Source organism: Oceanimonas smirnovii ATCC BAA-899 (assembly GCF_000381965.1).
Lineage (GTDB): Bacteria > Pseudomonadota > Gammaproteobacteria > Enterobacterales > Aeromonadaceae > Oceanimonas > Oceanimonas smirnovii.
Window position 1 is genome coordinate 1 of sequence record NZ_KB908471.1, and the last position, 56,581, is coordinate 56,581.

Consider the following 56,581-nt stretch of genomic DNA (forward strand, 5'->3'; position numbering starts at 1 on the left):
TGAGGCGTGTAGCTAACCTGTACTAATGACCCGTGCGGCTTAACCATACAACACCCAAGAAGTGTGAGACCTTGCAGGCTCAAGAGCACAAAGAAATTCATCACCAAGCTTTTTTCGAATTCAAGTTTAATGCCTGGCGGCCATAGCGTTGTGGAACCACCTGACTCCATGCCGAACTCAGCAGTGAAACGCAACCGCGCCGATGATAGTGTGGCAGCTGCCATGTGAAAGTAGGTCACTGCCAGGCACCCAATAAGAAAAAGCCCTTCACTGATGTGAAGGGCTTTTTTCGTTTCTGAAAAATACGTTTCACCTCACATTGTTACCAAAAGCTGCACTCAAAACGTTGTATTTATCGCCAGTCAAGCTATCCGCGCATTTTATGAGCTTGATGAACTGATAAAAAAGGCATAGCGTTAAATCGTAATAAAGCTGTCATGACTCGGTGCTTTAACTGGGTTATGACCATGACAAGGGCTTAGCCCGGGGAGCACGCCTATGGACGGCTACGACCGCAAACGCTTTATTCTCGACACCAATGTGCTGCTGCACGAGCCTCTCTCTATTTACTCTTTCAAAGAGCACGATGTTGTCATTCCCATGACGGTGCTGGAAGAGCTGGATCGCATCAAAGACAGACAAAAGGACGTCAGCCGGGACGCCAGAGTAGCCATTCGTACTCTGGAAGATATCTTTCGTGATGCCACGCCGGAAGAAATTGTTGCCGGTGTATCACTGGGCCTGAAAGACGATGATGCTTCGGGACGCATCGCCATTATCTCTGATCGTCATCTGCCGGAAGGCTATTCGGTATTTACTGATGATGAAGCCGACAATCGCATCATCAATACCGCGCTTTATCTGCAGAAACATGATGCCACCAGCAAAGCAGTGCTGGTCACCAAGGATATTAATATGCGTCTCAAGGCCAAGGGTGCCGGTCTTGAACGGGTTGAAGATTATCGTTCCGATCAGCTGGTGGACGACATACGCCTGCTGTCCAAAGGTTTTTTCCAGATGGAAAACAGCTTCTGGGACAGGGTAGGAGAGTGCCAGAGTGAAACCCATGGGCGCGAAGTGATCCATACTGTTTCGGAAGAGTTGCTGCCCGGCGCTCATGTTAATCAGTATTTGATTGATGATACCGATGACTTTGCGGGCAGAGTGCTGAGCAAGGCTGACGGTCAGCTGCGTTTTGTGGATCTGGGCCGGGAACGCATGATGGGACGTAAGGCCTGGGGTATTCAGCCCAAGAATATTTATCAGGCCATGGCATTGGATGCGTTGCTGGATCCCCATATCGACATGGTGATCCTGACCGGCCCGGCGGGCTGTGGTAAAACCCTGCTTGCCATGGCATCGGCACTGGAAATGACCATCGAAAAAGGCATCTATGACAGAGTTATCGTGACGCGCAATACGCCGGAAATCGCCGAGAGCATCGGTTTTCTGCCCGGCTCGGAAGAGGAAAAAATGGCCCCCTGGCTGGCAGCCATTACCGATACCCTGGAAGTGCTGCACAAGCAGGACGAATGCATGGACGGCTCACTCAGTTACATCATGGGCAAGGCCAATATTCAGTTCAAATCGGTCAACTTCATGCGCGGACGCAGTATCCAGAATACCTTTGTGCTGCTGGATGAATGCCAGAACCTGACCGCTTCTCAGCTCAAGACCATCATTACCCGCTGTGGTGAAGGAACCAAGCTGGTGTGCTCGGGCAACCTGGCACAGATTGACTCCAACTATCTGACCCCGGTGACCTCCGGGCTGACTTACATAGTCGAGCGTTTTAAGGACTTTGAAGGCAGCGCCAATATTTACCTGAATGGCGTGATGCGCAGCCGGCTGGCGTCCTTTGCTGAAGAGAATTTGTAAAAAGTGAGGGGTGGAATGTGATAAGGGAGGGTTACTCCTCCCTTATCACCGCCGTTGTTCCCAGATAGGCCCTTAATTCTGTTGTGCGGGGGGCTGACAGCAGCTCGCCGTCACCCAGCTCCAGAATACGGCCATTATGAATAAAGGCCATCTGATTAGCCACGCCGGCCGCTTCGGATGGGTGGTGGGTTACCATCAATACCGTCAGTTGCAGGCGGTCGGTTTGCTCTCGCAACAGTTGCAACAGCTCATAGCGCAATGCCGGATCCAGCGCCGAAAATGGCTCATCCAGCAGTAAGACGGGGCGGTTGCGTACCAGGCAGCGTGCCAGTCCTACCCGCTGTTGCTGGCCACCGGACAACTGTGCCGGCTTGCGGCTCAGCAGTCCGTCTATGCCAAGGCGTAAGGCTACATCTTGCACCTGTTGTTGCTGCTGCTCGTTCAGACGCAGCCCTGCATTCAGGCCAATGGCAATATTTTGCTGCACACTCATGTGCCAGAACAAATTGTTATCCTGAAACAGGGTGGTTATGGGCCGTTCGGCAGGGGTAAGGGGCAGCAGGCTGTTACCATTAAAACTCAGTGTGCCGGAGTCGACCCTGGCAAAGCCGCCAATCATTGCCAGCAGGGTGGACTTACCGGCACCACTGGGGCCAATCAGTGCAGTGATGGTGCCCGGGGCAGCAGTCAATGAAAAGCACTGGGTTTGCTCCGGATAGCTGGCGGCCAGATCAGTCAGTGTCAGCATGCTTTCCTCCCAATACGTGCTCAATCAACAGAAACAGCGCCAGGTTCAGTATCAGCAGCACCAGGGCGGTGGCGGCGGCATCGGTCATCTGGTAACTGCCAAGTTGCTGATAGAGCAACCAGGGCAGTGTCTGCAGCTGCTGACTGCCAAACAGGGCTATGGCACTCAGATCTCCCAGTGACAGCATCATGGCCAGTGCCAGTGCCAAAGCCAGGGGTTGGCGCAGCAGCGGCCACTCCACCCGCCGCAGACGATCCATACCGCTTATATTCAGGCTGGTACATAGCCGGTCGTAGCGATGAGCCACCCGCGCCATGGGCTGTTGCAGAGCGCGCAGACCATAGGGCATGGCCATCAGCGCATTCACCAGTACCACCAGCAGCGGGCCCAGCGCAAACACATCGGCCACACTGCGCAGCATAATAAACAGGCCGGTAGAAAGCACCACTGCAGGTAACACCAGAATGGCAGACCCGGTGGCTTCCATCAGCCCGGCGGCTATTCGTTGCTTACGGCGTATTCTGAGATGGCGGCTGGTCAGCAGCAGGGACGTGGTCAGCAGTACTGACAGCACGCCCGCTCCTAACGCTATGGTGACGGACTGACCCAGCGCCGACCAGAGCCGGGCAGAGGCCAGCGCGGGCAACAGACGAGGATTCAGGCCGGCGGTGATGATGGCCAGCAGAGGCGGCAGAAAAATACTCAAGGCTACCGTCAGTACTACCCCGTCGGTCAGCCGGGCATGCCACCAGCGCGTATCGTGGCGCAGACAGGTGGTGACGCTGTCGCCTCTGTATTCCGGCGGTTTGCTGAGGGCATATTGCAGTAACAGAAAGGCACCGCAAAACGTCAGTTGCAGCAATGCCAGGCTGCCAGCCAGCGGCAGATCAAAGTCGAAACGCAATGCCTGATAGATGGCCACTTCCAGCGTGGTGGATTTAGGCCCGCCGCCCAGTGCCATGACGGTGGCAAAACTGGTAAAACAGAGCATAAATATCAGGCTGGCCAGCCCCGGCAGGGCTCCGCGAATGGCCGGCCAGATCAGCCAGCGAAACAGTTGCCGGCTGTTAAAGCCAAACTGGCTGGCCAGCCGCCAGTGGCTGGCAGGAATAGCTTCAATATTTTGCAGCAGAATACGTGCCGCCAGCGGCATATTAAAGAACACATGAGCCAGCAGAATACCGGTCAGGCCATAGAGGTAGCTGACCGGCTCAAAACCCAGCCATTCCAGCACAGTGTTACTCCAGCCCTGACGGCCATGCACCGCTACCATGCCAAAGACCACCAGAATGACCGGCAGCACCAAAGACAGCCCGAACAGCCGCAGCAGCAGGCTTCTGCCGGGAAAACGCCGGCGCGACAGGGCCTGGGCCAGCGGCACAGCCAGCCCCAGGCTGAGCAGGGCAGACAGCCCGGCCTGATAAAAGCTGAACCAGATCACATGGCGCAGGTAAGGATCGGCAAACACCTGAGTGGTATTGTTGTCACCTTGCGTCATCAGCGCGGCAATGGGGGCGGCGGTAAGCAACAGAATAGCACTTACCGCCAGTATGCCCGGCAGCCACCAGTAACGCTGCAGCATCAGCGGGTGGTAGCGTGCAGCCACTGACGTAACCATTGCTTACGTTGTATGGCGATTTCTTCGGGAGTAAAGCTCAGCGCCCGCTCCGGCACAACCAGCTCATTAAAGCCGGCGGGCAGTTCAGTGTCGATCACCGGATACATCCAGTTGCCGGCAGCAATATGCTGCTGAAAGCCGGGAGTGGTCATAAATTGCAGAAAACGGTCCGCCAGCTCGGGCTGGCTGGCACTTTTTACCTTGCCGGCGACTTCTACCTGCAGGTAGTGGCCTTCTTCAAAGGCGGCGGCCTGATACTGGTGCTTCTGCTCGGCTTCAATATGGTAAGCGGGAGAAGTGGTGTAAGACAGTACCATGTCTGCTTCTCCTTCCAGGAACATGCCATAGGACTCGCTCCAGCCTTTGGTGACCGAGATGGTCCGTTGTGCCAGGTTTTGCCATACCTCCGGCGCCTTATCGCCATAGAGTTTCTGCACCCACAGCAGCAGGCCCTGACCCGGCGTGCTGGTACGGGGATCCTGATATAGCAAAGTCAGCTCTGGGCGCTCCAGCAATTCGGCAAAGCTGGCCGGTGGCTGGCTCAGCTTGTCGGCATTATAGATAAAGGCGAAATAACCATAATCAAAGGGCAGAAAATAAGGGTTGTTCCAGCCACCGGGCAGGGTCAGCCCCTCGGGCGTAAGGCCATGTTTCTCAATCAGGCCGGTTTCTGTTGCTGCCTGCAGCAGGTTATTGTCCAGCCCCAGCACCACATCAGCCTTGGTATTGCTGCCTTCCAGCCGCAGCCGGTTAAGAATGGATACGCCATCATCCAGCGCGACCCACTGCAAATCACAGTCGCATTCAGATTCAAAGCTTTTTTCAATGGCCGGCCCCGGCCCCCAGTCTGATGCAAATGAGCTATAGGTATAGATGGTTAATGTCGGCGTTTGTGCCGCCAGCGATGTGCTGGCCGCCAGCAGCAAGGCAAACAGCGTCTTTTTCACTGGGCCACTCCCTGGTTATATAGTGTCAGTATCGGGGCGAAATGGCTGCCTGAGCCGGCGAGCCCGATAGCAAAGGGTAAGAGCGCTATTGTAGGAAGATTTATCTGATGAAACCAGCCATGAAAGGATAAGCCCATGTTATCAGCCAACAAGGAGCAACGGTTATTCAGCCGAATGCAATTGAATACGATCGTGATCCTGGCCACTACCAGCGAACGTATTCAGGGAACCTGCATTAATCTCAGTTCGGAAGGCGTATTGATGCGGGTAGAAAGCGGCCGCTGTGAGCCGGGACAGGAATGGCAGCTGGTCTTGCCCTCGGCCAGCGATCAGGTACCGCCATTAATGGCCATGGCCAGAGTGTTGCGGGTAGAGCAGAGCGAAGAAGGGGATTTGGTGGCGTTATACCTTGATGATGTGCATTAAGGCCAGCTAATAAAAACGCCGGCGTGTGCCGGCGTTTTGCATCAGGCTTACAGCCAGGCCGGCTGCTTGGCCTCATAGGCGTCAATCTGATCCGCATGTTGCAGGGTCAGGCCGATGTTGTCGAGGCCGTTCAGCAGGCAGTAGCGGCGGAACTCGTCAATCTCGAACGGAAAGGCGTGCTCGCCGGCGCGCACTTCACAGGCTTCCAGATCCACGGTGATCTCGGCACCCTTGCTGGCCGCCACATGCTGGAACAGGCTCTCGACCTGCTCGTCGGTCAGGCGTACCGGCACCATGCCGTTGTTAATGGCGTTGCCGTAGAAGATATCGGCAAAGCTAGGGGCGATGACGGCCTTCAAACCGAAATCGGCCAGCGCCCAGGGCGCATGTTCGCGGCTGGAACCACAGCCGAAGTTTTCCCGGGCCAGCAGGATCACGGCTTTGTCGTAAGGCGCCTGGTTAAGTACAAACTCCGGGTTCGGCTGCTCACCGGCGTCATCAAGAAAGCGCCAGTCGTGGAACAGGTGTCTGCCAAAGCCGGACCGGGTCACCTTTTGCAGAAACTGCTTGGGAATGATCTGATCGGTGTCTACGTTGGCCGCATCCAGGGGGGCGGCGATACCGGTTAATTGCTTGAATCCGCTCATGTTATTCCCCTTATAAATCCCGAATGTCGACAAAATGACCGAACACGGCGGCGGCGGCGGCCATGGCCGGGCTCACCAGATGGGTGCGGCCACCCCTGCCCTGACGGCCTTCAAAGTTGCGGTTGCTGGTGGCGGCACAACGCTCGCCCGGCTGCAGCCGGTCGTTGTTCATGGCCAGACACATGGAGCAACCGGGCAGACGCCATTCGAAACCGGCTTCGATAAAGACTTTATCCAGTCCTTCGGCTTCGGCCTGCGCCTTCACCTGCTGTGAACCAGGCACCACCAGCGCCTGAACCCCGGCGGCCACCTTGCGCCCCTGAGCGATGGCGGCGGCGGCGCGCAAGTCTTCAATGCGGCTGTTGGTACAGGAGCCGATGAACACCTTGTCGATGTTCACGTCGGTGAGCTTGCCACCGGCAGGAATGTCCATGTACTGCAGCGCCTTGACGGCAGACTGACGCTCAACGGCGTCGTCAAAGTCTTCCGGTGCCGGAATGGTGCCGTTCACCGGCATCACCTGGCCCGGGTTGGTGCCCCAGGTCACCTGCGGGGCAATGTCGGCACCGTTGAGCTCGACCACGGCGTCAAACTCGGCACCCTGGTCGGACTTGAGGGTCTGCCAGTAGGCCACGGCCTGCTCCCACTGCTCGCCTTCGGGAGCGAACGGCTTGTTCTTGAGGTAGTCAAAGGTGGTCTGATCGGGCGCGACCAGGCCGGCCTTGGCACCCAGCTCGATGGCCATGTTACAGATGGTCATGCGCGCTTCCATCGACAGCGACTCAATGGCGCTGCCGCAGAACTCCACTACATAACCGGTGCCGCCGGCATGACCGACCTTACCGATAATGGCCAGCACCACGTCCTTGGCGCTGATGCCCGGGTTGAGCTCGCCGTTAACCTGAATTTTCATGGTTTTGGCCCGTCCCTGCTTCAGGGTCTGGGTGGCCATAACGTGCTCTACTTCCGAAGTGCCGATACCAAACGCTAGGGCACCAAAGGCGCCGTGGGTGGCGGTATGGGAGTCGCCGCAGACGATGGTGGTGCCCGGCAGGGTCAGGCCCAGCTCGGGGCCGATCACGTGCACTATGCCCTGGTACTTGTGGTGCAGGTCATACAGGGGCACGCCGAATTCTTCACAGTTCTTGGCCAGGGTTTCCATCTGAATGCGGGCCATTTCACCGGAAGCGGCAATGTCATTGGTCTCGGTGGAGACGTTGTGATCCATGGTCGCCCAGGTGCGGTCGGGGCGGCGCAGCTTGCGGCCCTTTTCACGCAGGCCGTCAAAGGCCTGGGGCGAGGTCACTTCGTGTACCAGATGGCGATCAATGTAGAGCAGCGGGGTTTCGCCGGCTTCATTGCGCACCAGATGGGCATCAAATACTTTCTGATAGAGGGTTTTGGCCATTAGTTTGCTCTCCGAATGCGGGATACGATTTGCTCGCCCATTTGACTGGTGGACTGCTCCGGATGTTCGGCCTTGTCGCTGTACAGGTCGCCGGTAAAGTAACCGGCGGCCAGGGTTTCGGCCACGGCACGCTCAATGGCCTGGGCGGCTTCTTCCTGCTTGAAGCTGTAACGCAGCATCAGCGCGGCGGACAAAATCTGGGCGATGGGGTTGGCAATGCCCTGACCGGCGATGTCCGGAGCGGAGCCGCCGGCCGGCTCGTACAGGCCAAAGCCCTGATCGTTCAGGCTGACGGAGGGCAGCAGGCCCATGGAGCCGGTGATCATCGCCATTTCGTCGGAGATGATGTCGCCGAACAGGTTGGAGCACAGCAGCACGTCGAACTGGGACGGATCCTTAATGAGCTGCATGGTGGCGTTGTCGATGTAGATGTGGTTCAGGGTCACATCCGGGTAATCCTTGGCGATTTCGGTGACCACTTCCCGCCACAGGATGGAGGCCTGCAGGACGTTGGCCTTGTCGACGGACGTCACCACACCACGACGGCCCTGGGCCGCCTCAAATGCCAGCCGGGCGATACGCTCAATTTCATAGCGGTGATACACCTCGGTATCGAACGCCTTTTCTTCGGGGCCTGAACCTTCCCGACCCTTGGGCTGACCGAAGTAGATGCCGCCGGTCAGCTCGCGCATGCACACTATGTCAAAGCCGCGGGCACTGATGTCGGCGCGCAGCGGCGAGAAGCCTTCCAGGCCCTGGTAGATCTTGGCCGGGCGCATGTTGCAGAACAGCTTGAAGTGACCGCGCAGGGGCAGCAGGGCACCGCGCTCGGGCTGCTCATTGGGCGGCAGGTTTTCCCACTTGGGGCCGCCCACAGAGCCGAACAGTACGGCATCGGCGGCTTCACAGCCGGCCAGGGTGGCGGCGGGCAGGGGACTGCCGTGGTTATCGATGGCGATGCCGCCCACATCATAATGGCTGTAGTCCAGCTGCAGGCCGAACTCGGCCTGCACTTTATCCAGCACCCGAATGGCTTCAGCCATCACTTCCGGGCCAATGCCGTCACCCGGCAATACCGCGACCTTGTAGCTTGCGCTCATGTTCACACTGTCTCCATACGAATTTTTTTCTGAATTTCTTCTTTCTTTTCCGCGACCTGCTCGGCCCGGTAAATGCAGTTAATCACGTGAATCAATGCCTGGGCAGAGGACTCGACGATATCGGTGGCCAGGCCCATGCCGTGGAACTTGCGGCCCTTGTACTCGGCGACGATGTCCACCTGACCCAGTGCATCTTTGCCTTCACCCTTGCTTTGCAGTTCGTATTTGTCGATGCGAATGTCATAGCCGGTGACCCGGTTGATGCACTGGTACACGGCATCTACCGGGCCATTACCCACGGCGGCTTCATTAACGATCTCGCCGCCCACTTCCATGCGTACACTGGCGGTGGACATGACATTGCTGCCGGACTGCACGCTCAGGTACTTGAGCTTGAACTGCTCGGGCTCTTCGTGGATCTGGCTGAAGAACACCAGGGCTTCCAGATCGTAATCGAATACCTGGCCCTTGCGGTCTGCCAGCGCGAGGAAGCTGGTGTAAAGGGTGTCGAGATCATAGTCCTGCTCGGAGTAGCCCATCTCAGCCATGCGGTGCTTGATCACGTGGCGGCCGGAGCGTGAAGTCAGGTTAAGCTGGTTCTTGGGTAAACCAATGCTTTCGGGGGTGATGATCTCGTAAGTGTTCTTGTTTTTCAGTACGCCGTCCTGGTGAATACCGGAAGAGTGTGAGAAGGCATTGGCTCCGACGATGGCCTTGTTGGGCTGTACCGGCATATTGCACAGGTTACGCACCAGCTGGCTGGTCCGGTAGATTTCCTGGTGCTTGATATTGGTATGTACCCCGAGCAATTCGCCCCGGGTTTTCATGATCATGGCCACTTCTTCCAGCGAGCAGTTGCCGGCCCGCTCACCGATGCCGTTGATGGTACATTCAATCTGGCGCGCACCTGCCTGTACGGCGGCAATAGAGTTGGCTACCGACATGCCGAGGTCGTCGTGGCAGTGCACGGAAATAACGGCTTCGTGAATATTGGGTACCCGCTCAAACAGGGTCTGAATAATGCCGCCAAACTCGCTGGGCACTGTGTAGCCCACGGTGTCGGGAATGTTTACGGTGCGGGCACCGGCCTTGATCACGGCCTCGACCATGCGGCACAGATTGTCGATGGGGGTGCGGCCGGCATCCTCGCAAGAGAACTCCACGTCGTCGGTGTAGCCCCGGGCGTGCTTGACCGCCGCCACGCTCATTTCCACGACAGAGTCGAAGTCTTTGCGCAGCTTGCTCTGCACATGTATGTCGGAGGTAGAGATAAAGGTGTGAATACGGAACTGATCCGCCACCCGCAGCGCCTCGCCGGCGGCGTCGATGTCGGCCTTGAGGGCTCGGGACAGGGCGCAGACCCGGCTGTTTTTGATATGACGGGCAATGGTCTGCACCGATTCAAAATCGCCGGGAGAGGAAATGGGAAAGCCCACTTCCATCACGTCAACACCGAGGCGCTCCAGAGCCTGGGCGATCTGCAGTTTTTCCTTGACTGACAGGCTGGCGGAAAGCGCCTGTTCACCGTCCCGCAAGGTGGTATCGAATAAAATGACCTGGTTCGACATGTCGCTTTCCTCTGTGTGTCCGTGCCGCCCGAAGCAGAATAAAAAAACCCGTGCGGACGGCACGGGTTTTTAAGTGTGAAACTGTGTGAATGATAAATTCCAGCTACGCCTAACCCCGTGCGCTAAAGCACCTTGTTGGTTAGTAGTAGTAGCTGAATTTGTTTTTGCATGGTCACTCACATCAGAAAGAATCCGTTAACAACGCTATACAGATAACGATTAACAGCGGTGCTGTCAACTTTGGCTGTGCCGGGAAAGTATGGTTTCACTCTTTTTATAAACGGCATATTGGCATTTAAGTAGTGTTTTATACTGCGTTTATAGTTTTATTCTTGTTTATAGTTTCGCTTTTTATCTTGAATGTTGGGCTGTTGTTTTGTTGTTGTCTTAAGTGACCTTTCAGGTCTTTTCGGTCAGGCTTTAAACACTGGCACCAGCATGCACCCGGGGCTGGTGCTGGTACCGGCAAAGCAGCATGGGCAGGCTGTTTCAGGCGGAGCAGGCAGAATTGCAAAGCCCCCGTGGACAACGGATTTAAAGCAGGTTAAGGTGATTTTTCATCCTTTTTCTGCTTATCTTCAGCCTGGCTGTTGTAAGTTGTTGTTTTATAAATATAAGAACCTTCATTTAGCAGTGCGCACAGCGTGCCCGCCTGCGGCTGCCTAAAGGAAGGCAAAGTGAACGGAGCAGAGCCTGGAGGGCTTTACCATGGAGATGTTATCAGGCGCAGAAATGGTCGTACGAGCGCTGGAGGACCAGGGGATAGATTACCTGTTTGGTTATCCCGGTGGCTCGGTACTGGACATCTATGATGCCTTGTTTGAAAACAGCAAAATAGAGCATGTGCTGGTGCGCCACGAGCAGGCGGCCGTGCACATGGCTGATGGCTATTCACGGGCAACCGGCAAGGTGGGTACCGTGCTGGTCACGTCCGGCCCGGGTGCGACCAACTGTATTACCGGTATTGCTACTGCCTATATGGATTCTATTCCTTTGGTAGTCTTGTCCGGCCAGGTGCCAACCCACTATATTGGTGACGATGCCTTCCAGGAAACCGACATGATCGGTATTTCCCGCCCTATCGTGAAACACAGTTTTTTGTGCAAGAAGGCGTCCGATATTCCTCTGGCCATTAAAAAGGCCTATTACATTGCCGCATCCGGTCGCCCCGGCCCGGTGGTAGTCGATCTGCCTAAAGATATTCAGAACCCCAAGGAAAAGCATCCTTACGTTTACCCTGACAGCGTGGATATGCGTTCCTACAATCCCACAGGAACAGGCCATAAGGGGCAGATCAAAAAAGCGATGAAGGCCCTGGCCGCGGCCAAGCGCCCGGTGATGTATGTGGGGGGCGGTGCTATTACTGCCGATGCCAGCAATCTGGTGGTGCAGCTGGCCGAGCAGTTTAATCTGCCGGTCACCAACACCCTGATGGGCCTGGGTGTCATGCCCGGCACGCACAAGCAGTTTGTGGGTATGCTGGGCATGCATGGCACCTATGAAGCCAACAAAACCATGCATAACTCGGATCTTATCCTGGCCATTGGTGCCCGCTTTGACGACAGGGTAACCAATAACGTGGCCAAGTTCTGCCCGCATGCCACCATAGTGCATGTGGATGTGGATCCGACCTCTATTTCCAAAACCATTCCTGCGCACATTCCCATCGTGGGCTCAGCCGACGCTGTGCTGGCGCAGATGCTCGACGCCATTCGTGAGCTCGGACTTAAGCCCGATACTCAGGCCTTGAGTGACTGGTGGGCGCAGATCGAGCAGTGGCGTGACCGCAAGTGCCTGAGTTATGAAAAAAGTGATAAATACATCAAGCCTCAGGAAGTGATGGAGGCGGTGTACCGCATTACTGAAGGTAAGGCCATCATCAGCTCCGATGTGGGTCAGCACCAGATGTTTGCCGCCCTGTACTATCCCTACGACAAGCCGCGCCAGTGGATCAACTCCGGTGGCCTGGGCACCATGGGCTTTGGCCTGCCTGCCGCCATGGGCGCCAAGCTGGGCTGCCCCGATGCCGTATCTGTGTGTGTGACCGGTGACGGCTCCATTCAGATGAACATTCAGGAACTGTCCACCTGTATGCAATACAACATACCGGTGAAAATTATTTCCATGAACAACAGCGCCCTGGGCATGGTGAAGCAGTGGCAGAAGATGTTCTATGAAGGCCGTCAGAGTCATTCCTACATGGACTCGCTGCCCGACTTCGTCAAGCTGGCCGAGTCCTATGGCCATGTGGGCATGAAGGTCACGGATCCGGCCGAGCTGGACGCGGCCCTGGAGAAATGCTTCTCCCTGACCGACAAGCTGGTATTCATGGATATTCAGATCGATCCGGAAGAGCATGTGTATCCCATGCAAATCAAGACCGGAGCCATGGATGAAATGTGGTTAAGCAAAACGGAGCGAACCTGATGCGGCGTATTATTTCCCTGTTGCTGGAAAACGAGTCCGGTGCCCTGAGCCGGGTAGTGGGGCTGTTTTCCCAGCGGGCCTATAACATTGAAACCCTGACAGTGGCACCCACAGAGGATCCCACCCTGTCACGCATGACCATCGTCACCAGCGGTGACGAGCGGGTGATCGAGCAGATCACCAAGCAGCTCAACAAGCTGGTGGATGTGCTTAAGGTCAGCGACCTGACCGACGGGGATCATATCGAGCGTGAAATTGTGCTGGTCAAGGTGCGCGCCGACGGGTCCAACCGGGATGAAGTCAAGCGTACCGCCGACATCTTCCGGGGCCAGATTGTGGACGTCACTCCGCATCTGTATACGGTGCAGCTGGTGGGCACCAGTGACAAGCTTGACGCTTTTATACGCAATATGAGCGAAACTACCGAAGTGGTGGAAGTAGTACGCAGCGGTGTGTGCGGTGTGTCCCGGGGTGAAAAATCCCTGCGCGCCTGATCCGTCAGTTGCCTTAGAAGAAAAAACCGCCCGCAGGCGGTTTTTTTATTCCTGGAGTTCAGTTCTCATGTCTGGTTTCAAAAAAAGTTGACATTCACCATCAGCGATTGAAAATCAGAGCCAGAGAACAGGGTGGAAGCAGGGGATGGCTCAAGCATTGAATACAACAGTTACCAAGGCACTGACAACGCCATCACAAGGAGTGTCCGAGAGTTATGCCCAGCTGGCCGAAGGGTTAGCAACACTCTATGGTCGTCACTGCGAAGTCGTCGTGTACAGCCTGCATCAGCCGGAGGGTGTTGCCGTCTATCTGGCCGGCAGCAGCCGCCAGCCTGGTGCCGCCATGAGCGAGACCGAGCAACGGCTGCTGAGTCAGCTGTATCATACCCGGAATGAGCGTCTGTGCCTGACCCATCAGCGCCTTGGTGCGCCAGTGCGCAGCTTGCTGCAACTGGTGCGCGATGGTGAGGTTTTAATGTTGTTGTGTGTGCACCTGGATCTGAGTGCCCCCTTGCATGAGCTGATGAGCGACTTGTTACCGCCAGAAAATGAGCGGCCGCAAACCTCGGCAGAAAACTTCAGCAATAATGTGGAAGAGCTGGTCACCCTGACGGTGGAACGCACCATAGATGCGATTAATGCCGATCCTCATGTGGCCAATAATGCCAAGAACAAGCAAATTGTGACTACCCTGTTTGAAAAGGGCATTTTCGATATCAAGGACGCCATTGCCATGGTGTCGGACAAGCTCAACATTTCCAAACACACTGTCTATCTCTATATCAGACAGAAAAAACGCGATGATGAAGAGTTATCGCCTAATAACCAGGAGAACCCATGACTAAAACCGTAATTGCCACCGATCAGGCTCCCGCTGCCATTGGCCCATACATTCAGGCTGCCCGCGTGGGTAACATGGTCTATACCTCAGGTCAGATCCCGCTGGATCCGGCCACCATGGATGTGGTGGAAGGCGGCATTGAGGCTCAGACCAAGCAGGTAATGGACAATCTGATGGCCGTGCTGGCGGAAGCCGGTGCCGACGCCACCAGCGTGGTCAAAACCACCTGCTTCCTGTCCGACATGAACAACTTCCTGGCCTTTAACGAAGTGTATGCCAGTTATTTTGCCGCTGGTGCGCCTGCTCGTTCCTGTGTCGAAGTAGCTCGTCTGCCCAAAGACGTGCTGGTGGAAGTGGAAGCCATCGCTCTGGTTGAGTAACCTTTCAAGAGCGGCCCGAGCCGCTCTTTTTTCAGCAACGGATACCCGTTATGACTCCAGCTTCTCTGCGCTTTGCCCTCTTGATCACCGGGCCCTGCTACGGCAGCCAGGCTGCCGCTGATGCCCTGCGCTTTGCCAGTGCCGTGCTGGAACAGGGTCATGTGCTCGACAGTGTGTTTTTTTATCAGGAAGGGGTACACAACGGGAGTCGTCTGGTGCAGCCCGCCAGTGACGAGTTTGATGTGCACCGGGCCTGGGTCACGCTTGCCGAGCGTCATCAGCTCACCCTTGACCTGTGTGTGGCAGCAGCCCTGCGCCGGGGCCTGTGTGACGATAGTTGTGCCGCAGAGGCCGGCCTGGGCACCGGCAATGTTGCTGCCCCTTTCCGACTGAGTGGTCTGGGCGCGCTGGCGCAGGCGGCTCTGACGGCAGACAGGGTGGTGCAATTCTGATGAACAAGGTCGCTTTTATCTTCCATACACCACCTCATGGCAGTGCTGCAGGCCGGGAAGGACTGGATGCGGTGCTGGCCACGTCGGCCCTGAGTGAAGAGCTGGCGGTGTTCTTTATCGGTGATGGCGTTTATCAGCTGAAATCGGCTCAGGCACCGGCGGCTATTCATGGCAGGGACTATGCGCCCACTTTTGGCCTGCTGGAGCTGTATGATATTGAGCATATCTATGTCTGTGCCAATGCATTGATGAAGCGCAATCTTGCGCTGGCTGATTTGTGCATTGAGGCGCAAGCCTGCACGCAAGAAGAATTAACCCGCCTGCTGGGCGAGTATGATGTCCGGCTGATTTTCTGAGGACGTATGCTGCATACCGTTAAACACTCTCCTTTCAGTCATCAGAGCCTTGAGCTGGCGCTGCAGTTGCTGCAGCCCGGTGATCAGTTATTACTGTGGCAGGATGGCGTGATTGCCGCCACTGTACCGGTCTGGCAGGAGCGGTTGCAGCCTCTTGCCGATGCCGGCTGTCTGCATGTAATGAGTGAAGACCTGGCCGCCCGCGGCCTTGAGCCTTTGCTGGGCCAGCCGCTTACCATGAATGGCTTCGTTGAGCTGGTCGCCAGCCAGGGCAGCCCAACAGCCTGGTAGAAAACCATCATTTATTCACAGGCCACGTTACATTTAAAGCCTGTTGCACAGGCTCTGCCAGCTGAAACGGCAGCTACAACCGAGTGCCAGTGACTGGGCAGTGGCGGGGATTGCCGAGCTTCCCATGGATGGGCCTGAAGTGTGTCGACGCAGGTAACCCTGCCTCTGCCCGTACGAGCAACTGTATAAATCTTGACTTGCCCGGCGGGCAGGAATAGAATTTTGCGTCCCCGCATTTGGGGATGGATTTTTTCAACTGTAGAACGACATTATCAGGAGCTGTTAATGGCAACTATTAACCAGCTGGTTCGCAAGCCGCGTAAAGCAATCGTTGCTAAAAGCAACGTGCCTGCGCTGGAAGCCTGCCCGCAAAAGCGTGGTGTTTGCACCCGCGTATACACCACCACTCCGAAGAAGCCGAACTCCGCACTGCGTAAAGTATGCCGTGTTCGTCTGACCAACGGCTTCGAAGTGAACTCCTACATCGGTGGTGAAGGTCACAACCTTCAGGAACACTCTGTGGTTCTGATCCGTGGCGGTCGTGTTAAAGACCTTCCCGGTGTGCGTTATCACACCGTTCGCGGCGCGCTCGACACTTCAGGTGTTGCTGCCCGTCGTCAGGCCCGTTCCAAGTACGGTGCCAAGAAGCCCAAGGCTTAATGGTTCTCCGTTAAGTAAGGCCAAACATTTATTTTTTTAACCTGTTTTGTTTTGGGTTAATCCTGAAGCTACGGAGAGTTAGCAATGCCAAGACGTCGCGTTATCGGCCAGCGTAAAATTCTGCCGGATCCCAAGTTCGGATCTGAGCTGCTGGCAAAATTCGTAAACGTAGTAATGGTAGACGGCAAGAAGTCTACTTCTGAAAAGATTGTTTACGGTGCCCTGGATATCGTTGCTGCCAAAACCAGCAAAGATCACCTGGCTCTGTTTGAAGAAGCCCTGGACAACGTTCGTCCTACTGTTGAAGTTAAATCCCGCCGGGTAGGTGGCTCCACCTATCAGGTGCCAGTTGAAGTGCGTCCCGTACGTCGTAACGCCCTGGCCATGCGCTGGCTGGTAGAAGCTGCGCGTAAGCGTGGCGAAAAATCCATGGCCCAGCGTCTGGCTGGTGAGCTGATGGATGCCTCTGAAAACAAAGGCTCTGCCGTGAAGAAGCGTGAAGACGTTCACCGCATGGCCGAAGCCAACAAGGCCTTCGCTCACTACCGCTGGTAATGAGAGCGGGCGCGGCGCAAGCCGCGCCCTCTGTGGCTCACGAAGGACATTCGACCTTGGCAAGAGGATCTTATTGTGGCTCGTACAACCCCGATTGAGCGTTACCGTAATATCGGTATCAGCGCGCACATAGACGCCGGTAAAACCACCACTACCGAGCGCATTCTGTTCTATACCGGTGTTAACCATAAGCTCGGCGAAACCCACGAGGGTGCGGCGACCATGGACTGGATGGAGCAGGAGCAGGAGCGTGGTATTACCATTACGTCCGCAGCAACAACCTGTTTCTGGGACGGCATGGAACATCAGTTCCCTCAGCATCGTATCAACATCATCGACACGCCCGGACACGTTGACTTCACCATTGAAGTAGAACGTTCCATGCGGGTGCTCGACGGTGCCGTTATGGTGTATTGCGCCGTGGGTGGTGTTCAGCCGCAGTCCGAGACGGTATGGCGTCAGGCCAATAAATACCACGTTCCGCGCATTGCCTTCGTCAATAAAATGGACCGTACCGGTGCCAACTTTCTGCGGGTGGTCGAACAGATCAAAACCCGCCTGAAAGGGGTGGCGGTACCGGTGCAGCTGCCCATTGGTGCCGAAGAAGGCTTCAAGGGTGTGGTTGATCTGGTCAAGCTGAAAGGCATTGACTGGAATGAGGCGGACAACGGTACCACCTTTGAATACCACGATGTGCCTGAAGACATGCAGGAACTGGCTGAAGAGTGGCACCAGAATCTGGTTGAAGCCGCTGCCGAAGCCAGCGAAGAGCTGATGGAGAAATACCTGGAAGACGGTGAGCTGACCGAGGCGGAAATCAAGGCTGGTTTGCGTCAACGTGTGCTTAACAACGAAATCATCCTGGTTACCTGTGGATCCGCGTTTAAAAACAAGGGTGTGCAGGCCATGCTTGACGTAGTGGTGGAATATCTGCCGTCTCCGGTGGAAGTACCTGCCATTGCCGGCGTGAAGGAAGACGGCGAAACGCCTGACACCCGAGCCGCCGACGATGCGGCGCCCTTTGCGGCGCTGGCTTTCAAAATTGCTACGGATCCCTTTGTGGGCAACCTGACCTTCTTCCGCGCTTATTCCGGCGTGGTCAACACCGGTGATACGGTGCTGAACCCGGTGAAGAACAAGCGCGAGCGGGTTGGTCGTATCGTACAGATGCATGCGAACAAACGGGAAGAAATTAAATCCGTTTGTGCCGGCGACATTGCCGCCGCCATCGGCCTGAAAGATGTAACCACCGGTGACACCCTGTGTGCACCTGCGGCTCCCATCATTCTGGAGCGGATGGAATTCCCCGAGCCGGTTATTTCCGTTGCCGTTGAGCCGAGAACCAAGGCCGACCAGGAAAAAATGGGCCTGGCCCTGGGTCGTCTGGCTCAGGAAGATCCTTCGTTCCGTGTGTGGACGGATGAAGAATCTGGTCAGACCATTATTGCCGGTATGGGTGAGCTGCACCTGGACATCATCGTGGACCGCATGAAACGCGAATTCAAGGTAGAGGCCAACGTGGGCAAGCCCCAGGTTTCCTACCGTGAAACCATTCGTGGATCTGTGGAGCAGGAAGGCAAGTTTGTGCGCCAGTCTGGTGGTCGTGGTCAGTTTGGCCATGTCTGGATTAAAATCCAGCCCCAGGAAGAAGGTGCCGGCTATACCTTTGAAAATGCCGTTGTGGGCGGCGTGATTCCCAAGGAATTCATTCCGGCTGTAGACAAGGGCATTCAGGAGCAGATGAAGCAGGGTGTACTCGCTGGTTATCCCATCGAGGACCTCAAGGTTACTCTGTATGACGGCTCCTTCCACGATGTTGACTCTTCCGAAATGGCCTTTAAAATCGCCGGCTCAATGGCGTTTAAAGAGGGTTTCATGAAATGTAACCCCGTTCTGCTTGAGCCGCTGATGAAGGTGGAAGTGGAAACGCCGGAAGAGTACATGGGTGATGTTATCGGTGATGTGAACCGTCGCCGTGGCATCATTGAAGGCATGGAAGACGGTGTCACCGGCAAGATTATCAATGCCCTGGTTCCGCTGTCCGAAATGTTCGGTTACGCTACCGACCTGCGTTCTCAGTCTCAGGGCCGTGCTTCCTACTCCATGGAGTTTGCCAAGTACGCCGAAGTGCCTGCGAACATGGCCGAGGCAGTGATTGCTGTCCGCCGAGGTTAATTAATCTTTGTTAAATCTTCCCGCCCTGCCGGGCGGGAGCAAATCAGGAAGGACTAGTCCGTGTCTAAAGAAAAATTTGAACGTACGAAACCGCACGTAAACGTTGGCACCATCGGCCACGTTGACCACGGTAAAACCACTCTGACCGCCGCCATCACCACCGTTCTGGCCAAGAAAATGGGTGGCTCTGCCCGCGGTTACGATCAGATCGATAACGCGCCGGAAGAAAAGGCCCGTGGTATCACCATCGCCGCTTCTCACGTTGAGTACGACACCGAAGCCCGTCACTACGCTCACGTTGACTGCCCCGGTCACGCTGACTACGTGAAAAACATGATCACCGGTGCTGCTCAGATGGACGGCGCTATCCTGGTAGTAGCTGCTACCGACGGCCCCATGCCGCAAACCCGTGAGCACATCCTGCTGGCCCGCCAGGTAGGTGTACCTTACATCGTTGTATTCATGAACAAGTGTGACATGGTTGACGATGAAGAGCTGCTCGAGCTGGTAGAAATGGAAGTGCGTGAGCTGCTGTCCGAGTATGAATTCCCGGGCGACGACACGCCGGTTATTCAGGGCTCCGCTCTGAAAGGCCTGGAAGGTGATCCTCAGTGGGAAGAGAAAATCCTGGAACTGGCTGACGCCCTGGATTCTTACATTCCGGATCCTGAGCGTGCCGTTGACGGTGCTTTCCTGCTGCCGATCGAAGACGTATTCTCCATCCAGGGTCGTGGTACCGTTGTTACCGGCCGTGTAGAGCGCGGTATCGTTAAGGTTGGTGAAGAAATCGAAATCGTTGGTATCAAAGACACCACCAAGACCACCTGTACCGGTGTTGAAATGTTCCGCAAACTGCTGGACGAAGGCCGTGCCGGTGAGAACGTAGGTGTTCTGCTGCGTGGTACCAAGCGTGAAGACGTTGAGCGTGGTCAGGTTCTGGCCAAGCCGGGCTCCATCACTCCGCACACCGACTTCGAATCCGAAGTATACGTACTGTCCAAAGACGAAGGCGGCCGTCACACTCCGTTCTTCAAAGGCTACCGTCCTCAGTTCTACTTCCGTACTACTGACGTGACCGGTACCATCGAACTGCCGGAAGGCGTTGAAATGGTAATGCCTGGCGACAACATCAAGATGGTTGTAAGCCTGATCGCTCCCATCGCGATGGAAGACGGTCTGCGCTTCGCTATCCGTGAAGGTGGCCGCACCGTGGGCGCCGGCGTTGTAGCCAAGATCATCAAGTAATTGATGACTTGCGCAACCCGCGCTGCAAAAAAGGAGGCTTCGGCCTCCTTTTTTCGTTTCTGAGCTTGCCTGCACACCTTTATGTTAGTAACTTCTAATCTAAAGGTGTGAGGGGAATGCTATCATTCGTCACCGATAACCCAATTAAGGAACCCAGTATGAATATCAAACAGGTAACCTCCGGCTTTGCGGTGGCGGATCAGGTCACCGCCGGTGATCTGGCGACACTTAAACAGCTGGGATATAAAGCGCTGATTTGTAACCGCCCCGATGGTGAAACAGACGGCCAGCCTGCCGCCGAGGCGCTGGCAGCCGAGGCGCGCAGTCAGGGCTTTGCCTGGGAGTGGATTCCTATCAGCTCAGGCAACTTTACCGATGAGGCCATTACCGACTTTGACACGGCCCTGAAGCGCCACCCGGGCCCCGTACTGGCCTTTTGTCGCACCGGTACCCGCTCTATTACGCTGTGGGCCTTGTCTCAGGCAGCCCGGCAGCCGGCAGAAGTATTGCTGCAGCAGGCTGCTGCAGCCGGTTATGATCTCTCTGTCCATGCCGGCCGGATGGCGGAACGCCTGTCATCATGAGTCTGTTGCCCGAGTGGGCGAAAGATTATAGCCGCAGCATACTGGCTCAGGATGGAGCCGCAGCACTGATTGTTACCCTGATGCTGATCCCTCAGTCGCTGGCTTATGCCATGCTGGCGGGGCTGCCGCCTCAGGCTGGCCTTTATGCCAGCATATTGCCATTAATTATCTATGCACTGTCCGGCTCAAGCCGAACCCTGTCGGTTGGGCCGGTGGCGGTGTTGTCTCTGATGACGGCGGCTACCCTGGGCCAGCTCTCACTGCAGGGAGTGCATTACACTGACGGGGCCCTGGCGCTGGCGTTGCTGAGCGGTGGCTGGTTGCTGCTGTTTGGCCTGTTCCGGCTGGGGTTTGTGGCGCATTTTATCAGTCATTCAGTGATGTCGGGCTTTATCAGTGCGTCTGCGGTGCTGATTACGCTAAGCCAGTTGCGTCACCTGCTGGGGATTCAGCTTGAAGGGGCGCTCTGGCAGCTTCCTGTGGTGCTGGTGGCCCAGTCTGAAGCCATACCGCCGGCGACCCTGGGGGTGTCGGTTATCAGCCTGATCGCCCTGTTATGGGCCCGGGCCGGCCTTAAAGGCCTGTTGTTGCGGATAATGAGCCCGGCCTCGGCCACCGCAGTGGTGCGGCTGATGCCGGCCCTGGTGGTGATGTCGGCGATTGTACTGTCGGTGCAGCTGGATCTGGAGAGCGCCGGCGTGGCGGTGGTGCAATCCGTTCCGGCTGGCTTGCCGGTGCTGAGCTGGCCCGAGTGGCACAATTTGCCATGGCGGGAGCTGGTACTGCCTTCATTACTGCTGGGCCTGGTGGGATTCGTCGAGTCGGTATCCATCGGTCAGACTCTGGCAGCGCGCCGCCGGCAACGCATTCGGCCCAACAGGGAGCTGATTGGCCTGGGGCTGGCTAACTTGTCTGCAGGCGTCTCCGGTGGCATGCCGGTAACCGGGGGCTTTGCCCGCTCCGTGGTGAACTTTGACGCCGGCGCACAAACGCCGGCAGCCGGTATTTATGCTGCTTTCGGCATTACCCTGGCCGGGCTCTGGTTTGCGCCCTGGCTGAGTAACCTGCCCCAGGCAGTGCTGGCCGCCACCATAGTTGTATCGGTACTGGGGTTGTTTGACTGGCGGCATTTCGGCCACACCTGGCGTTATTCCCGGGCTGACTTCAGTGCCTTGTGCGTTACCTTTATCGTGACGCTGACGGCAGGCGTTGAGATCGGCCTGGTGAGTGGCATTCTGGTGTCACTGTTGCTGCATTTGTATCACAGCCACAAGCCACACTGGGCTGAGGTGGGCCGCATTGCCGGCACGGAGCATTTTCGTAACCGGCTCCGTCATCGTGTAGAGCTGAACGAGAGGCTGCTGTGTCTGCGAATTGACGAAAGCCTGTATTTTGCCAATGCGGGTGAGCTGGAAGAGGTAATCGCGACGCTGGTCAGTCAGCGCCCCGGGCTGCGCCACCTGGTGCTGCAATGCACGGCAGTCAACCGCATTGACGCTTCAGCCCTCGACAGCCTGCTGATGATTAATGAACGCCTCAGGCTTGCCGGTATTTGTTTTCATCTGGCCGAGGTAAAAGGCCCTGTGATGGATCGGCTGGAGCGCAGCGAGCTGTTGCGGCAACTCAGTGGCAAGGTCTATCTGACGCTGTTTCAGGCCTGGCAAGAGCTGGGCGGGTCGTGAGTGTTAAAAAGGATCCCGGACATAAATCGACGTGTTTTTAGTCAAAATTAACTTGCACTGATAACTGATATCATTTAGATTTGCTCTATAGCGGAGGGCATCATTTATGTATGTTTGTTTGTGCAAAGGTATTACCGAACGCCAGTTAAAAGCAGCCATTGCCGAAGGCAATGCCGATTTTATGGATCTCAAGCGCGAGCTGGGAGCTGGCTCCCAGTGTGGTAAATGTATTCCGGTTGCACTGGCCATTCTGGCTGAAGAAACCGCTAAAAACGCCGTCTTTTACGAAGTGGCCTGACACCGGCCGCCTGGTACAAAAAAAGCTCCTTCGGGAGCTTTTTTTGTTGAAGCAGTCAGCTGCGGCCCAGCTGTTTGTAAGCATAGCGGGGGCGAGAGCTGAGTAGCTGACTTTTCTGCTCTTCGGTCATGTTGGCCGGATTCAGCCCCAGTACTCTGAAGGTTAACAGGGGGCGCGCTTCCAGCGTGATCATCAGTGCTTTGATGGCCTGCAGGCTGTTTTCTCCCGGCTCGCCGTAGGCGTAGGTCAGAATGCCCTGATTCAACAAATTTTTGACGGCGGGCTCGGTGACCGGCAGTTTTATGACGCTTTTACGCTGGATCACAAACTCCCGCAGCACGGCTTTTTCATTCGGATCCAGGTATTCAAGCAGCTCTTTCAGCAGCTTTTGCCGGGTCACTCGCTGTTTACGATAAAACACATGCTGAAACAGCATGATGGCACCAATCGACAGAAAATAAGTCGCTGACAACACCAGGGCAAGCACAAAGAGTAGCCGGTAATCGGCAAGCCAGAGTCCAAAGGCACCGGTAAACAGACTGTCGGGCAACAGCGTGATCAGCAGGCAGCTCAGCATCAGCCAGCACATAAACCAGTTCAGCGTAGAAACCTGTCGCAGCTCCGGCATTGTATTTTCTCCATTGAATGATGCCTGAGCCGAGAAGTGAGCAATATTCGTGCCATTGGTCAGGCAGGCAGCGGCCAGAAGACAGTTAATACATCAATGCCGGCACTTGTTAATGGCTTACGCAAAACAGGAGCAGAAGTGACGCAAGGTTTGTCTTTATATTAAACGTATACAAATATCTGTTAACTTTGTCGCGATTTTATGTTTTATTAGTGTCCAGTTGGTAATACTTTAGTATGGCTAGACAGGGAGTCATTGAGTAATGAATACAATTTCACTTGAGCAGGCATTATCAATCACCGAAGGTGCGCTGCAGCGCGCCAGGGAAATGTCTGCCGCACCGCTGACCGTCGCCGTGCTCGACAGTGCCGGCGTGCTGGTATCTTTGCAGCGTGAAGATACTGCCAGTCTGATGCGTCCCGATATTGCCATTGCCAAGGCCTGGGGCTCCATCGCACTGGGTCGCAGCTCCCGTGGTCTGGCCGAAATGGCAGAAGCCCGTCCGGGCTTTATGCAATCCATCAATACTCTGGGTCAGGGCAAAGTGTTGCCTGCTCCCGGTGGCGTACTTATTCGTAACGACAATAATCTGATCATTGGTGCCGTGGGCATTACCGGTGATCTGTCTGATGTGGATGAAGCCTGCGCCGTTGCCGGCATTGAAAAAACCGGCCTGAAGGCAGACTGCAGCTAATATTCGGTGCGCGCCCGCCTGCGTGCGGCTCATCACCCCATTGTTTTGGTCGAGGGGTAACCTTGGTTACTCTTTTTTCACGCTCACCCTGTGGTGGGCGTTTTTTTATGAATTTGTAACCGATTAGGGTATGGTTGCTGACTAGTAGGTCAAACAAACGTAAAGAACTATGTCACGGATAAGAGCCAGAAACGAAGAAAAAATCATACGCGCTGCCAGCCGGGTATTTGCCGAGCATGGCTATGCCGCTACCAAAACTGCCGATATCGCCGAGCTGGCTCAGTTGCCCAAGCCCAATATCTACTACTATTTCGGCAGCAAGGAAAATCTCTACCGCGCTGTACTGGAAAGCGTGACCGAGCCGCTGCTGGCGGCCTCTGCTCCTTTTGAGGAGCATGCTGATCCGGTAATGGCACTGACGGCTTACATACGCACCAAGCTGACGATTTCCCGTGACTACCCTTATGCCTCAAAGGTGTTTGCCAGTGAAATCATGCATGGTGCTCCTCACTTGCCAGAAGATCTGATTGCTCGCCTGAGCGAGCAGACCAAAACGCTGAGCAGCAAGCTGAGTGACTGGATGGGGCAGGGATTGATGGAGCAGTTTGAGCCACGGCATCTGCTGTTTGCCATCTGGGCCTCTACCCAGACTTATGCCGATTTCAATTGGCAGATCACCATGGCCCTGGGTAAGGAGGAGCTGGATGACAGCGACTTTGAACAGGCCGCCGAAGTGATCACCCGGCTGGTGATTGAAGGCTGCCGGGTGCGTCCTTTACCTCAGTAACGTTTCAGCCCGGCTGGTTTTTGGCCTGATTACCCAGCTCTTTGTCGGGCATCACGAAACCCAACAGCAGGCACACCAGCCCATATCCTGTGAGCGAGCTGTAAACGTGTACCGACCAGTCGCTTAACTGCTGCTGATATTGCCAGCTCAGCCAGACCACTCCCAGGGTGCCACCCAGGGAGCGACAGAAGTTCATCAGCGCCAGCCCGGCACCCAGCTGAGGGGAAGGCAGGGCGTTTTGCACTGCAATGGAGCAGGCCACAATCAAAAAGCCGATGCCCACGCCACCGGCAATCAGGCCGCCATACAGCCAGGGGCCGTTCAGCCAGCGGCCAAACAGCGCCAGTAACAACGCACAGCCAAGGCCCAGCAGAACACCGCCCGCCCAGGGAAAAGGACGGCAAAAGCCGCTGTGAGCAATGCGCTTGCCGCTGATAAAAGTACCGGCGGTCACACTCAGAATAAACCAGAGTAACACCCGGCTGGTGCCGTCCGGGCTCATGCCTTGCTGTTGCTCCAGCGCCAGTGGCAGATAAACCAGCAGCCCCAGTCGCACACCTTCCGACAGCGCCAGCAACAAAAAGGCAATGGCCAGCAAACGGTTGCCCAGCAGTCGTAATGGCAACACCGGATTGGAATGACGCCATTGTTGTACCAGCAGCACCAGGCTGAGCAGGGCAGCCCCGGTCATCATATAAGGCTGGTATGCCGCCAGTGCCGGCAACAGCTCGGCGGTATTGGTAGACAAACCCCAGCCGGTGCCGGCCAGCAGCAGCAAAGTAATGCCTATATTATCCGGCTTGCTGCGGGCTCCTTTATGACCCAGATCCTTTAATGCCCAATAACTCACTGCCATGGCCAGCAGCCCCAGGGGCAGCTTGAACAGAAACAGCCAGCGCCAGTCAAAATGCGCCACCATAAAGGCGCCCAGCAGCGGGCCGGCCACGCTGGAAACGGCAAACAGAGTGGAAATCAGCCCCTGATAACGGCCTACCTGACGGGGTGGTATCACATCGGCAATCACTGCAAACGACAGTGCAATCAGACCACCGCCGCCCAGACCGGTGAGCAGCCGGGTGGCCAGCAACACCGGCAGGCTGTCGGTAAGGGCGCTTGCCAGTGAGCCAAAGGTAAACAGCGCCAGCGCTGCGGCCAGACAGGGGGTGCGGCCAAAGCGGTCGCTCAGCCGGCCATATACCGGCATGGTCAGGGTCATGGTGAACAAATAACTGCTTACCAGCAGCGGGGCCAGCTGTGGCGAGTCAAAGATCTCACCCAGCCGGGAGATAGCCGGCATCAGTAAGGTAATTTCCAGCGCTCCCAGCATAATGGCCATGGCCACGCCGGCAAACACTCTGTGTGCTTGCTGGCTTTGTTGCACCTGAATTGTTTCAGACATGATAAAAATGACTCCCACTACACTTTAAGAGATCAGGCTGCTTGGCTATCACAATTTGTGAGCAAAACTGCTTTTTCAGCAAGCAGTTAACTACGAACCGGGCAAGCGTCGCAAGCCATGTGTAAAATTTTTGTTGACCGAGAGGTCAAATTTTAATTTAATTAGATGTAAAGATATTAACAACTCATCTGTTCGTCCGGGTGTTTTACCCTGAAGGAGGCAAGCTGTGATCACCTTTTTGTTAAACCAGGAGCTGCGACAGGAAAAAGACCTGTCCCCCAATATGACGGTGCTCAATTACCTGCGCACCCGCGTTGGTAAAACCGGCACCAAGGAAGGCTGCGGCTCCGGTGACTGCGGTGCCTGCACTGTGGTGCTGGGCGAGCGGGATGGTGATCGCATGCGCTATCGCTCGGTCAACTCCTGTCTTACCTTTGTCTCGGCCCTGCACGGCAAGCAGCTGCTGACCGTGGAAGATCTTAAGTCCAGAGACGGCCGCCTGCATCCGGTGCAGCAGGCCATGGTGGACTTCCACGGCTCCCAGTGCGGCTTCTGTACCCCGGGCTTTATCATGTCGATGTTTGCTCTGAGCAAGAACAAACCTGCCGCTGACAAACACGATATTTTTGAGGCGCTGGCCGGCAATCTGTGCCGCTGCACCGGCTATCGCCCCATCGTGGATGCCGCCAAAGCCATAGCCGAGCAGCCACAGCTGGCCGATGACTTCTCTCGATATGAGCAGGAACTGCTGGCGCGGCTGGGCAAGATTGAAACCGATACTCTGGTCACTCTTACCGGTGATGACAAGGTCTGTTTCTCGCCCACCAGCAGTGCCGAGCTGGCCACCCTGCTGGAGCAGCATCCGGATGCCCGGCTGCTGGCCGGCGGCACCGATCTGGCTCTGGAAGTGACCCAGTTTCACCGCGAGCTGCCCACCATGATTTATGTGGGCAATGTGGCCGACATGAAAACGCTGGAAGAAACCGAGCGGGGGCTGGTGATTGGAGCGGCCCGCTCTTTAACCGACAGCTATGAAGCGTTAAGCCGCTACTACCCCGACTTTGGCGAGCTGCTGCATCGCTTTGCTTCTCTGCAAATCCGCAACCAGGGCACCCTGGGGGGAAACATTGGCAACGCCTCGCCCATCGGTGATGCGCCGCCGGTGCTGATTACCCTGAACGCCACTCTGGTGCTGCGCAAGGGCGAGCGAGTGCGGGAACTGCCGGTGGAAGACTACTTCCTCAGCTACAAGGTGACCGCTCAGGAAGAAGGGGAGTTTATCGAGAAGATCATAGTGCCCAAACCGTCGGCCAATCAGCACTTCAGGGTGTACAAGCTGTCCAAACGAATAGACGACGATATTTCTGCGGTGTGTGGTGCCTTCAACCTGATCATTGAAAACGGCATCATCACCGATGCCCGCATCGGCTTTGGCGGCATGGCCGCCACGCCCAAACGAGCCAGTGGCTGCGAGCAAGCGCTGGTGGGCAAGATCTGGAACATGGCCACGGTCAAGGCCGGTATGAAAGCCCTTGAAGCCGACTTTGAACCGCTGTCGGACTTCCGTGCCAGCAAGGAATACCGCACCAGAACCGCGGCCAACCTGCTGTATAAGTGCTTTATCGAGCAACAGGATCTGAAACTGGAAACCAGGGTAACGTCTTATGTCTAACAAACCTCAGAACACGCTGACCATCGATGAAATGATGGCGAAAATGAAACAGGAACTGCAAACCGGTGTAGGCAAAAGCGTGCCCCACGACAGCGCCGCCCGGCAGGTCTCCGGCGAGGCTCAGTACATAGACGATCGCCTGGAGTTTCCCAATCAGCTACATGTGTATGCCCGGCTGTCGGACCAGGCTCATGCCCGTATCACCAGGCTGGATGTGAGCCCCTGCTACGATTTTCCCGGTGTGGCCATTGCCATTACCGCCGAGGACGTGCCCGGCGAGCTGGATATCGGCCCGGTACTGGCGGGTGATCCACTGCTGGCGGACGGCAAAGTGGAATATTACGGCCAGCCGGTGCTGGCGGTAGCCGCCAATGATATGGAAACTGCCCGCAAGGCGGCCATGGCCGCCATCGTGGAATATGAAGCGCTGCCGGCGGTGCTGTCGGTGGAAGAGGCGCTGGAAAAAGAGCTGTTTGTGACCGAAAGCCACAAGCAGCAGCGGGGCGACTCCGCCGCCGGCCTGAAAAAGGCCAAACACGTCATTGAAGGCAGCCTGCATATCGGCGGTCAGGAGCATTTCTATCTGGAAACCCAGGTCAGCTCTGTGGTGCCCACGGAAGACGGCGGCATGATGGTGTTTACCTCCAGCCAGAACCCCACCGAGGTACAAAAGCTGGTGGCCAGTGTGCTGGACGTGCCCATGAACAAGGTGGTGATCGACATGCGCCGCATGGGGGGCGGCTTTGGCGGCAAGGAAACCCAGGCCGCCGGCCCCGCCTGCATGGCGGCGGTGGTGGCGCGCCTCACCGGTCGTCCGGCCAAAATGCGGTTGCCGCGCATGGAAGACATGATCATGACCGGCAAGCGTCACCCCTTCTTTAACCAGTACAAGATTGGCTTTGACGACAGCGGCCGCATTCAGGCGGCAGAAATTACCGTGGCCGGTAACTGTGGCTACTCGCCGGATCTGTCCTCGTCCATTGTAGACCGGGCCATGTTCCACTCCGATAACGCCTATTACCTGGGTGATGCCACCGTTATCGGTCATCGCTGCAAGACCAATACCGCGTCCAACACCGCTTACCGCGGCTTTGGCGGCCCTCAGGGCATGATGACCATTGAACACGTAATGGATGAGATCGCCTCGTACCTGGGCAAGGATCCCCTGGAGATCCGCAAGATCAACTTTTACGGCAAAGCCGAGCGCAACGTCACTCACTATCATCAGCCGGTGGAGCACAACATTATTCACGAGCTGGTGAATGATCTTGAGCTGTCGTCGGAATACGCCAGACGCCGGGAAGAAATCCGGGCCTTTAACGCCAAAAGCCCCATTCTGAAAAAGGGCATCGCCATCACACCGGTGAAGTTTGGTATCTCCTTTACGGCCACCTTTCTCAACCAGGCCGGGGCGCTGATCCATGTTTACACCGACGGCAGCATTCACCTTAACCATGGCGGCACCGAAATGGGCCAGGGCCTGAATATCAAGGTGGCCCAGATAGTGGCGGAAGAATTTCAGGTGGATATTGATCGCATTCAGATCACCGCCACCAATACCGACAAGGTGCCCAACACCTCGCCGACGGCGGCGTCGAGCGGTACCGATCTGAATGGCAAGGCGGCCCAGAATGCGGCGCGCACCATCAAGCAGCGGCTGATCGACTGGGCTGCCGGTCACTTTCAGGTCAGCCCCGAAGAAGTGGTGTTCAAAAACAACCTGGTGCAAATTCGCGATACCCTGATGGCGTTTCCGGAGTTTGTGCAGCTGGCCTACTTCAACCAGATTTCGCTGTCGAGCACCGGCTTCTACAAAACGCCGAAAATCTATTACGACCATGCCAGCGGCTCGGGCCGGCCTTTCTACTACTTTGCCTACGGCGCAGCCTGTGCCGAAGTGGTCATAGATACCCTTACCGGTGAATACAAGCTGCTGCGCACCGACATACTGCACGATGTGGGCGACTCCCTGAACCCGGCCATTGACATCGGTCAGGTGGAAGGAGCCTTTATTCAGGGGGCCGGCTGGCTCACCACCGAAGAGCTGGTATGGAACGACAAGGGCCGGCTGATGACCAGCGGACCGGCCAGCTACAAGATTCCGGCAGTGGCCGACATGCCCACGGATTTTCGTATCAAGCTGGTGGAAAACCGCAAGAATCCCGAAGACACCGTCTTTCACTCCAAGGCCGTGGGCGAGCCGCCCTTTATGCTGGGCATGGCAGTCTGGTGCGCACTGAAGGACGCCGTGGCCAGCGTCTCCGGTTACCTGCGCTATCCGCACATAGACGCACCGGCCACTCCGGAGCGGGTACTGTGGGCGGTGGAGCAAATGCGAGAGCTGGCAGAGCAGCAGCAAGGCGCTGCCGATGCGGTCAGCATGAAATAAGTCATTGGCCCGGGAGCGAAACATGTTCAAGGACAACTGGATTCAGGTTCTGGCCGAGCTGGAACAGCGGGGTGAGCCCTGCATCATGGTCACAGTAGTGGAGCACAAGGGCTCCACCCCGCGGGACAGCGGCACCAAGATGCTGGTGACCGAAGCCGGCTGTTACGCCACCATTGGTGGCGGCCATCTGGAATTCAAAGCCATGGAGCTGGCGCGGCACATGCTGGCAGAAGGCGAGCAAGCCATGCGGGTGGAGCGTTTTAATCTGGGGGCCAGCCTGGGCCAGTGCTGCGGCGGCATGACTACCATTATGCTGGAGCCGGTGGTGCGGCCCCGCCATCATCTGGTGCTGTTTGGTGCCGGCCATGTGGCCAAGGCGCTGGTGCATATACTGGCCACCCTGCCGTTTCGCATTACCTGGATAGACTCACGGCCCGAGGAATTTCCCGCCAGTCTGCCCGAAGGAGTGACTGCCGTGGTCAGTGACGAGCCCGTTGACGAGATTGATGAGCAGCCTGCCGGCAGTTATTACCTGGTGATGACCCACAATCATCAGCTGGATCTGGAGCTGTGCGCCCGCATTCTTAAACGCAATGATGCCCGTTACTTTGGCGTAATTGGCTCGCGCACCAAGCGCAAGCGTTTTGACTACCGGCTGAAGGAGCGGGGAGTTGACGCTGCCGCCCTGGCAAACATGATCTGTCCCATCGGCCTGGCCGAGGTCACCGGCAAACATCCGGCGGAAATTGCCGTCTCGGTGGCGGGCCAGCTGATTGCCGCTTATCAGGGTGAGGTCGTCAGCAATCAGGCGATTCCCGCCGCCCAGGCCGAGCACGCCTGATTTTATTGATTTCAAGGAGACGCGCAGAGATGACGCAACCCGTAGCCTATCGCGCCGCCATTTTTTACAGCCTGGGTGATCCGGCCAAAGTGGGCCTGGAAAACTCTTTTGCCTGGCATGAAGATGGGGTGCTGGTGGTGGCCGATGGCCATATTCAGGATGTGGGGCCGGCCCCGGAAGTACTGAACCGGCTGCCCGCCGGCACCCAGGTGGTGGAGCTTGAAAACCGGTTGATCACGCCGGGCTTTATCGACACTCATATTCATTTTCCACAAACCGAAATGATCGCCTCTTATGGTGATCAGCTGCTGGACTGGCTCAATAACTACACCTTTCCGGAAGAACGCAAGTTTGCCGACCCGCAGCATGCCGCCCGGGTAGCAAAGCTGTTTCTGGACGAGCTGCTGCGCAACGGCACCACCACCGCCATGGTCTACGGCACCGTGCACCCCCAGGCGGTAGACGCTTTCTTTACCGAGTCCGAGCGGCGCAATACTCGCATGATCGCCGGCAAGGTGATGATGGACCGCCATGCTCCCGAGTTTCTGCTGGACACGCCTGAGTCGTCCTATGCCGACAGCAAGGCGCTGATTGAGCGCTGGCACAACAAAGGCCGCCAGCTTTATGCGGTGACACCGCGCTTTGCCCCCACCAGCAGCCCGGAGCAGCTCGACGCCGCCGGCCGCCTGCTGCGTGAGCATAAGGATCTTTATCTGCAGACTCATCTGTCGGAAAACCGCAAAGAGATTGCCTGGGTCAAGGAGCTGTTCCCCGAACGGTCCGGCTATCTGGATGTGTATGACCATCATGGCCTGCTCAGCGAGCGCTCCATATTTGCTCACAGTGTGCATCTGGAAGACGGTGAATGCGAGCGGCTCCATGCCACCGGCTCGGGGGTGTCTTTCTGTGCCACCTCCAACCTGTTTCTCGGCTCGGGCCTGCTCGATCTGGCGCGGCTGGAGCGCTTTGATGTCAATGTGAGCCTGGGTACGGACGTGGGCGGCGGCACCAGTTTCTCGCTGCTGCAGACCATGAATGAGGCTTACAAGGTGTTGCAGCTGCAGCAGCAAAAGCTGCATCCGCTCAAGGCGTTTTACCTGGCCACCCTGGGTGGTGCCGAGTCGCTGCGTCTGGATGACAAGCTGGGTAACCTGCTGCCGGGCAAGGAAGCCGACTTTCTGGTGCTGGATCTGAATGCCACTGCGCTGATGCATGCCCGCACACAAAATGCACAAACTTTGTACGAAAAACTTTTTGTACTCATGATGCTGGGAGACGACAGAGCCATTGAAAGTACCTTTGTTTATGGCAAATGCCAGCATGGCAGAAATGGCGTCTGAGAGAGTTAAGAGGCATTTGAGTAGTAAGAAACGCCCGCTCAGGGCGTTTTTTGTGCTCAGTCACAGACTTGGACATTGTGGCTGTTGAATTGGCAAAAAGCGCGTTAGATTGTATACGTAAAGTGTAACAATTTTTTAACTGAAACAGGCAAGGATAGCGGTGATGTCGTCGCTGCAGCCAAGTCCGCAACTGGAAACAAAAACATGAGTTCACTCAGTCAACTGGAGCCGAGACCTGTCAAGTCGAGCTCAAACACGCAAGACGATATCGTCTACGAACATATTTTTGATGCCATTCTGGAGCAGCGACTGGCACCGGGCACCAAGCTCAGTGAAGAAGCGCTGGGCGACATTTTTGGCGTCAGCCGCACCATTATTCGCCGCGCCCTGCTGCGCCTGTCTCACGAGCAGGTGGTGATTATTCGCCCCAACCGGGGGGCCGTGGTGGCCGCACCCAGCGTGGAAGAAGCCCGGCAAATTTTCGCCGCCCGCCGCGTGGTTGAGCTGGCGGTTATTGAGCTGGCGGTAAAAAATGCCACCCCCGAAAGCCTGGCCCGTATGCGTGCCATGGTGCAGGAAGAGCAGGACGCCTTTGCCCGGGGCGATCGCGGCAGTGGTATTCGTCTGTCCGGTGAGTTTCACCTTGAGCTGGCGCACATGGCCAACAATACACCGCTGCTTAACTTTCAGCGCAGCGTGGTGTCACAGACATCACTGATTATTGCCCAGTATGAAGTCGGTCATCAGGCCCATTGCTCCTTTAACGAGCATGAAATATTGCTGAATGCCATCGAAACCGGCGACAAAGATACCGCCATGCAAAAAATGGCCGAGCATCTGGACCATATCGAAGCCAAGCTCAATCTGGACGGCGACTCCGCTTCCACGGATCTGCATGTGGTCTTTTCCGGCGTGGCCAAAAAACGCCGCGGCCGTTAAGACGAGGCCTGAAAGAACAAAGGGCGGCTCACTGGCCGCCCTTTGTGTTTTTAGTGAGTCAGCAGCAGATAGCTCAGGATCAGCAGGGCGATAAAGACAGTTTCCAGCACCACCAGCAAAACCGGTTTCCAGCCTACCGAGAGAATGTCTTTCAGCTGAGTGCGCACGCCCAGCGCGGCAATGGCAGTGAGCAGCAGCCAGGACGAACTGTCCGCCAGCTGACCGGCCAGCTGTTGCGGCAGCCAGCCCAGGCTGTTAATGATAAACAGCACCACAAAGCCGATTAAAAACCCCGGAATTGCTACCTTTCCGCTCTCATTGCCGTTGCCCTGTTTGCTGGCGGCCCGGCGAATAATAATGCCAATGGTCATCACAATGGGCACCAGCATGGCCACCCGCAGCAGCTTGACGAAGGTGCTGAGATCGCCCACTTCTTCCGACATGCTGTAGCCGGCCCCCACCACCTGAGCCACATCATGAATGGTGGCCCCGAGAAAAAGCCCGGCTTCCTGCCCGGTCAGCCCCAGCGCCTGGCTGATCATGGGATAGAAAATCATCGCCAGGGTACTGAGGGTGGTGACGATAATCACGGTAAACAGCGTATCGCGTTTAGCCTGCTCGCTGTTGGGCAGCACGCTGCTGATGGCCATGGCCGCCGAGGCACCGCAAATGGCCACTGAGCCGCCGGTCAGGGTGCCAAAGGCACTGCTGAAGCCGAGCCAGCGGGCCATCACCACGCCAAAAGCAATGGTCAGCACCACCGCCGAGCACACCATCAGCATGGGTTGCCAGCCCAGGGTCAGCACATCGCCAAAGGTAATGCGCAGGCCCAGCAGAGCCACCCCCAGACGCAGCAGGGTTTTGGCTGAAAATTGCAGCCCCGGCGCACACTGGGATTCTTCACTGAGAAAGTTAAAGGCCAGCCCCAGCAGCAGCGCCATCAGCATGGCGGGCGCACCATAGTGCTGAGACAGAAAACTGGCGGCAATGCCGATGGTGGCGGCCACACACAAACCGGGAAAAAAACGTTTTCGAGTGTCGTCAAGACGACGCAGCAGCGCGGCCATCAGGCCTCCTGATTAAAAGTGCATAAGGATATTCCCTAATGTTATCAATGCCAGCCAGCCCAGGGCCAACCCTGGTTTGATTTTTGTTTCCTGTGGGGTGGTCCAAGTTAATCCGTGCAACTGGCGCTACCGGCTTAAGCCCCTTTCCCCCTAATGTTATGAACATGTAAATAACTCGGTGCGCCGGGTCTTGATTCATCGCCACTTGCTGGCCAAGGGAGAATTGATATGTCTGCTGAAAACAACCAGAAAACCACCGAGCTGCTGGAGCAGCTGTTTGCTGCCTTTAACCGTCACGATATTGACGGCGTCATGGCCTGCATGACCGACGATGTGGTGTTTGAAGGGGCGGCCGGGCCCGAAGCCCATGGTAACCGTTTTGTGGGTGCCGATGCGGTGGCGGCGGCCTTTATCAATGTATGGACCACAATGCCGGATGTGCAGTGGAACAACACCAGCCACTTTGCCACCGGCGATCGGGGTGTGTCCCAGTGGACCTTCTGTGCCACCACGCCGGATGGCCGCCGTATTGAAGCCGATGGCGTGGATCTGTTTACCCTGAAAGGCGGCAAGCTGGCGCTGAAGCAGGCCTTCCGTAAGGATCGTCCGCTGCTGGATCCGCGCTAAGCCTCGGCAGCCTCACTCTGTTAACGGGAATCACGAATATGGATATGGTCAACAACACTCGGGCGGACTTCCGCCAGTCGGCCAAGGCCGATACCGTGCTGGATCGTTACGATCCCAGCTATGATCCCCTGGTGGCGGCCACGCCCGGGAAGGGTCAGCAGTATGCCCCCACTTATTGGGTTGCCACTGCCGGAACGCCGCCGGAGGATGATGGCCCCGTGACCGGTGACATGGATGTCGACGTCGTGATCATCGGCAGCGGCTTTACCGGCCTGTCAGCGGCGCTGCATCTGGCCAAGGAGCATGGCATCAAGGCCACCGTACTGGAAGCCAACCAGGTCAGCTGGGGCTGCACCAGCCGTAACGGCGGCCAGGCCCAGAACGCCTCGGGCCGGCTGACCCGCTCTCAGTGGATCAAACGCTGGGGGCTGACGACTGCCCGCAAAATGCATGATGAAGTGCAGGAAGGCTTTGATACCTTCAAGGGCCTGATCCGGGAAGGCAACATCGACTGTGATCCTCAGGATGGCGGCCACCTTTATATTGCCCACCGTGACAAAGCCATGCGCAAACTGGAAGCGGAAGCCAAAGTGCTGCGTGAACAGTTTGGCTATGACACCGAGCTGCTCGACAAGCCCACCCTGAGTCGTGATTATGTCAATGAAGCCGAGGCGGTAGGGGCCATGCACGAGCCGGAAGGCATTGGCGTGCATCCGCTCAAGTTGGCTCAGGGCTACCACCGTATGGCTCGCAATCTGGGTGCCACCATACATCCGTCTAGTCCGGTACTGGGCTGGGAAACCATTAATGGCGTACATCATATCAAGACCCCGGGCGGCACCGTCCGTGCCCGTGCTGTTGGGGTGGCCACCGGTGGCTATACCTCTCAGGGGCTGCATACCAGCCTGAACAGCAAGATCATGCCGATACTGTCCAACTCGCTGGTGACCCGGCCGCTCACCGAGCAGGAAATTGCCGCCTGCAACTTCAAGACCAATGAAGTGATCACCGACACCCGGACCCTGCGGCACTATTACCGCAAGCTGCCCGACAACCGGGTACAGATTGGCAGCCGCAGTTCCATTACCGGGGCAGATGCCGGCAATCACAAGCATCTGGAGTTACTGATTAACGGCCTGCACCGCAAGTTTCCGGCGCTTACCGGCATTCAGATCGACTATTCCTGGTGGGGCTGGGTGGATGTCAGCCACGATATGATGCCGCGCATCTATCAGCCCGACGACAAGGAGCAGATTTTCTATGCCCTGGGCTACGGCGGTAATGGTGTGATGTTCTCGGCCCACGCCGGCCGGCGCATGGCCCAGCGCATTGCCGGCATTCGCGAAGGCTTTGAGCTGCCCATTTACAACTCACCGCTGCCGGGGCACCTGTTCGCCCCCTTCCGCCGGCTGGGTCAGCGCATGCTGTACCACTGGTACCATTTGCGTGACGAAGTGCTGTAAATGAACAAATAATTGTTAACAACCCTTTTACTTTACCGCCCTCTGAGTTACAACGGCTTACATCAGAGGGCGGCTTTTTGGTACCGCCAGCAGAACTCAACTCGCTGACAGGTAAGCCTTTTCATGCTTCATTTATTTCATCTCTCCACGGAAAAAAACACCAGTCTGCAGCAACAGCTGCGTGAACAAATTGCTGCCGCCATTCTTAATGGCAATATTCCGGCGGACAGCCCGCTGCCGTCCAGCCGCAAGCTGGCCAAGCAGCTCAGCATTGCCCGCAATACGGTGGTACTGGCCTACGAGCACTTGCTGGACGACGGTTATCTTCTGGCCCGTGAGCGCAGCGGTTATTTTGTTAATCCGGAGATTTTGTCCCGTCGGCCCGAGCTGCCGGCAGAAACCGCACCGGCCAGTGAAGGCACGCCACCGGACTGGGGCCGCAAGCTCAAGATCCATCCCAGTGCCCAGCACAATATCAGCAAGCCCAAAGACTGGCAGAAGTACCCTTATTCCTTTATTTACGGCCAATTCGATCCCACCCTGTTTCCCAGCAACAACTGGCGCGAATGCTGCCGTGATGCAGTGAGTATTCCGGCTATTCGTGACTGGGCCTCCGACAGCTTTGATAATGACGATCCGCTGCTGATCGAGCAGATCCGCACTCGCCTGTTGCCACGGCGCGGGGTCTGGGCCTCGGCGGATCAGATCCTGGTCACTGTGGGGGCGCAGCAGGCGCTCTATTTGCTGGCGCGCTTACTGCTGGATAAAGACAGTACCATCGGCATTGAAGATCCCGGCTATGTGGATATTCGCAATATTGCCACCATGAACCCGGCCAAAGTGCGGCCGCTGCCGGTGGATGAGCAGGGGCTGATCATCGATGATCAGCTGGCCGGCTGCGATCTGGTGTATACCACCCCCAGTCATCAGTGCCCGACCACGGTTACCATGCCGCTGGAGCGCCGCTTTGCACTGCTGAAGCAGGCCAGTGAGCGTGATTTTCTGATTATTGAAGATGACTATGAAAGTGAAACCAACTTCAGGACCAACCCCACGCCGGCGCTGAAGAGTCTGGATGATAATGACCGGGTGCTTTATGTGGGCAGCTTATCCAAAACCCTGGCACCCGGGCTGCGGCTGGGTTATCTGGTGGGACCGGCGGAGCTGATCCGTGAAGCCCGTGCCCTGCGCCGGCTGATGCTGCGGCATCCGGCGGCCAACAACCAGCGTTCGGTGGCGCTGTTTCTGGAGCGGGGCTATCACGATGCGCTGATCATGAATCTGGCCAAAGCCTATGAGCAGCGCTGGCAGGAAATGGGCAAGGCGCTGGATGAGTTTCTGCCTTGTTCCAGCCGCCAGCCCGGCTTTGGCGGCTCCTGCTACTGGGTAAAAGGGCCGGAAGGACTCGACAGCCGTATTTTGCGTAAAGAGGCCGCTGACCGTGGCATTCTGATAGAGCCCGGCGATATTCATTTTCAGGGTGAGCAAGTGCCGCTCAACTATTTTCGGCTGGGCTATTCCTCCATTGCCGCGGATCGCATTCGTCCCGGCATAGAGTCTCTGGTGGCGCTGATCCGCGATATGACCTGAATAAAAAAAGCCCCGCATGTGCGGGGCCAAAAAGTGCAAGAGTAATAAAGCAGCATCATCAGCCCGTCAGCAGCAGGTAAGCGAGCACCAGCAGGGCGATAAAGGCGGTTTCCAGCACCACCAGCAGCACCGGCTTCCAGCCTACCGACAGAATGTCTTTCAGCTGGGTGCGCACGCCCAGAGCGGCAATGGCGGTGAGCAGCAGCCAGGATGAGCTGCCGGCCAGCGGCTGAGCCATGTTCTGAGGGATCCAGCTCAGGCTGTTGAGCACAAACAGCACCACAAAGCCGATCAAAAAGCCGGGAATGGCCACACTGCCACCGTGGCTTTGTTCGCCTTTTTTGCTGGCGGCGCGGCGGATTAGAATGCCGATGGTCATGACGATGGGCACCAGCATGGCCACCCGCAGCAGTTTCACAAAGGTGCTGAGATCACCCACTTCGGCGGACATGCTGTAGCCGGCACCCACCACCTGGGCCACATCGTGAATGGTGGCACCGATAAACAGGCCGGCTTCCTGATCCGACAGCCCCAGGCTCTCGCTTATCATGGGGTAGAAGATCATCGCCAGGGTGCTGAGGGTGGTCACGCTGATCACGGTGAACAGGGTATCGCGCTTGGCCTGCTCACTCTGGGGCAACACACTGCTGATGGCCATGGCCGCCGATGCGCCGCAAATGGCCACAGAGCCACCGGTAAGAGTACCGAATTCCTTTGAAAAGCCGAGCCAGCGGGCCATGACCACGCCAAAGCCAATGGTCAGCACCACGGCGGAGCACACCATCAGCATGGGTTGCCAGCCCAGCGTGAGCACATCGCCAAAGGTGATGCGCAGGCCCAGCATGGCAACCCCCAGCCGCAGCACGGTTTTGGCCGACAGCTCAAGACCCGGCGCGCATTGTGGCTCCTGGCTGAGAAAGTTAAACGCCAGCCCCAGCAGCAGTGCCATCAGCATGGCGGGGGCACCATAATGCTGAGACAAAAAGCTGGCGGCAATGCCAATGGTGGCAGCAACGCAAATGCCGGGAAAATAGCGCTTGCGGGTGTCGTCCAGACGGTACAGCAGGCCCATTACCGGAGAGTGGGTGTCGGCAGCCATGGAATTTCCTCCGTGAAACAAATCCAGTCAATGTTGCTGTTATGTTATTGACGATGCTGTGACCCAGGCCAATGCCATTTTCAGCCATTGCGGTTACTTTTTTGCATAGGTGTGATGTTCAGATACTAAGGACAGGTTTATGGAAACCAAATGGCTGCATGATTTTATTGCCCTCAGTGAGCAGGGCAGCTTTTCCCGGGCGGCGGAGAGCCGCTTTGTCACTCAACCCGCGTTCAGCCGCCGCATTCGTTCACTGGAAAACTGGCTGGGGGTGGCACTGGTATGCCGTAACCGTTATCCACTGGAGCTGACTCACGCCGGTGAAGCCTTTCTGGAGCAGGCCCGCCAGCTGCTGGCCCAGATTTATGGCATACGCAGCCAGCTGCGACTGAGTCAGCAACAAACTCCCGGCGTCAGCCTGATCACGCAGCCGGCGCTGGCGGTGACCTTTTTTCCCGCCTGGCTGCACCGGCTGCGCCCGGCGCTGGGCGAAGGGCTGATACGGCTTAACACAGGCCACTATCACGAGGCCATGGAGCAGTTTGTAGCCGGCGCGGTGGATTTTTTACTGTGCTTTGCCGAGCCGCAGCAGGCCGAAGCCCTGCAACGCCTGAACGTAGAGCGGCTGCAGCTGGGCCAGGACCGGCTGGTGCTGGTATCGGCTACTGACCCGCAGCATAACCCCCGCTTTCAGCTCAATCATGAACAGCCGTTGCCGCTGCTGCTCTACCCGAAAGATGCCTATCTGGGGGCTCTGGTGCAGCAGCATTGCCTGCCGGCGCTGGCAGAGCAGCCCTGGCAGCCGGTGTGTGAAAATGCACTGGGAGAAGGGCTTAAGGCCCAGCTGCTGCAAGGCGAAGGGGTGGCCTTTCTGCCGGAAAGTCTGGTGCGTGACGAGCTTACCAGCGGCCGTGTGGCGGTACTGGAGCAAAGCCCGTCACTGCAGCTTGATATTGAGCTGTGCCGGTCCGGTGAGCCCCGCTCGGAGCTTGCGGAGCGGTTCTGGCAACAGAGCACTTTACTGGCGAACAAATAAACCGGCTGGCATCATTTTTTTAACCCTGGCGTAACATGGGGAGTGAAACTGGCCCTATGTTACCTTGCCCCCCCTTCCTAAGCTGTTTCCCAAGCGAGCCACTCAGGTGCTTTTACTCTGCAGGGCCTGCTCGTCATAACCAACGCAATTGCCCGGACAGAAAACGGAAGATTGAACTCAACCCAACCGAGGCGGCTGGCATCAAGCCACCACCAACGGGAAACAGCAAAAGGAAGACAGTTATGCCACGTATGACTCCCAGTGAAGCTCTGGTCGAAACCCTGGCGGCCAACGGTGTGACCGATGTGTTCGGTATCATGGGCTCTGCCTTTATGGATGCCATGGATATTTTTGCCCCCGCCGGCATTCGTCTGATCCCCACGGTGCACGAGCAGGGGGCCGGTCACATGGCCGACGGTTATGCCCGGGTCAGCGGCCGCCACGGTGTCTGTATTGCCCAGAACGGCCCCGGTATTACCAACTTTGTCACTGCCATTGCCGCCGCCTACTGGGCCCACAGCCCGGTGGTGTGCATTACTCCGGAAACCGGCTCCATGACCCAGGGGCTGGGCGGTTTTCAGGAAGCGCAGCAGCTGCCCTTCTTTGAAACCATCACCAAATATCAGGGCCATGTGTCCAACCCGGCCCGTATGGCCGAATTTACCGCCCGCTGTTTTGACCGTGCCATGCTGGAAAACGGTCCGACTCAGCTCAATATTCCCCGGGATTTCTTCTACGGTGACATCAACGTGGAAATCCCCGAGCCGATCCGCATTGAGCGTGGTGCCGGTGGTGAGCAGAGCCTGCAGCAGGCCGCGGCGCTGCTGGCCGAAGCCCGGTTCCCGGTGATCATCTCCGGTGGCGGTGTGGTGATGGCCGACGCGGTTGAAGAATGTAAAGCGCTGGCCGAATACCTGGGCGCGCCGGTAGTGAACAGCTACCTGCATAATGATTCCTTCCCCGCCAGCCACCCGCTGTGGTGCGGCCCGCTGGGCTATCAGGGCTCCAAGGCCGGTATGAAACTGCTGTCCCGCGCCGACGTGGTGCTGGCACTGGGCACCCGTCTCGGTCCGTTCGGTACCCTGCCACAGCACGGCCTGGATTACTGGCCGAAGGAAGCCAGGATCATTCAGGTAGACTGTGATGCCAAGATGCTGGGGCTGGTGAAAAAGATCTCCGTGGGCGTGTGTGGCGATGCCAAGGCCGCTGCCGTGACCATTCTCGATCGGCTGCAGAACCTGAACGTCGCTTGTCTGGAAAATAAGGGTGCCCGCGCCACTGAAATTGCCAGCGAGAAAGAAGCCTGGGAAGCCGAGCTGGATCAGTGGATCCACGAAAAGGACGACTATTCCCTCGACATGATTGCCGAGCAGTCTGAAGAAGAGGGCAGTTATCTGCATCCGCGTCAGGTATTGCGTGAGCTGGAAAAAGCCATGCCCGAAGATGTGATGGTATCCACCGACATCGGCAACATCAACTCGGTCGCCAACAGCTATCTGCGTTTTGAAAAGCCGCGCTCTTTCTTTGCTGCCATGAGCTTTGGTAACTGTGGTTACGCTCTGCCCACCATCATTGGTGCCAAAACCGCAGCACCTCACCGTCCGGCCGTGTCCTACGCCGGTGACGGTGCCTGGGGCATGTCCATGATGGAAGTGATGACCTGTGTGCGTGAGCACATTCCGGTGACTTCCATCGTGTTCCATAATCGTCAGTGGGGGGCCGAGAAGAAGAACCAGGTCGACTTCTATAATCGTCGTTTTGTGGCCGGCGATCTGGAAAACCCGAGTTTTGCCGATATTGCCCGCTCCATGGGTGCCGAAGGTGTCACCGTCGACAAGCTGGAAGACGTGGGCCCGGCGCTGCAGAAGGCCATTACCCGCCAGATGGAAGAAGGCAAGACCACCGTTATCGAGATTATGTGTACCCGGGAGCTGGGCGACCCCTTCCGCCGGGATGCACTGTCCAAGCCGGTGCGTCATCTGGATAAGTACAAGGACTATTGCTGATAGCCAACGCTAAAGCTGCCCCTTGGGGCAGCTTTTTTGTTTGTCAGGCTGTTTACCGGCCATCATTAAAGGGAACTCAGTGATGCTCAATACTAACCCCAAACAATGCCCGGCCCATTTGCTGGAGCAGGCCCGGCAATATTCAGCCGTCCGCACTGTGGTGATCAACCCGGTTAACCGGGTGTCACTGGCCAGCGTCCGGCTGGCGCAGGATGAGGGGCTGATCATGCCCGTTCTGGTAGGCGATGAAGCACGCATGCGTGCAGAAGCCGCTGCCATGGGCTGGGATCTGGCCGGTGTGCGTCTGGTGCATGCCGCCGATGAAGCGGCCGCCGCTCAGGCCGGCGTGGCTCTGGTCAGCCGAGGCGAGGCCGACGCCATTATGAAGGGCCATGTGCATACCGACATCTTGCTGCGCGCTGTGCTCAATCGTGCCGCCGGCCTGCGTACCGACAGCCGGCTGAGCCATGTGTTTTACATGACGGTGCCGGGCAGCTGCCGGGCCCTGTGCATTACCGATGCGGTGATTAATGTGCAGCCCAATGTGCTCGACAAGCTGCATATTGCCCGCAACGCCATTGCGCTGTTGCATGCGCTGGGCTGCGAAGAGCCCAGAGTGGCGCTGTTGTCGGGCACCGAAGAAGTGAGCAAAAGCATGCCTTCAAGCCAGGATGCCGCCGAGCTGGTCAAGCTGGCCGCCATGGGGGCCTTGCCCGGGGCCGTGGTGGAAGGGCCGCTGGCGTTCGATAATGCCGTGTCCCGGGAAGCGGCCGAGATCAAGGGCATTTCCGGCCAGGTGCCCGGCAATGCCGATGTGTTGCTGGTACCCAATCTGGAGTCGGGCAACTTTCTGTTCAAGCAGATGGTGTACTTTATGGGGGCCACCGCCGCCGGTCTGGTACTGGGCGCGCGGGTTCCCGTTATTCTCACCTCTCGTGCCGATCCGCCTGAGGCCAGGCTGGCATCCTGTGCCCTGGCCAGCATAGTGCATCATAACCGTTATGGCGCGGCGCCGGTCCGCGCCACCGCCTGAACAAGGAGAACACTGATGAGTCTGAGTCGTTACGGATTTATTGTAAAAGCGCCGGATCTGGAGATGTTCAAGCATCATGGCCGCATCAAGAGTGAAGGCTTTGATCTGGCGGTGTCTGGTGTCAGCAATCTGGAAGAGGCCATTATGGCTGCTCAGGAAATGCTGACCCGGCGTATTGAACTGATCGAGTTGTGCGGCGGCTTTACCGCCGAGGAAGAAGCACAGATCCGTGAGGCGATCAACGATCATGTGCCTCTTGGGCGGGCGGTGATCCGCCCGCAGGATCAGGGGCGGATCCAGTGGCCCTGATCCGCTGTTATACCAGGTAGATCAGAAAAAAGCCGGACAACAGTCCGGTTTTTTATTGGAGACTGAAGCGCGTTCAGGAGCCTTTCTTTTCCGGGCGGGGCACTATCAGGGTGGGAATGCGTGACTCCCGCAGTACGTTCTTGGCCACACTGCCCAGCAAGGTATGAAACCAGCCTTTTTCGTGCGCCCCCATAATAATCAAATCGCACTCCAGCTCTTTTGAACGGGCCAGAATGGTCTGTACCGGGTAGCCCTCCACCACTTCACAACTTACCACCTTGCTGCGCAGAGCCTGTTCTTCCGGCGCTATCTGCTCCCAGAAATAATCCTGGCGTTGCTGCAGCTGAGCTTGGGCATTGTTCAGGCGCTGATGCAGAAACTCTTCCCGGCTGCTCTGGTTAAGAATGTAAGACTGCAGCGTCAGTTTCTCATCGCCGGACAGCTGCTCCACCACCTTGAGAATATGAATATCGGCACCGGTTTCCCTGGCCAGGTAAACGGCATACTGAAAGGCATAAGAGGCGTTCTTGGACAGGTCTGTGCAATACAGGATTCGGTTCACTTGCGGCAGCATGGGCATTTCCTCATTGACTGAAACGGAAAACGATCAGCATAGCGGCTGATCGATGACATTATCATGATAGTGCCGGCCTGAATAATTCATTGATAATGATCAGGCCGGTATTCGGTTACCGGATACTAGTAGCCAAGCAGCCTTGGCAGGAACAGGGTAATTTCCGGAACAAAAGCAATAATAAACACGGCGGTCACCGAGGTCAGGGCAAAGGGCAGAGCCCGTACCGAAATTTCTTCAATGGAGGTTCCCGAGACGCCCGAGGCAATAAACAGGTTCTCACCCAGGGGCGGCGTCTGAAAGCCAATCGACAGACAGCACACCACCACAATGCCAAAGTGCACCGGATCAATGCCCAGGCTGTAGGCCACCGGCAGCAGCACCGGCGTCAGGATCAGAATGGCGGCCAGGGTCTCCATAAACATGCCCACAAACAGCAGAAAGAAAATAATCAGCGCCCAGATAAGATAAATATTGCTGGTCAGCTCCAGCATGGAGGAAGCCACTATGGCCGGAATCTGGTTCTCTACCAGCAGCCGGCCAAAGACGGTGGCGGTAAACAGGATCAGCAGCACGCGGCCGGTGAGCCAGGTGGTGGTTTCCAGCGAGCGCAGCACGTCCTTTATCTTCAGCTCCCGGTGCACAAAAAAGCCGATAAACAGGGTGTAGAAGATGGCCACAATGGCCGACTCGGTGGGCGTGAACAGGCCACTGTAAATGCCACCCAGAATAACAATGGGGGCCAGCACCGACCAGGTGCCTCTGCGCAGCATGGTCAGAATATTGGCACCGGACCAGCCGTCGGTGGTGCCCTTGTAACCCTGCTTCTTGCACAGGAAGTAGTTCATGGTCAGCAGGCCGCAAGACAGCACCAGACCGGGGAAAAAGCCCGCGATAAACAGCTTGGGAATGGACACCGACTGAAACTGGCCATGTTCGGCTACCGCTTCCGGCGGCGCCATCAGGCCAATGGCGGAAATGCCGAAGATCACCATGGGAATGGAGGGCGGAATTACCACGCCAAGGCCACCGGAAGAGGCAGTAATGGCAGAGGCATAGCCCTTGCCATAACCTCTGTCGATCATGGCCGGAATCATCAGCATGCCCACGGCGGCGGTAGTGGCCGGGCCCGAGCCGGAAATGGCACCAAAGAACATGCAGGCCATCACGGTGGCGGCCGACATGCCGCCGGTAAAGGGGCCGGCAAAGCTTTCCGCCAGATCCACCAGCCGTTTGGAGATGCCGGCCGCCTCCATCAGGGCACCGGCCAGAATAAAGGCGGGCAGCGCCATTAACGGAAAGGAGCCCACGGAGGTAAAGGCAATTTGCACAAATTTGATGGGGTTTTCACCCAGATACAGAAAGGATGCCAGCGCCGACACTCCCAGCGACACACTGATGGGGGCACCCAGCAGCAGCAGAACCAGAAAGCTGCCGAACAAGATTAATACGACGGATGATTCAACCATGATGCGCTCCCGCTTTGACTCGTCCTTGGGTGGGGGACCGGGATTCTTTGTCAGCTACCGGTTTGCTGTTTGCCTGCTGCTCTGCCGAGTCCATCAGCTTTGCTACTTCCAGCGACTCGGGATCGCGAATATCAATGCCCTTGACCAGTTTGTAGTAGTTCACCTGCAGAATGCGGAAGGTCATTAACGCAAAGGCAACGGGCAGAATGACGTAAACATATTTCATCGGAAATCCAAGGGTCTGGGACTTCCAGAACAGGTTCATTTTATTAAAGACAAAGTCATAGCTGAGCCAGACAAAATAGCTGTTAAAGCCCACCCAGATAAGATCGGCCAGCGCCTCGCTGTAGACAGCGACCCTGGGCGGAAACAGTTTGAACTGAAAGGTCACCCGGTTGTGCGCGGCCAGCTTGGTGGCATAGCTGGCACCAAAGTACACAAACCACACAAACATGTAGGTAGACAGCTCCTCGCTCCAGGATATGGAGTGGTTAAACAGCTGCCGGGAAACAATCTGAATAAACAGAATCACCACAAAGGTGGCAAGGAGCGTGCTGCAGATAACACGCTCTATATTGTCGATAACACGGTAGATAATGATGCCAATAGACATGGCCGGCTCCTCCCTGATGCACACAGCCCCCGATAATATCGGGGGCAGGCAGTGATAGCGGGGTGATTAAAGGGTGTCTCGGCCCAGCGATTGCAGGATTTGATTGAGCTTGTCTTTGCCTCCCACCAGGTCGTAATACTTGGGCCAGACCTGGCTGACTGCCTTATCCATCCACTCTTTTTCGCCGTTGGCGGGCTCGCTGATTTCCATGCCGTTGCTCACCAGTTCGCTCTTGATGCGCTCTTCCTGGGCCACCAGCCACTGGGCACTGTGCTCGGTGGCGGCCTTGCCGGCAGCCAGAATGGCCTGCTGCACCTCTTTCGGCTGTTCCTGGAACACGGCTTCCGACATGATCAACGGCTCAATGGAGAACAGATAGCGAATGTTGGTGATGTATTTCTGCACTTCATCAAACTTCATGGCAGACACGGTAATGTAGGGGTTGTCCTGTCCGTCTACCACGCCCATCTGCAGGCCGGTAAAGGTTTCGGACCAGGCCATGGGGGTGGGGTTGATGCCCCAGGCGCGATAGGTATCGATCATGATTTCGTTGTTGGGCACTCGAATCTTGAGACCGTCGAGATCGTTCAGGCTGGACACCGGACGGCTGGAGTTGGTCAGCACACGAAAGCCCGAGTAAGCCCAGCCCACAATGCGCACACCGGCATCGCGAATGGTGTTGTCTACCAGCTGCTGGCCCACTTCACCCTGGGTCAGGGTGACCGCATCGTCCAGGCTGTGCACCATGTAGGGCAGGGTCAGCACGCCCACAGAGGGTGAAAAGGGGGTCACGTTATTAATGGCCAGAATGGAGAAGTCGAGCAACCCCATGGAAGCGTCGTTAACCGTGGCCTGTTCATCACCCAGCTGGCCGTTCAGAAATAACTGAGTGTCGTGTTTGCCACCGGTGCGCTCTTTCAGCTGTTTGGAAAAAGCTTTGCCGAGTTCATGCTGGGTGCCGCCGGCACCATCACCCACTGCAACCCGAAAGGTCTTTGCCAGAACCTGAGGGCTGGCCATGGCAGCACCAAGGCACAGGGCAAGAGACAGGGATTTCACAAAACGCTGCTTGAATATCATGGTATTTGCTCCAGTTGTGTGGCCCGGTGAGACCGGGCGTTTACCTTCCGTGATAGCCGGAGTTGTTGCACTCCGCAGACTGGTTCAATGTGCCGCTCGCTCCTGAAGAGGCTGAGCGGCCGGTTAAGGTGTCCGGCTTTCCTTAAAGCCTGACAATATCTTTGATTGAGGCTGTTAAATTGGCTAGGGCCACTTGTATTTTGCTGCTGGGTCCAGAATTAAAGTTAATTAAAATCAAAGACTTAATTGATATTTTTGTAAAAAAGTTGTTAATTATAATGCAGTGAAGAGCAGGCTGTCTGTATTTATGTTCAGCCCCGTATGCTTCTTGAAAGCAGGGCCAGAATTTCATCAAAGATGGGGTTGTCTGGTGCCTGCTCCAGATCCAGCAGCTGGCTGTGGCGGTAATAGCGGCTCAGATCCAGCCCCACGCCCAGCGCGCACAGCCGAATGCGCGGATCGGCATCAATGCGGCCGGCCACCGCCATCAGATGACTGTCGAGAATATCCTGCTCGTTGCTCTGGCGGGTGGCGGTATCCATGGGGCAGCCATCGGAGATCACCAGCAGAATACGCTCGTTCACCTGCTCGGCGAGCAGCCGCTGCTCTGCCCACAGCAAGGCTTCGCCGTCCAGTCCTTCACGAAACATATCGCCCTTGAGCAGGGCGGCCAGGCTGGCTCTGGCCCGACGCCAGGAGGTATCGGCATTTTTGTAAATCAGGTGGCAACGTTCGTTAAGACGCCCCGGATTGGCTGGTTGGCCCCGGCGCTGCCAGTCTTTGAGAGGCTTGCCGCCGTTCCAGTGACCGGTAGTAAAGCCCAGCACTTCAGTGCGGGCACCGGTGCGTTCCAGCCCCCGCACCAGTAAATCGGTCAGCATGGCGATATGCTCCATGTGGTTACGCATGGAGCCGGAGTTATCCACCAGAATGGTCACAGCGGCATTGGCCCGCCATTCATTCCTGGGTTGCTTGAAGACACGGTGATCAGCCTGGCTGGTGACCAGAGTAGCCAGCCGGCGGCCATCAAGCAGGCCTTCTTCCTCGCCAAAGCGCCAGCCGTCATTCTCGGGCCGGGCCAGCAGCCGGCGCAGTTTTTTGGTCAGGCCATTAACATTAAGACCCTGCTCGCGAATGCGCTCATCCAGCTGATGGCGCAGCCGGATAAGCAGCTCGGGCCGTACCTTCTTGTCTGCCCGCCATTCCTTGTCGTACTGGCTGGTAAAAATGCGATAACCGGCCTCAGCGTCACTGTTCCTGGGTGATCCCGTGCCGGCAACACTGACTCCTTCCTCGCCGTCGCCATCAACATCCAGCAGCAGGCCAAAGCGCTGGCTGATTTCCTCCAGTGCCTCTTTACTTTGCTCATCGTCGGCCAGTTGTTGCTGCAGATCGTCAATCAGGCCGTTCACGGTCAGCGCAATGGCCCGGGCCTGCTCGCCAAAGGCGGCCTGATCATCGCGATGGCGGCGCATGCGACCAAAGGGCTGGCCGATTTCCCGCAGCAAAAACATGCGGGTCGATTCGATCAGCATCTCGGTGCCTTCATCAATGGGGCCACCGCCCAGCTGGACCCAGCTCATCATCGACAGGGTAAACAGCAGCAGCCCCAAGTGACTTTCGGTCTGGCCCGAGGCCAGAAAGCGGTTGCTCCAGACGCTGAAACGATAATGCAGGTTACGGCGGCTGCCGGGGTGATGGGCGGGCACCAGAGACTCGACCCTGAGCTGCTCCAGCAACTCAAACACCAGCCGGGCCACCGGAGACTCAGGCAGCAGGCTCAGGTGCAATTCGGGATCATGATGGCGCAGGCGCAGAGCAATGGCATCAGCCACGCCCCGGCATGAGCCCCAGTCGTCCTGTTGTGCATCTAGCTGCAGGTGCGGAGCACGCAGCGGACAGGCCTTGCCCTGCCATTCCAGCCGGTGGCCCCGGTAGCGCACTTCCCGTTGTGCCGACTGCGCTCTGATCAGCGCCGCGCACAGCTCTTCCAGCCGTTGCTGGCGGCGGGAAGCTGCCGCCGGATCCTGAGCGTGAGTAGAATCAGCCATGGTTCAGACTGCCGTCAGTTGCAGGGCTTGCGGCTCGGCCAGCTCCTGATCGAAGCAGCGCTGATAATATTCTGCCACCAGCGGCCGTTCGGCTTCATCGCATTTATTCAGAAACGACAGCCGGAATGCCAGCGCCGCATCGTGAAAGATCTCGGTATTTTCGGCCCAGGCGATCAGAGTGCGCGGTGACATCAGGGTGGACAGATCGCCGGCGGCAAAACCGGCCCGGGTCAGCTCCGCCACCGCCACCATTTGGCTGATCAGTTCATGGCCGCGGGCATCGTTATAGCGGGGCACCTTGCCCTGAATAATGCTGATTTCATCTTCCCGGGGCAGATAGTCCAGTTTGGCCACTATGTTCCAGCGGTCCATCTGGGCCTGGTTAATCTGCTGAGTGCCGTGATACAGGCCGGTCACATTACCCAGGCCCACCGTATTGGCGGTGGCGAACAGCCGGAAATGGGGGTTGGGGCTGATCACCTGATTCTGATCGAGCAGAGTGAATTTGCCGTCCTGCTCCAGAATGCGCTGGATCACGAACATCACATCCGGGCGGCCGGCATCGAATTCGTCAAAGATCAGCGCGACCGGCCGGCGCAGTGCCCAGGGCACTATGCCTTCCTGAAAACGGGTGATCTGCTTGCCTTCTTCCAGCACGATTGTGTCTTTGCCCACCAGATCCAGGCGGCTGATGTGGCCGTCCAGGTTGACCCGCACGCAGGGCCAGTTAAGACGGGCCGCTACCTGCTCAATGTGGGTCGATTTACCGGTGCCGTGCAGGCCCTGCAACAGTACCCGGCGGTTACGGGTAAAGCCGGCCAGAATGGCCAGGGTCACATCCGGATTAAAACAATAGTTGGGATCAATCTCGGGTACATGTTCGTCTCTGTGCTCAAATACCGGCACCTGCATGTCTATATCGAGACTGAACAGCTCGCGCACCGGGCGCAGCTGGCTGGGATGGTCGTGAAGAAGATCGGTCATGGCTCTGGTTCCGGCTGAAAGTAACAAAGTGTTAACACTCTAACCTTCATCATCAGCCTGAACAGGGCCAGTTGCGGTCTGGCCATGCAGCCAGTGGGCGAGCTGCAGCTAAGTGCAGCTTGTGCGGTTGATCAGCCTCCGCCTGCTTCGGGTTGCCCCGGCGGATGAATATGGCACTCTCTGAAAATGCGGGCGGTACAGGTGCGGCACACCTCGGCATTGAGCTGATCATAAATGCGGTGAATGGCCTGGCCCTTGTTAATAAACACATGGTCCCGGCGAATTTCATCGAGCCGGTTATTGCGCAGCAGAAACCGGATGACGCCTTCGCGCAGGTTGCACAGATACAGATCGCCCCCCATGGCGCGGCGGCGTTCGGCTTCCTGCACCAGCATGTCGACCCCCACCATATCGATAAAGTTAATGCCGTTACCCACAATCAGCAGGCGGGGCTCACGAATGGCCTGCAGATCTTCCTGCACATGGTTCACCGCGCCAAAGAACAGCGAGCCTTCAATGCGAATAATGCGCAGCTGGGGGCAATAGGGCAGACGTCGGCGTTCCGCGTTAACAAACAGCGGATGCTTGCTGTCGGGGTCCGGCAGAATAGACACCACCCGCGGCGTGGACGTGCGCTTTAAGTAAAACACCAGCGACAGTATTACCCCGGTATAAATGGCGAATTCCAGCTCAACCAGCAGGGTGGCGGCAAAAGTGGCGGCCAGCACCGCTGTCTCGGAGCGCGAGCCCAGTACAATCAGCCGAATATGACGAAAGTCGATCAGGTTCCAGGCCACCACCAGCAGCAAGCCGGCCATGGCCGGCAGCGGCAGCCAGGTGGTAATGCCGGGAAACAACAGCACAATCAGCAGTAAAAAAACCGAGGCAAAAATGGCCGCCATGGGCGTGCGGGCACCGGAGGTGTAGTTGATGCCGGAGCGGCTGAAAGAGCCCGACGAGGCATAACAGGAAAAAAAGGCACCCACTATGTTGGATAAGCCCTGACCCACAAATTCCTGATTATCGTCCAGCCGCTGATGCGAGCGGCTGGCAATGGCGCGGGAAATGGCGGCGGCTTCCACCAGCCCCAGCAAACTAATGGCCAGCGCCCCCGGTGCCAGCGCGCTGATGCTGGACAGGCTGAAGTCGGGCAGGCTCAGGGGTGGCAGCCCGGAAGGAATGGCTCCCACCAGGGCAATGTGTTCATGCCCCGGATCTATCAATACCGCCAGGCCACTGGCCAGTGCCAGGGCCAGCAGCATATTGGGCCAGCGCGGCCGCCAGCGTTTTATCAGCACACAGGCCAGCACGGTAAACAGCGCCACCGACAGGGTGTAATAGTCTACTTCCTGCACGTGCTGCAGCAGCTGCCACCAGGTGCCGGTGACATTACCGCTGTTTTCTATGCTGATACCCAGCAGCGCCGGCAGTTGACTGGAGGCGATCACCACGGCAGCACCGGCGGTAAAGCCAATGACCACCGACTGAGACACAAAATTCACCAGCACCCCAAGCCGCGCCAGGGCCAGCACCAGCTGAAACACTCCTTTCATCAGCGTCAGCGTTAACGCCAGTGCAATAAAGGTGCTGGTGCCCGGCTCCGCCAGCGGACTGACCGAAGTAAATACCACTACCGACATGGCCGCAGTGGGGCCGGAGATCAAATGCCAGGACGAGCCGAACAGGGCGGCGATCACGGCGGGAATAATGGCGGCATACAGGCCGTATTCCGGCGGCAGACCGGCAATCAGGGCATAGGCGACGCCCTGAGGCAGCACCACTATCGCATTGGTCAGGCCCGACTGAGCATCGGCCCGCAGGCTGGCCCCATTGACCATGGGCCACCAGCCCAGAAAAGGCAGCAAACGCTGCACACGTGAAAAACCGCCGGCCTTTGGCTCGGGCATAAATATCCTCCCTGGTTCCATAGCGCACGAACAACTGGCCTTTGCAGGCCCGTTAACCTTTTATTAACGTCTGTCGCAGCACTTAGTATACCAGCCGATTTTATTACCGAGGGCGCGGTGAGCCCTGCACAAGGAGCCGTGTGATGACTTTTGTTTCCTTTGACCCCAGCTCTGGCCGTGTGCTGGCCCATCATGCCTGTTTAAGTGAGACTGAGCTGGAGCATCGCCTCAGCCGGGCATTCCAGACTACCCAGGCCTGGCAGCAGACGGTGCCTGCCGAGCGTTCAGCCTTATTGTTCAGGCTGGCATCCACACTATCGGAAAAACGTGAGTCATTGGCCCGCGAGCTGAGCCATGAAACCGGCACCCTGCTGGCCGATTGCCTGCGCGAGATAGAGCGCTGCGCCGAAGAATGCACTCACTTTGCCGCTCATGGCCAGGCCATGTTGCCGGCGGCACGCAGCCAGATAAGCCAGCTGCCCATCGGGCTGATGCTGGCGCTCACCGCTGGGCCGGCACCGCTGTGGCAATGCTTTCGGCTGCTGGCACCGGCGTTAATGGCCGGCAATGGCCTGCTGCTCAAGCCTGCCGGGCACTTATCCCGGCTTGTTACTCTGCTGGAACAACTGTTGTCTGATGCGGATTTGCCGCAAGGCCTGGTAACGCCCCTGCGTATCTCCAAAGAGCAGGTTGCTGCCCTGGTGGCAGACTCACGCATTGCCGGTCTGGCTTACAGTGGTGAGCACAAAGGCGGTGCGGCCATGGCGGCGCTGGCCGGGGCTCAGCTTAAGCCGGTCAGGCTGGATCTGGCGCGGGCCAATGTACAGCTGATCCTGGATGATGCCGAGCTGGAGCCGGCGGTGGAGTCGGTGCTCAACAGCTGTTTTCGTTATCGCACCAGCTGGCGTCAGAGTGAGGGAGGCGTGCTGATTACGCCGGCACTGGCCGATGCGTTTCTTGAGCAACTTGCCACCAGGCTGATTCATCTGGAAACCGGACAACCCGGTCATCCTGCTGCCGATATCGGCCCCCTGGCTAAAAGCGGACAGCGGGAATGGCTGGAGCGTCAGCTGCGCGAGGCCGAGCGGCAAGGTGGCCGCATTCGTTGTGGCGGCGTGATGCCCGATGAGCCGGGCTGGTATTATCCGGCTACCTTAATTGAGGGCGACAAGCCAGCTCAGACGCTGTTCCCGGCCTGGCCGGCAGGGCCATTCTGTGGCGTGCTGCGGGTGGCGGATGAGGCCGCCATGACAGCGCTCTGCCATGATCTGAATACTGATGGCGTGGCCTCGATCTGGACCAGGGATCGTGCCCGGGGAGAGCAGCTGGCGCGCACGTTGCCCTTTGATGTGTGCCGGGTTAACCCTGATCCTTATCATGGCCGGCACTGGCCGCCTTATTCCGAGCCGGAGCAACGACCGGCGCTCAAGGAGTTTTGCCGCACTAAAACCGTGCTGGTCTCGGCCTGAGCTCACTGGTTCTAATGCGGTGATAAAACTGGCCCTGTCTGTTGAAGCCGGGCCGGGCTACCATACCCGGCCTGTTGCCAGCTCCGCTCGAATTTGTGCCGGTGCTGCTCAAGGAAGAAAGGTTTAAGCAACAGTGTATTCTGCCTGACCGGCAGAGTGATGTTGAGTCATCTACTTTTGAGCGAGCAGCAATGAGCCATTCCTATCCTACTCTTGCCCAGATGGGCATCACGTCTTTTGACAATATCAGCCGCTATCAGCTGCGCCGTGAAGGGCGTGCCGATGTACTCAAGATTTACTATCACAGACCCAAAGGCTCCTTATTGTCGCGCAGCAAAAAGTTTACTTTTGCCCGTCCCAAATCATTGGGGCCGATGGAGTTTCAGAAAACCGAGCAATGGCACCAGCTGGAAGACACCAGCCCGGTGTTGCGCCAGGCTCTGTGTGAACTGCATCAGTTGCTGGGCGAAGAAGTGGCATCCGATGACGCCACCGCCAGCACCAAGCAGCAGCTACTGGAAGATCTGGAGCATATGGAGCGGGTCATGCAAGACAAGCTGGACGAGCTGCGTCGTCAGATTGAAGCACTGAAATAACAGGCAACAATGGACCCCCGCCTTAGCGGGGGTGACAAATGAGAATGCTCAGGCCTGAGCCTGCTGCTGGCGCAGCATGGACTCGGCCATTTTTTTGCCAAACAATTCCATGACCGCGGCTTCATCGTCGCCGGCTTCCTGCAATGCGGCCACCATGGCAGCCAGAGTGGGCTGTGTCTTTTCCACCAGCTGCTGCACATATTGCTCTGCACTGACATGAGTCAGGGCTTCATATTGCTCAAACAGAGCAGCAAGTTCTGGGTTCAATTCCAGAGTAAGAGGTTGTGCGGCCATGACGGCTCCTTGTCTTGTTTCAGTATTGTTAGCCCCACTCTATGAAGAGCGTCAGGCCGGTATTAGCACCAGCTGCACCTTCTCTGTAGGGCCAGCTGGTCTCAACACTTTTAATAACTGGCTCTATTGATGCTGTAAGAAAGTGCATAGCCTTCAGGTTAATTTTTTGTGATCAAGTTGTGTGGAGAAAGTTGTCATGACACAGAATTATTCCACTCTGGCGGCCATGGGCATTGAAGATCTGGAGCAAATCAGCCGTTTTCGTCTGTGCGACGGTGACGCCCATAAAGAGCTCAAAATCTGGTTTGAGCGTGCCCCCGATTCCTGCCTGCCCGACAGCCTCAAGTTTCGTTTTCCCAAGGTGATCAACCGGGAAGTAGCCCACACCCTGGACAATGCCATTGAAGAGCTGGAGCAGCTGCTGGGCAAGGAAAGTTCACGAGAGCGGCTGCTGCTGGAGCTGGGCCGCTTTGAGCAGGTGATGAACGATAAAATGAATGAATTGCGCCGGCGTATGAGCCGGCTGGTATGACGGAACAAAGCCAATAAAAAAGCCACCGCGAGCGGTGGCTTTTTACTTTCCATCACCAGGGCTTACATAAAAATAAATTTGGCGATGAAAATCACGCTCAGAACATAAACCCCCACGGACACCTTGGCGGCCTGACCGGTGGCCAATTTCAGCACTGCATAGGCCACAAAGCCCATGGCAATGCCGTTGGCAATGGAGAAGGTCAGCGGCATCATCAGGGCGGTCAGTGCCGCCGGAGCCAGCTCGGTGTAGTCGTTCCAGTCAATGTTGGCCAGGCTGCTCATCATCACAAAGGCCACATAAATCAGCGCACCGGCGGTAGCATAGGCGGGCACCATGCCGGCCAGCGGGGCGAGGAAGATAGACAGCAAAAACAGCGCCGCTATGGTCACGGCGGTCAGGCCGGTACGACCACCTGCAGCCACACCCGCTGAGCTTTCGACATAGCTGGTAACCGGCGGACAACCCACAAATGTACCGATAACCGACGAAGCACTGTCGGCCTTGAGTGACTTTTTCAGGCCTTCAATGGTGCCGTCAGGACGGCGCAGTTGTGCCCGCTCGGCCACGCCCATCAGGGTACCGGCGGTATCAAACATGTTCACAAACAAAAAGGCCAGAATCACGGTGATCATGCCGATATCCAGCGCCCCCATAATGTCCAGTTTGAACAGGGTAGGGGCCAGACTCGGCGGGGCGGCAAAAATACCGTTATATTCCACCAGCCCCATGCCCAGACCAATCAGGGTCGTACCCAGCACGCCGATCAATACGGCACCAAATACCCGCAGGTGGGCCAGGGTGGCAATAATCAGAAAGCAGGCGGCGGCCAGCCAGGTATTGGGATTGGTAAAATCACCCAGAGTGACCAGGGTGGCTTCGCTGGGCACCACTATGCCTGCCGTTTTCAGGCCGATCAGGCCAAGGAACAAGCCCACACCGGCGGTCATGGCATAGCGCAGAGACTCAGGAATGGCGTCCAGAATCCACTCACGAATTTTCCAGAAACTCATGGCGGTAAAAATAATGCCGGACCAGAACACGGCACCCAGTGCCACTTCCCAGCTGTAACCCATTTCACCGACCACGGTAAAAGCAAAAAAGGCGTTCAGCCCCATGCCCGGGGCCAGGCCTACCGGCCAGTTGGCATAAAGCCCCATAAACAGGGTGGCCACGGCGGCACCGATGCAGGTGGCCACAAACACCGCACCCGCATCCATGCCCGATGCAGACATGATGTTGGGGTTGACGAAAATGATGTAGGCCATGGTAATAAAGGTGGTCAGACCAGCCACCAGCTCGGTTTTCACTGT

54 protein-coding genes and 1 rRNA gene (1 of these 55 cut by a window edge) are annotated in these 56,581 nt (G+C 57.1%); 35 read left to right on the forward strand and 20 right to left on the reverse strand.

From position 1 onward, the window contains the following. The first annotated feature begins 132 nt into the window (after positions 1-132). Together rrf and G364_RS0114995 are read left to right on the forward strand one after the other, a co-directional pair. Positions 133-247, forward strand: a 5S ribosomal RNA gene (rrf, locus tag G364_RS0114990). A 251-nt stretch (positions 248-498) separates the two neighbouring features. Next, complete coding sequence (locus G364_RS0114995) at positions 499-1,878, forward strand: PhoH family protein (RefSeq protein ID WP_019935956.1); 1,380 nt, start codon at positions 499-501, stop codon at positions 1,876-1,878. A 31-nt stretch (positions 1,879-1,909) separates the two neighbouring features. Here G364_RS0114995 and thiQ read toward each other — a convergent pair whose 3' ends face one another. From thiQ to thiB, 3 genes are read right to left on the reverse strand one after another with little or no spacing between them, the layout of a single operon-like run. Next, on the reverse strand, positions 1,910-2,626 hold the full coding sequence (gene thiQ, locus G364_RS0115000) for a thiamine ABC transporter ATP-binding protein (RefSeq protein WP_019935957.1): 717 nt from the start codon (positions 2,624-2,626) through the stop codon (positions 1,910-1,912). Continuing rightward, entirely contained in the window at positions 2,610-4,208 is a 1,599-nt protein-coding gene (gene thiP, locus G364_RS0115005) for a thiamine/thiamine pyrophosphate ABC transporter permease (protein WP_156816527.1), read from the reverse strand. Before thiP ends, thiQ begins: the two co-directional genes overlap by 17 nt. Continuing rightward, positions 4,208-5,179, reverse strand: a complete 972-nt coding sequence (thiB, locus tag G364_RS0115010; RefSeq protein WP_211212459.1) for a thiamine ABC transporter substrate binding subunit — start codon at positions 5,177-5,179, stop codon at positions 4,208-4,210. The genes thiP and thiB overlap by 1 nt, the downstream gene beginning before the upstream one ends. 147 nt (positions 5,180-5,326) lie before the next feature. On the opposite strand from thiB, the gene G364_RS0115015 reads away from it, so the two are divergent. Then, complete coding sequence (locus tag G364_RS0115015; RefSeq protein ID WP_019935960.1) at positions 5,327-5,617, forward strand: PilZ domain-containing protein; 291 nt, start codon at positions 5,327-5,329, stop codon at positions 5,615-5,617. 47 nt (positions 5,618-5,664) lie between these two features. On the opposite strand, the gene leuD is transcribed toward G364_RS0115015, so the two are convergent. Genes leuD through leuA form a run of 4 tightly spaced genes read right to left on the reverse strand, consistent with a single transcriptional unit; the run spans position 5,665 to position 10,340 of the window. After that, a complete protein-coding gene (leuD, locus tag G364_RS0115020) occupies positions 5,665-6,264 on the reverse strand; it encodes a 3-isopropylmalate dehydratase small subunit (RefSeq protein ID WP_019935961.1) in 600 nt (199 codons plus the stop codon). Positions 6,265-6,274: 10 nt separating this feature from the next. Next, entirely contained in the window at positions 6,275-7,672 is a 1,398-nt protein-coding gene (gene leuC / locus G364_RS0115025) for a 3-isopropylmalate dehydratase large subunit (protein ID WP_019935962.1), read from the reverse strand. After that, positions 7,672-8,772, reverse strand: coding sequence for a 3-isopropylmalate dehydrogenase (gene leuB / locus G364_RS0115030; RefSeq protein WP_026344936.1), 1,101 nt, complete (start codon positions 8,770-8,772; stop codon positions 7,672-7,674). The genes leuC and leuB overlap by 1 nt, the downstream gene beginning before the upstream one ends. A 2-nt stretch (positions 8,773-8,774) precedes the next feature. Continuing rightward, positions 8,775-10,340, reverse strand: coding sequence for a 2-isopropylmalate synthase (gene leuA / locus G364_RS0115035; protein WP_019935964.1), 1,566 nt, complete (start codon positions 10,338-10,340; stop codon positions 8,775-8,777). Positions 10,341-11,048: 708 nt separating this feature from the next. Here leuA and G364_RS0115040 point away from each other — a divergent pair. From G364_RS0115040 to G364_RS0115105, 14 genes are all read left to right on the forward strand, one after another. Next, positions 11,049-12,767 carry an acetolactate synthase 3 large subunit gene (locus tag G364_RS0115040; protein ID WP_026344937.1) on the forward strand — a complete coding sequence of 573 codons (1,719 nt, stop codon included), beginning with the start codon at positions 11,049-11,051 and terminating at the stop codon, positions 12,765-12,767. Further along, complete coding sequence (ilvN, locus tag G364_RS0115045) at positions 12,767-13,261, forward strand: acetolactate synthase small subunit (RefSeq protein WP_019935966.1); 495 nt, start codon at positions 12,767-12,769, stop codon at positions 13,259-13,261. Before G364_RS0115040 ends, ilvN begins: the two co-directional genes overlap by 1 nt. 157 nt (positions 13,262-13,418) lie before the next feature. After that, positions 13,419-14,102: a helix-turn-helix transcriptional regulator gene (locus G364_RS0115050; protein ID WP_245541437.1), complete on the forward strand. Its 684-nt coding sequence runs from the start codon at positions 13,419-13,421 to the stop codon at positions 14,100-14,102. Further along, positions 14,099-14,482: a RidA family protein gene (locus G364_RS0115055; protein ID WP_019935968.1), complete on the forward strand. Its 384-nt coding sequence runs from the start codon at positions 14,099-14,101 to the stop codon at positions 14,480-14,482. Before G364_RS0115050 ends, G364_RS0115055 begins: the two co-directional genes overlap by 4 nt. Positions 14,483-14,532: 50 nt before the next feature. Beyond that, positions 14,533-14,934: a sulfurtransferase complex subunit TusD gene (gene tusD, locus G364_RS0115060; RefSeq protein WP_019935969.1), complete on the forward strand. Its 402-nt coding sequence runs from the start codon at positions 14,533-14,535 to the stop codon at positions 14,932-14,934. Then, positions 14,934-15,290 carry a sulfurtransferase complex subunit TusC gene (tusC, locus tag G364_RS0115065; RefSeq protein WP_019935970.1) on the forward strand — a complete coding sequence of 119 codons (357 nt, stop codon included), beginning with the start codon at positions 14,934-14,936 and terminating at the stop codon, positions 15,288-15,290. Before tusD ends, tusC begins: the two co-directional genes overlap by 1 nt. 6 nt (positions 15,291-15,296) lie before the next feature. Then, complete coding sequence (gene tusB / locus G364_RS0115070; protein ID WP_019935971.1) at positions 15,297-15,581, forward strand: sulfurtransferase complex subunit TusB; 285 nt, start codon at positions 15,297-15,299, stop codon at positions 15,579-15,581. Between the two features lie 285 nt (positions 15,582-15,866). Next, the gene (gene rpsL / locus G364_RS0115075) at positions 15,867-16,241 is read left to right on the forward strand and encodes a 30S ribosomal protein S12 (RefSeq protein ID WP_019935972.1); all 375 of its coding nucleotides are present in this window, start codon (positions 15,867-15,869) and stop codon (positions 16,239-16,241) included. Between the two features lie 84 nt (positions 16,242-16,325). Beyond that, positions 16,326-16,796 (forward strand): 30S ribosomal protein S7, encoded by a 471-nt coding sequence (gene rpsG, locus G364_RS0115080; protein ID WP_019935973.1) that lies wholly within the window; start codon positions 16,326-16,328, stop codon positions 16,794-16,796. A 75-nt stretch (positions 16,797-16,871) separates the two neighbouring features. Next, positions 16,872-18,971, forward strand: coding sequence for an elongation factor G (fusA, locus tag G364_RS0115085; RefSeq protein WP_019935974.1), 2,100 nt, complete (start codon positions 16,872-16,874; stop codon positions 18,969-18,971). A gap of 60 nt (positions 18,972-19,031) precedes the next feature. Next, positions 19,032-20,216 carry an elongation factor Tu gene (gene tuf / locus G364_RS0115090; RefSeq protein WP_019935975.1) on the forward strand — a complete coding sequence of 395 codons (1,185 nt, stop codon included), beginning with the start codon at positions 19,032-19,034 and terminating at the stop codon, positions 20,214-20,216. A 158-nt stretch (positions 20,217-20,374) separates the two neighbouring features. Next, positions 20,375-20,800 (forward strand): protein tyrosine phosphatase family protein, encoded by a 426-nt coding sequence (locus tag G364_RS0115095; RefSeq protein WP_019935976.1) that lies wholly within the window; start codon positions 20,375-20,377, stop codon positions 20,798-20,800. Next, positions 20,797-22,482, forward strand: a complete 1,686-nt coding sequence (locus G364_RS0115100) for a SulP family inorganic anion transporter (RefSeq protein ID WP_019935977.1) — start codon at positions 20,797-20,799, stop codon at positions 22,480-22,482. Before G364_RS0115095 ends, G364_RS0115100 begins: the two co-directional genes overlap by 4 nt. Before the next feature lie 106 nt (positions 22,483-22,588). After that, positions 22,589-22,780 carry a (2Fe-2S)-binding protein gene (locus tag G364_RS0115105; RefSeq protein WP_019935978.1) on the forward strand — a complete coding sequence of 64 codons (192 nt, stop codon included), beginning with the start codon at positions 22,589-22,591 and terminating at the stop codon, positions 22,778-22,780. 55 nt (positions 22,781-22,835) lie between these two features. Here G364_RS0115105 and G364_RS0115110 read toward each other — a convergent pair whose 3' ends face one another. Further along, complete coding sequence (locus G364_RS0115110) at positions 22,836-23,408, reverse strand: superinfection exclusion B family protein (protein WP_019935979.1); 573 nt, start codon at positions 23,406-23,408, stop codon at positions 22,836-22,838. Positions 23,409-23,444: 36 nt separating this feature from the next. On the opposite strand from G364_RS0115110, the gene G364_RS17505 reads away from it, so the two are divergent. The 3 genes from G364_RS17505 to G364_RS0115120 all read left to right on the forward strand — a co-directional run bounded on the left by G364_RS17505 (position 23,445) and on the right by G364_RS0115120 (position 24,889). Continuing rightward, positions 23,445-23,573: a hypothetical protein gene (locus tag G364_RS17505; RefSeq protein WP_281163195.1), complete on the forward strand. Its 129-nt coding sequence runs from the start codon at positions 23,445-23,447 to the stop codon at positions 23,571-23,573. Positions 23,574-23,670: 97 nt separating this feature from the next. After that, a complete protein-coding gene (locus G364_RS0115115; protein ID WP_019935980.1) occupies positions 23,671-24,102 on the forward strand; it encodes a GlcG/HbpS family heme-binding protein in 432 nt (143 codons plus the stop codon). Between the two features lie 169 nt (positions 24,103-24,271). After that, the gene (locus G364_RS0115120; RefSeq protein WP_019935981.1) at positions 24,272-24,889 is read left to right on the forward strand and encodes a TetR/AcrR family transcriptional regulator; all 618 of its coding nucleotides are present in this window, start codon (positions 24,272-24,274) and stop codon (positions 24,887-24,889) included. Positions 24,890-24,893: 4 nt separating this feature from the next. On the opposite strand, the gene G364_RS0115125 is transcribed toward G364_RS0115120, so the two are convergent. Then, positions 24,894-26,288: an MFS transporter gene (locus G364_RS0115125; RefSeq protein WP_040614669.1), complete on the reverse strand. Its 1,395-nt coding sequence runs from the start codon at positions 26,286-26,288 to the stop codon at positions 24,894-24,896. Between the two features lie 226 nt (positions 26,289-26,514). Here G364_RS0115125 and xdhA point away from each other — a divergent pair, with 226 nt between their 5' ends. The 5 genes from xdhA (at position 26,515) to G364_RS0115150 (ending at position 33,469) form a co-directional block, all read left to right on the forward strand. Further along, positions 26,515-27,960: a xanthine dehydrogenase small subunit gene (xdhA, locus tag G364_RS0115130; RefSeq protein ID WP_019935983.1), complete on the forward strand. Its 1,446-nt coding sequence runs from the start codon at positions 26,515-26,517 to the stop codon at positions 27,958-27,960. Continuing rightward, positions 27,953-30,349, forward strand: a complete 2,397-nt coding sequence (gene xdhB / locus G364_RS0115135; RefSeq protein WP_019935984.1) for a xanthine dehydrogenase molybdopterin binding subunit — start codon at positions 27,953-27,955, stop codon at positions 30,347-30,349. Before xdhA ends, xdhB begins: the two co-directional genes overlap by 8 nt. A gap of 22 nt (positions 30,350-30,371) precedes the next feature. Beyond that, a complete protein-coding gene (gene xdhC / locus G364_RS0115140; RefSeq protein ID WP_019935985.1) occupies positions 30,372-31,190 on the forward strand; it encodes a xanthine dehydrogenase accessory protein XdhC in 819 nt (272 codons plus the stop codon). Between the two features lie 29 nt (positions 31,191-31,219). After that, on the forward strand, positions 31,220-32,530 hold the full coding sequence (gene guaD, locus G364_RS0115145) for a guanine deaminase (RefSeq protein ID WP_019935986.1): 1,311 nt from the start codon (positions 31,220-31,222) through the stop codon (positions 32,528-32,530). 204 nt (positions 32,531-32,734) lie between these two features. After that, the gene (locus G364_RS0115150; protein ID WP_019935987.1) at positions 32,735-33,469 is read left to right on the forward strand and encodes a GntR family transcriptional regulator; all 735 of its coding nucleotides are present in this window, start codon (positions 32,735-32,737) and stop codon (positions 33,467-33,469) included. A 50-nt stretch (positions 33,470-33,519) separates the two neighbouring features. On the opposite strand, the gene G364_RS0115155 is transcribed toward G364_RS0115150, so the two are convergent. Next, the gene (locus tag G364_RS0115155; protein ID WP_019935988.1) at positions 33,520-34,536 is read right to left on the reverse strand and encodes a YeiH family protein; all 1,017 of its coding nucleotides are present in this window, start codon (positions 34,534-34,536) and stop codon (positions 33,520-33,522) included. A 228-nt stretch (positions 34,537-34,764) separates the two neighbouring features. Here G364_RS0115155 and G364_RS0115160 point away from each other — a divergent pair, with 228 nt between their 5' ends. From G364_RS0115160 to pdxR, 3 genes are all read left to right on the forward strand, one after another. Continuing rightward, entirely contained in the window at positions 34,765-35,163 is a 399-nt protein-coding gene (locus G364_RS0115160; RefSeq protein WP_019935989.1) for a nuclear transport factor 2 family protein, read from the forward strand. A gap of 38 nt (positions 35,164-35,201) precedes the next feature. Then, positions 35,202-36,626, forward strand: coding sequence for an NAD(P)/FAD-dependent oxidoreductase (locus tag G364_RS0115165; protein ID WP_019935990.1), 1,425 nt, complete (start codon positions 35,202-35,204; stop codon positions 36,624-36,626). A 123-nt stretch (positions 36,627-36,749) separates the two neighbouring features. Continuing rightward, on the forward strand, positions 36,750-38,216 hold the full coding sequence (gene pdxR / locus G364_RS0115170; RefSeq protein WP_019935991.1) for a MocR-like pyridoxine biosynthesis transcription factor PdxR: 1,467 nt from the start codon (positions 36,750-36,752) through the stop codon (positions 38,214-38,216). A 58-nt stretch (positions 38,217-38,274) separates the two neighbouring features. Here pdxR and G364_RS0115175 read toward each other — a convergent pair whose 3' ends face one another. Further along, positions 38,275-39,315: a YeiH family protein gene (locus G364_RS0115175; RefSeq protein ID WP_019935992.1), complete on the reverse strand. Its 1,041-nt coding sequence runs from the start codon at positions 39,313-39,315 to the stop codon at positions 38,275-38,277. Positions 39,316-39,454: 139 nt separating this feature from the next. Between G364_RS0115175 and G364_RS0115180 the strand changes: the two genes are divergently transcribed. From G364_RS0115180 to G364_RS0115195, 4 genes are all read left to right on the forward strand, one after another. After that, positions 39,455-40,351, forward strand: a complete 897-nt coding sequence (locus G364_RS0115180; RefSeq protein ID WP_019935993.1) for a LysR family transcriptional regulator — start codon at positions 39,455-39,457, stop codon at positions 40,349-40,351. Between the two features lie 242 nt (positions 40,352-40,593). After that, positions 40,594-42,357: a sulfoacetaldehyde acetyltransferase gene (gene xsc / locus G364_RS0115185; RefSeq protein WP_019935994.1), complete on the forward strand. Its 1,764-nt coding sequence runs from the start codon at positions 40,594-40,596 to the stop codon at positions 42,355-42,357. Between the two features lie 82 nt (positions 42,358-42,439). Next, the gene (locus G364_RS0115190) at positions 42,440-43,390 is read left to right on the forward strand and encodes a bifunctional enoyl-CoA hydratase/phosphate acetyltransferase (RefSeq protein ID WP_019935995.1); all 951 of its coding nucleotides are present in this window, start codon (positions 42,440-42,442) and stop codon (positions 43,388-43,390) included. A gap of 15 nt (positions 43,391-43,405) precedes the next feature. Next, positions 43,406-43,699, forward strand: a complete 294-nt coding sequence (locus tag G364_RS0115195; protein ID WP_019935996.1) for a DUF6506 family protein — start codon at positions 43,406-43,408, stop codon at positions 43,697-43,699. Positions 43,700-43,772: 73 nt separating this feature from the next. Here the strand turns inward: G364_RS0115195 and G364_RS0115200 are convergent, their stop codons facing one another. From G364_RS0115200 to G364_RS0115230, 7 genes are all read right to left on the reverse strand, one after another. Continuing rightward, a complete protein-coding gene (locus tag G364_RS0115200) occupies positions 43,773-44,273 on the reverse strand; it encodes a universal stress protein (protein WP_019935997.1) in 501 nt (166 codons plus the stop codon). Between the two features lie 125 nt (positions 44,274-44,398). Beyond that, complete coding sequence (locus G364_RS0115205; RefSeq protein WP_019935998.1) at positions 44,399-45,742, reverse strand: TRAP transporter large permease; 1,344 nt, start codon at positions 45,740-45,742, stop codon at positions 44,399-44,401. After that, on the reverse strand, positions 45,735-46,355 hold the full coding sequence (locus G364_RS0115210; RefSeq protein WP_019935999.1) for a TRAP transporter small permease: 621 nt from the start codon (positions 46,353-46,355) through the stop codon (positions 45,735-45,737). The genes G364_RS0115205 and G364_RS0115210 overlap by 8 nt, the downstream gene beginning before the upstream one ends. 66 nt (positions 46,356-46,421) lie before the next feature. Continuing rightward, a complete protein-coding gene (locus tag G364_RS0115215) occupies positions 46,422-47,435 on the reverse strand; it encodes a TRAP transporter substrate-binding protein (RefSeq protein WP_019936000.1) in 1,014 nt (337 codons plus the stop codon). A 311-nt stretch (positions 47,436-47,746) separates the two neighbouring features. Continuing rightward, positions 47,747-49,486 carry a cobaltochelatase CobT-related protein gene (locus G364_RS0115220; RefSeq protein WP_019936001.1) on the reverse strand — a complete coding sequence of 580 codons (1,740 nt, stop codon included), beginning with the start codon at positions 49,484-49,486 and terminating at the stop codon, positions 47,747-47,749. 3 nt (positions 49,487-49,489) lie between these two features. After that, positions 49,490-50,470, reverse strand: coding sequence for an AAA family ATPase (locus G364_RS0115225; RefSeq protein WP_019936002.1), 981 nt, complete (start codon positions 50,468-50,470; stop codon positions 49,490-49,492). A gap of 131 nt (positions 50,471-50,601) precedes the next feature. Further along, positions 50,602-52,377, reverse strand: a complete 1,776-nt coding sequence (locus tag G364_RS0115230; RefSeq protein ID WP_019936003.1) for a SulP family inorganic anion transporter — start codon at positions 52,375-52,377, stop codon at positions 50,602-50,604. 143 nt (positions 52,378-52,520) lie between these two features. Here G364_RS0115230 and G364_RS0115235 point away from each other — a divergent pair, with 143 nt between their 5' ends. Continuing rightward, positions 52,521-53,846 (forward strand): aldehyde dehydrogenase family protein, encoded by a 1,326-nt coding sequence (locus G364_RS0115235; RefSeq protein WP_019936004.1) that lies wholly within the window; start codon positions 52,521-52,523, stop codon positions 53,844-53,846. Between the two features lie 191 nt (positions 53,847-54,037). Then, positions 54,038-54,442, forward strand: coding sequence for a DUF3461 family protein (locus tag G364_RS0115240; protein WP_026344942.1), 405 nt, complete (start codon positions 54,038-54,040; stop codon positions 54,440-54,442). A gap of 48 nt (positions 54,443-54,490) precedes the next feature. Here G364_RS0115240 and G364_RS0115245 read toward each other — a convergent pair whose 3' ends face one another. Continuing rightward, entirely contained in the window at positions 54,491-54,736 is a 246-nt protein-coding gene (locus tag G364_RS0115245; RefSeq protein ID WP_019936006.1) for a hypothetical protein, read from the reverse strand. Between the two features lie 196 nt (positions 54,737-54,932). Here G364_RS0115245 and G364_RS0115250 point away from each other — a divergent pair, with 196 nt between their 5' ends. Next, complete coding sequence (locus G364_RS0115250; RefSeq protein ID WP_019936007.1) at positions 54,933-55,268, forward strand: DUF3461 family protein; 336 nt, start codon at positions 54,933-54,935, stop codon at positions 55,266-55,268. Between the two features lie 62 nt (positions 55,269-55,330). On the opposite strand, the gene G364_RS0115255 is transcribed toward G364_RS0115250, so the two are convergent. Next, on the reverse strand, positions 55,331-56,581 hold the 3' portion of the coding sequence (locus G364_RS0115255) for an NCS2 family permease (protein ID WP_019936008.1). Its footprint extends 93 nt past the window's final position; only the last 1,251 of its 1,344 coding nucleotides appear in the window; the start codon falls outside the window, past its right edge; the stop codon is at positions 55,331-55,333.

What these genes read in the sequence shown, in the direction of transcription:
- G364_RS0115165 (WP_019935990.1), top strand. Translation starts at nt 35,202, where the DNA reads ATGGATATGGTCAACAACACTCGGGCGGACTTCCGCCAGTCGGCCAAG.
- G364_RS0115150 (WP_019935987.1), top strand. Translation starts at nt 32,735, where the DNA reads ATGAGTTCACTCAGTCAACTGGAGCCGAGACCTGTCAAGTCGAGCTCA.
- pdxR (WP_019935991.1), top strand. Translation starts at nt 36,750, where the DNA reads ATGCTTCATTTATTTCATCTCTCCACGGAAAAAAACACCAGTCTGCAG.
- G364_RS0115230 (WP_019936003.1), bottom strand. Translation starts at nt 52,377, where the DNA reads ATGCCCGAGCCAAAGGCCGGCGGTTTTTCACGTGTGCAGCGTTTGCTG.
- G364_RS0115115 (WP_019935980.1), top strand. Translation starts at nt 23,671, where the DNA reads ATGAATACAATTTCACTTGAGCAGGCATTATCAATCACCGAAGGTGCG.
- tusB (WP_019935971.1), top strand. Translation starts at nt 15,297, where the DNA reads ATGCTGCATACCGTTAAACACTCTCCTTTCAGTCATCAGAGCCTTGAG.
- xdhB (WP_019935984.1), top strand. Translation starts at nt 27,953, where the DNA reads ATGTCTAACAAACCTCAGAACACGCTGACCATCGATGAAATGATGGCG.
- G364_RS0115235 (WP_019936004.1), top strand. Translation starts at nt 52,521, where the DNA reads ATGACTTTTGTTTCCTTTGACCCCAGCTCTGGCCGTGTGCTGGCCCAT.
- G364_RS0115125 (WP_040614669.1), bottom strand. Translation starts at nt 26,288, where the DNA reads ATGTCTGAAACAATTCAGGTGCAACAAAGCCAGCAAGCACACAGAGTG.
- G364_RS0115250 (WP_019936007.1), top strand. Translation starts at nt 54,933, where the DNA reads ATGACACAGAATTATTCCACTCTGGCGGCCATGGGCATTGAAGATCTG.
- leuA (WP_019935964.1), bottom strand. Translation starts at nt 10,340, where the DNA reads ATGTCGAACCAGGTCATTTTATTCGATACCACCTTGCGGGACGGTGAA.
- xsc (WP_019935994.1), top strand. Translation starts at nt 40,594, where the DNA reads ATGCCACGTATGACTCCCAGTGAAGCTCTGGTCGAAACCCTGGCGGCC.
- rpsG (WP_019935973.1), top strand. Translation starts at nt 16,326, where the DNA reads ATGCCAAGACGTCGCGTTATCGGCCAGCGTAAAATTCTGCCGGATCCC.
- G364_RS0115190 (WP_019935995.1), top strand. Translation starts at nt 42,440, where the DNA reads ATGCTCAATACTAACCCCAAACAATGCCCGGCCCATTTGCTGGAGCAG.
- G364_RS0115095 (WP_019935976.1), top strand. Translation starts at nt 20,375, where the DNA reads ATGAATATCAAACAGGTAACCTCCGGCTTTGCGGTGGCGGATCAGGTC.
- guaD (WP_019935986.1), top strand. Translation starts at nt 31,220, where the DNA reads ATGACGCAACCCGTAGCCTATCGCGCCGCCATTTTTTACAGCCTGGGT.
- G364_RS0115200 (WP_019935997.1), bottom strand. Translation starts at nt 44,273, where the DNA reads ATGCTGCCGCAAGTGAACCGAATCCTGTATTGCACAGACCTGTCCAAG.
- rpsL (WP_019935972.1), top strand. Translation starts at nt 15,867, where the DNA reads ATGGCAACTATTAACCAGCTGGTTCGCAAGCCGCGTAAAGCAATCGTT.
- tusC (WP_019935970.1), top strand. Translation starts at nt 14,934, where the DNA reads ATGAACAAGGTCGCTTTTATCTTCCATACACCACCTCATGGCAGTGCT.
- G364_RS0115220 (WP_019936001.1), bottom strand. Translation starts at nt 49,486, where the DNA reads ATGGCTGATTCTACTCACGCTCAGGATCCGGCGGCAGCTTCCCGCCGC.
- G364_RS0115100 (WP_019935977.1), top strand. Translation starts at nt 20,797, where the DNA reads ATGAGTCTGTTGCCCGAGTGGGCGAAAGATTATAGCCGCAGCATACTG.
- thiP (WP_156816527.1), bottom strand. Translation starts at nt 4,208, where the DNA reads ATGCTGCAGCGTTACTGGTGGCTGCCGGGCATACTGGCGGTAAGTGCT.
- G364_RS0115040 (WP_026344937.1), top strand. Translation starts at nt 11,049, where the DNA reads ATGGAGATGTTATCAGGCGCAGAAATGGTCGTACGAGCGCTGGAGGAC.
- G364_RS0115245 (WP_019936006.1), bottom strand. Translation starts at nt 54,736, where the DNA reads ATGGCCGCACAACCTCTTACTCTGGAATTGAACCCAGAACTTGCTGCT.
- G364_RS0115210 (WP_019935999.1), bottom strand. Translation starts at nt 46,355, where the DNA reads ATGTCTATTGGCATCATTATCTACCGTGTTATCGACAATATAGAGCGT.
- leuD (WP_019935961.1), bottom strand. Translation starts at nt 6,264, where the DNA reads ATGAGCGGATTCAAGCAATTAACCGGTATCGCCGCCCCCCTGGATGCG.
- G364_RS0115155 (WP_019935988.1), bottom strand. Translation starts at nt 34,536, where the DNA reads ATGGCCGCGCTGCTGCGTCGTCTTGACGACACTCGAAAACGTTTTTTT.
- tusD (WP_019935969.1), top strand. Translation starts at nt 14,533, where the DNA reads ATGACTCCAGCTTCTCTGCGCTTTGCCCTCTTGATCACCGGGCCCTGC.
- G364_RS0115180 (WP_019935993.1), top strand. Translation starts at nt 39,455, where the DNA reads ATGGAAACCAAATGGCTGCATGATTTTATTGCCCTCAGTGAGCAGGGC.
- G364_RS0115240 (WP_026344942.1), top strand. Translation starts at nt 54,038, where the DNA reads ATGAGCCATTCCTATCCTACTCTTGCCCAGATGGGCATCACGTCTTTT.
- G364_RS0115175 (WP_019935992.1), bottom strand. Translation starts at nt 39,315, where the DNA reads ATGGCTGCCGACACCCACTCTCCGGTAATGGGCCTGCTGTACCGTCTG.
- ilvN (WP_019935966.1), top strand. Translation starts at nt 12,767, where the DNA reads ATGCGGCGTATTATTTCCCTGTTGCTGGAAAACGAGTCCGGTGCCCTG.
- G364_RS0115120 (WP_019935981.1), top strand. Translation starts at nt 24,272, where the DNA reads ATGTCACGGATAAGAGCCAGAAACGAAGAAAAAATCATACGCGCTGCC.
- G364_RS0115195 (WP_019935996.1), top strand. Translation starts at nt 43,406, where the DNA reads ATGAGTCTGAGTCGTTACGGATTTATTGTAAAAGCGCCGGATCTGGAG.
- G364_RS0115205 (WP_019935998.1), bottom strand. Translation starts at nt 45,742, where the DNA reads ATGGTTGAATCATCCGTCGTATTAATCTTGTTCGGCAGCTTTCTGGTT.
- thiQ (WP_019935957.1), bottom strand. Translation starts at nt 2,626, where the DNA reads ATGCTGACACTGACTGATCTGGCCGCCAGCTATCCGGAGCAAACCCAG.
- G364_RS0114995 (WP_019935956.1), top strand. Translation starts at nt 499, where the DNA reads ATGGACGGCTACGACCGCAAACGCTTTATTCTCGACACCAATGTGCTG.
- leuB (WP_026344936.1), bottom strand. Translation starts at nt 8,772, where the DNA reads ATGAGCGCAAGCTACAAGGTCGCGGTATTGCCGGGTGACGGCATTGGC.
- leuC (WP_019935962.1), bottom strand. Translation starts at nt 7,672, where the DNA reads ATGGCCAAAACCCTCTATCAGAAAGTATTTGATGCCCATCTGGTGCGC.
- G364_RS0115160 (WP_019935989.1), top strand. Translation starts at nt 34,765, where the DNA reads ATGTCTGCTGAAAACAACCAGAAAACCACCGAGCTGCTGGAGCAGCTG.
- G364_RS0115105 (WP_019935978.1), top strand. Translation starts at nt 22,589, where the DNA reads ATGTATGTTTGTTTGTGCAAAGGTATTACCGAACGCCAGTTAAAAGCA.
- G364_RS0115215 (WP_019936000.1), bottom strand. Translation starts at nt 47,435, where the DNA reads ATGATATTCAAGCAGCGTTTTGTGAAATCCCTGTCTCTTGCCCTGTGC.
- xdhC (WP_019935985.1), top strand. Translation starts at nt 30,372, where the DNA reads ATGTTCAAGGACAACTGGATTCAGGTTCTGGCCGAGCTGGAACAGCGG.
- G364_RS0115110 (WP_019935979.1), bottom strand. Translation starts at nt 23,408, where the DNA reads ATGCCGGAGCTGCGACAGGTTTCTACGCTGAACTGGTTTATGTGCTGG.
- G364_RS0115225 (WP_019936002.1), bottom strand. Translation starts at nt 50,470, where the DNA reads ATGACCGATCTTCTTCACGACCATCCCAGCCAGCTGCGCCCGGTGCGC.
- G364_RS0115055 (WP_019935968.1), top strand. Translation starts at nt 14,099, where the DNA reads ATGACTAAAACCGTAATTGCCACCGATCAGGCTCCCGCTGCCATTGGC.
- G364_RS0115015 (WP_019935960.1), top strand. Translation starts at nt 5,327, where the DNA reads ATGTTATCAGCCAACAAGGAGCAACGGTTATTCAGCCGAATGCAATTG.